Below are 57,671 nucleotides of genomic sequence, written 5' to 3' on the forward strand. Positions count from 1 at the left end.
GCGCGACCCCTTCGCCGCGTACGGTCGCCGCGGGCGCGGCAGGCGCGGCGGCCTCCGCCTGACGTCCCCAGCGCTTGGCGATGACGGCGCAGACCATGAGCTGCATCTGGTGGAAGAGCATCAGCGGGAGCACCGCGAGGCCGGCCTGCGCGCCGAAGAGCACGGTCGCCATGGGCAGTCCGGCGGCGAGGCTCTTCTTCGACCCCGCGAAGACGATGGTGATCCGGTCCGCCCGGCCGAAGCCGAGGCGCCGTGCCCCGTACGAGGTCAGCGCGAGCATCGCGGCCAGCAACAGGGCCTCCGACAGCAGCAGCCCGAGCAGTCGCAGAGGGGTCACCAGATGCCAGATGCCGCCGACCACGCCCTCGCTGAAGGCCGCGTAGACGACCAGCAGGATCGAGCCGCGGTCGACCAGTCCGAGCACCTTCTTGTGCCGCAGGACGAAGCCGCCGATCCAGCGGCGCAGCAGCTGCCCCGCCACGAAGGGCACCAGCAGTTGCACCACGATCCCGAGGACCGAGTCCATCGAGAAGCCCGCTCCCCTGCCGTCCAGCAGCACCGCCGCGAGCAGCGGGGTCAGCACGAGACCGGCGAGGCTGGAGAAGGAGCCGGCGCAGATGGCCGCGGCGACGTTGCCGCGCGCGACGGAGGTGAAGGCGATCGAGGACTGGATGGTGGAGGGCACCAGGCACAGGAAGAGCAGCCCGGTCCACAGCTGCGGCGTCAGCAGGTACGGCACGAGGCTGTGCGCGGCCAGGCCGAGGACGGGGAAGAGGACGAACGTGCAGGCCAGTACGGTCGTGTGGAGCCGCCAGTGGCGCAGCCCGTCCATCGCCTCGCGGGTGGACAGCCGTACCCCGTACAGGAAGAAGAGCAGCGCCACCGCCGCGGTGGACGCGCCTCCCGCCACGTGGGCGCCGACGCCCCTGGCGGGCAGCAGGGCCGCGAGCAGCACGGTGCCGAGCAGCGCCGCGATGTAGGGGTCCAGGGGGAGCCAGGACGGGTAACGCAGGCGGCGCATGGACTTCCTCATCGGTGCACGGACGTGACCTTCCCAGCATGCCCGCCGCGCCGTCGATCGTAAATGGCGCTGACCGCACTGACTGTCATCACGTTTTGCGATGACCATCGCTAGGCTGGGGCCATGTTCGACCCGGTGCAGCTACGGACCTTCGTCACGGTCGCGGGGACCTTGAGCTTCACGCAGGCCGCCCGGCGGCTGGGCCTGCGCCAGTCGACCGTCAGCCAGCACGTACGGAAGCTGGAGGAGGAGGCGGGGCGGCAGTTCTTCGCGCGGGACACGCACACCGTGGAGCTGACCGAGGACGGCGAGGCCATGCTGGGCTTCGCCCGCACGATCCTGGAGGCCAACGAGCGTGCCGCGGGCTGGTTCGCGGGCACCCGCCTGCGCGGGCGGCTGCGTCTGGGCGCCTCGGAGGACTTCGTGCTGACCCGGCTGCCGGAGATCCTGGAGGGCTTCCGGCGCGAGCATCCGGAGGTCGACCTGGAGCTGACGGTCGAGCTGTCGGCCACCTTGCACCGGCGGCTGGCCGCCGGGCGGCTGGACCTGGTGCTGGGCAAGCGCGCGGCCGGCGACACGCACGGCGAACTGGTGTGGCGGGACCGGCTGGTGTGGGTGGCCGGTGAGCGCTTCCGGCTCGACGCGCAGCGGCCGGTCCCACTGATCCTCTACCCCGCCCCGGCGATCACCCGGGCGCGGGCGCTGGACGTCATGGAACGGCATGCCCGGTCGTGGCGGATCGCGTGCACCAGCGGCTCGCTGAGCGGGCTGATCGCCGCGGCGCGTGCGGGGCTCGGGGTGATGGCGCACGCCGAGGGGCTCGTTCCGCCCGGTCTGGTGCGGATGCCGTCCCGCGCGGGCCTGCCGGAACTCGGCGGAGTGGACTTCGTGCTGCTGCACGGCGCCCGGCGGCCCGCGGCGCGGGAGGCGGCGGACGCGCTGGCGGCGGCGATCCTCGACGGATCCCTCAGTGGATCCCTTCGGTCGTGATCTGCTTCACCAGGCGCAGGTAGGGCACGGTCTCCACATGCCGGACGCCCTCCAGCGCGCCGACCCGCTCGCTCAGATAGCGGTACATCTCTGCGGTGTCGCGGCAGATGACGACGGCGACGATATTGGACGAGCCGGTGGTCGCCGCGACGAAAGCGGTCTGCCGGTGGGCGGCCAGCGCCGTGCCGACGGAGTGGAGCTCCGCCGGGGCCGCGGTGATCCAGAACACCGCCCGGGTGTCGTGGCCGATCCACGCCGTGTCCAGCTGCACGTCGGTGTAGAGCACGCCCGAGCCGCGCAGTTGCTCCAGCCGGCGCTTGACGGCGGTCTCCGACAGCCCGGTGGCCCGGTGCAGTTCGGGGTAGGTGGCGCGCCCGTCACGCGCCAAGGCGGCGAACAGGGCCTCGTCGGCGGCGTCGAGGACGACGGTGCCGGGCTCCGGCAGGTCCGGCGGGGGCAGCCGCAGGGCATCGGCCTCCTGGGCGGTGAGCGCCTCCCGTTTGGTGAACCACCCCAGCGCGCCACCGTAGAAGGTGTGCAGGATGCTGTGGGCGCCGATCTCCACGATGCTCGGGGTGCGCGGCAGCCGGCCCAGCAGCAGCGCTTCGTGCTCGTCGTGGCTGCGCGAGCGGGTGACGCACATGACCTCCGTGCCGCCCGCCATCAGCGAGATCCACGCGGTGTCCTCGCGCCGGGCCAGCGCCTTGGCCAGGGACTCGGCCGCCTCCGGCGTGCTGCGCAACCGCAGCGCCCAGCGGGTCCTGCCGAGCAGTTCCTGCTCGGGCAGGGCCAGTACGCGCATCCCGAAGTCGGCGTGCAGACGGCGGTAGCGGCGCGCCACGGTCTGGTCGGAGACGCCCAGCACGTCCGCGAGCCGGCTGAAAGGGGCACGTCCGTCGAGTTGCAGGGCGTGTACCAGGCGCAGGTCGAGCTCGTCGATCATGTGGGAATCCCCCATCAATTCTCTCCTCATGTCGGAATCCGGCGCATCACGGCTCGTGGCTGGAGCAACTGGGCCGTCCTTGGCGATGGTACGGAAGAGAGTCCCCGTCGAGGGACCCCGGGGGACGTCAAGGAAAAGGGAAAGTCCATGCGCAAGTGGGCACCGCTGGTCGCGGTCTGTCTCGGCACCTTCATGCTGCTGATCGATGTGACGATCGTGATCGTCGCGCTCCCGGACATCGCGGGCGCGCTGAACGCCTCGCTGTCCGACCTCCAATGGATGATCGACATCTACGCGCTGGCCCTGGCCGCCCTGCTGCTGGGCGCCGGTTCCGCGGCCGACGTGATCGGACGCCGCCGTATGTACGTGGTGGGCACCGCGCTGTTCGCCGCCGCGTCGCTCGCCTGCGGCCTGGCCCCGGGGGCGGGCTGGCTGGTGGCGATGCGCGCCGTGCAGGGGGTGGGGGCGACCGCGATGTTCGCCACCACGATCTCGCTGCTCGGCGCGGCCTACCAGGGACGCGACCGCTCGGTGGCGCTCGGCGTGTGGGGCGCGGTCAGCGGCGCGGCGGCGGCGCTCGGCCCGGTGCTGGGCGGCCTGCTGACGCAAGGGCTGGACTGGCGGTGGATCTTCTTCGTCAACCTCCCGGTGAGCGTGGTCACCATCGCGCTCACGCTGCGCGTGGTCGCCGAGTCGAAGGGCGGGCACGGCGGCGCGCGGATCGACTGGCCGGGCACGGCGTGCTTCACCGCCTTCGCGGGGCTCACGACCTTCGCGGTGATCCGCGCCGACGAGGCCGGGTGGGCCTCGGCGCGCACGGTGGAGACCTTCGCCTGCGCGGCGGCGGCACTGGCGGTCTTCGTTGTGGTGGAACGCCGTTCCGCCCATCCGATGCTGGACCTGGCGCTGTTCCGGGACCGCTCCTTCACCGGCGTCATGGTCGGCGCGTTCGCGCTCGCGGGCACGGCGTTCGGCGTCCTGGCGTACACCTCGCTGTGGCTGCAGACCCTGCTGGGGCTGAGTCCGGTGCGCGGCGGACTGGTGCTGATCCCGCTGGCACTGGCGGCCTTCGTGGCCTCGGCGGTGGGCGGCCGTCTCCTGCACGGGGCGCCGTACCGGCTGGTGATCGGCGGCGGACTGGTGCTGATCGGTGCCGGGGCGCTGGCGCAGACGGTGCTGGACGCGGGCTCCGGGTGGGCCTCGCTGACGGTGGGCCTGGTGGTCGCCGGCCTCGGCGTGGGCCTGGTCAACCCGGCGATAGCGGGCGCGGCGCTGGCCTCCGTGCCGCCCCGGCGGGCGGGCATGGCCGGCGGTGCGGTCAACACCTTCCGCCAACTCGGCTACGCGCTGGCGGTCGCCGTCTTCGGCACGCTGCTCACCGGCCGGATGGAGGACTCGCTGCGCGACTCCGGTGTCCCGGACCCGCACGCCACCGCGCGGGTGCTCGCGGGCGGCGGCGCACGGGAACTGCTGGCCCGGGTGCCCGAGGCGCAGCGCCCGGCCGCCGACCACGCGCTGCACGCCGCCTTCGCCTCCGGGCTGAACGCGGCCGCCGTGACGGCGGGGGTCGCCGGGCTGATCGCGGGCGGGCTCGTACTCGTCCTCGTACGGTCGAAACCGCAGGCGACAACCCCGGAACGGAGCGTTCCGGAGCCCGTGGCCGCTGTAGAGCGAGGGTGAGCCCCGCGCGGGGATTTGGTGCAGATCCGGGCGGGGCCCCGTCCGCCCGGACCGGCGCTTCCTGCCTCATGTTCCTTGCGGTAACCGGGAATCCGCTCGTCACGGGAGTGCGGGAAGCCCTCCGGGGACCCTCACAATCGGTTTCGGCACCCCTCCCGCGCCGTCCCGCCATCGGGTAGCTTCTGCAACCGCCCAAGCGGCCGAGGAGCGACGTTGCGCGAGTTCACCATTCCCCCACTGGTGACGGCACCCCAAGTCGGCGGTCTGGCGGACTCCGTGTTCGCCGCCGCCGCGGAGGAGCCGGACCGTGTCGTGCTCGCCCGACGGTCCGGTCCGGAGGGCGCCGAGTGGGAGGACGTCACCGCCGGCCGCTTCCGGGACGAGGTCCTCGCCGTGGCCAAGGGCCTGCTGGCGCACGGCATCCGCTTCGGCGACCGGGTCGGCCTGATGTCCCGCACCCGCTACGAGTGGACCGTGCTGGACTACGCGCTGTGGACGATCGGCGCTCAGCCGGTGCCGATCTACCCGACGTCCTCCTCCGAGCAGGTGCGCTGGATGCTGCACGACTCGGGCGCGGTCGCCTGCGTCGTGGAGCACGAGGACCACGCGATGACCATCGGCGCGGTCGTCGACGAACTCCCCCGGCTGGCCCGGCTGTGGCAACTGGACTCCGACGCGCTCACGGAGCTGGCCCGGGACGGCGCCGAGATCGACGACGACGTGGTCCACCGGCACCGCATGGCCGTCACCCCGAACGGTCCGGCCACCGTCATCTACACCTCGGGCACCACCGGCCGGCCCAAGGGCTGTGTGATCACCCACGCGAATTTCATGGCCGAGGCCGACAACGTCATCGCCAAGTACGAGCCGGTCTTCCATTCCAAGCCCGGCGACGAGGCCTCGACCCTGCTCTTCCTCCCGCTCGCCCATGTCTTCGGCCGCATGGTGGAGGTCGCGGCGGTGCGCGCCCGGGTACGGCTGGGCCACCAGCCGAACCTGGCCGCCGCCGAACTGCTGCCGGCGATGGCCTCCTTCAGGCCGACCTTCGTGCTCGCGGTCCCGTACGTCTTCGAGAAGGTCTTCCAGGGCGCACGCCGCAAGGCCGAGGCCGGCGGCAAGATCGGCCCCTTCGAGAAGGCCGTCGAGATCGCCGTGCGGCACGCGGAGGCGATGGAGGCGCGCGCCTTCGGCACCGGCCCCGGCCCCAGCGCCGGACTGCGGATGCAGCACCAGCTGTACGAGAAGCTGGTCTACGGCAAGGTGCGCGCGGCCCTCGGCGGCAAGGTCCGGCACGCGTTCTCCGGCGGCTCGGCGATGGACCGGCGGCTCGGGCTGTTCTTCGACGGCGCGGGCGTGCGGATCTTCGAGGGGTACGGACTGACCGAGACGACGGCCGCCGCCGTGGCCAATCCCCCCGACCAGACACGTTTCGGCACGGTCGGCCTGCCCGTACCCGGCACCTCCGTGCACATCGCCGACGACGGCGAGGTGTGGGTGCACGGCGAGCAGGTCTTCACCGAGTACCTCAACAACCCCAAGGCCACGGCCGAGGTCCTGCACGACGGCTGGCTGGCCACCGGCGACCTCGGCGCGCTCGACGAGGACGGCTATCTGAGCATCACCGGCCGGAAGAAGGAGATCCTGGTCACCAGCGGCGGCAAGTCCGTCTCCCCGGTGGTGCTGGAGGACCGGGTGCGGTCCCACCCGCTGGTGTCGCAGTGCGTCGCGGTCGGCAACGACCGGCCGTTCATCGCCGCGCTCCTCACCCTCGACCCCGAGGGCATCGGGCACTGGCTGACGATGCGGGGCAAACCGCAGCTGCCGATCGCCAGTCTGATCCACGACCCCGACCTGGAGACCGAGATCCGGCGGGCCGTGGTCGCCGCGAACACCCTGGTCTCACAGGCGGAATCGATCCGCACCTTCCGCATCCTGGCCGGCCAGTTCTCCGAGGAGGAGGGGATGCTCACGCCGTCGCTGAAGCTGAAGCGGAAGGCGATAGAGAAGGCCTACACGCGGGAGATCGAGGCACTGTACCGGCACTGAGCCGGGACGGCCGGGCCCGTGCGGTCCGGGACCTCCGGGAATGCGGGCCGGGCCTTGATCGTTGAATCCGGGGTGGTACGTATTCCGATCGACGACCTAAGGATCAGCCGCCTGTGAGCACGGTCCCCGACATCACCCTCAACAACGGCGTCACCATGCCGCAGCTCGGCTTCGGCGTCTGGCAGATTCCGGACGACGAGGCGGCCACCGCGGTCGCCACGGCCCTGGAGGCCGGCTACCGCAGCATCGACACCGCCTCGCTGTACCGCAACGAGCAGGGCACCGGCCGCGCCATCGCCGCCTCCGGCATCGCCCGCGAGGACCTGTTCGTCACCACCAAGCTGTGGAACACCGACCACGGCCACGACACCGCGCTGCGCGCCTTCGACGCCTCCCTGAGCAAGCTCGGCCTCGACTACGTCGACCTCTACCTGATCCACTGGCCGACCCCGGCGCGCGGGCTGTACCTGGAGACCTGGCGCGCCCTGGAGAAGATCCACGCCGACGGCCGGGCCCGTGCCATCGGTGTCTCGAACTTCCCCGTCGCGCAGTTGCAGCACGTGCTCGACGAGGGTGGCGTCGTACCCGCCGTCAACCAGATCGAGCTGCACCCGCACCTCGCGCAGGCCGAACTGCGCGCCTTCGACGCGACCCACGGCATCGCCACCGAGGCCTGGTCACCGCTCGGCCAGGGCCGCGACCTGCTCGACGAGCCTGCGCTCGCCGCGGTGGCCGCCAAGCACGGCAGGACCCCGGCGCAGGTCGTGCTGCGCTGGCACCTCCAGCTCGGCAACGTGGTCATCCCCAAGTCCGTGACCCCCTCACGGATCAAGGAGAACCTCGACGTCTTCGGCTTCGAACTGGACGCCGGGGACCTGGCGGCGATCGACGCCCTCGACAACGGCGGCCGCCTGGGCCCCGACCCGTCCGCCTTCAACTGACGGACCCCTCGCATCGCGCGGCGGGAGGGCGGCGGGCCGGTCACCGGCCCGCCGCCCTCCCCCTTTCTCCGGCGTCGGTCCAGCCTGCGGTGGTGCTGGACTACGAGGGCGAGGCCGCCCGGTACGACGCCAACCGGGGCGGGACACCGCGGGCCCGGGCCGCCGCCGCGGCGGTACTCGGGCTGGTGCCACGGCAGGCGCGCACGCTGCTGGACGCGGGGTGCGGAACGGGCCTGGTGACCCAGCGGTTCGCCCGGCCCGGGCTGCGGGTGCCGGGCGTGGACGGCGCGGCCCCCATGGCACGGATGGCGAGGGCCCGCGTCGGGCCGGTCCTCATGGTGGCCGACGTCCGCCGGCTGCCGTTCGCGACGGGTTCGCTGGACGCCGTGTCCACGGTGTGGGTGCTGCACCTCCTGCCGTTCGCGACGGCGTGGTCGCGGAATGCGCGCGGGTCCTGCCGGCCGGCGCGGTACTGGTCACCACCGTCGACAAGGACCCGGGCACGACGTGGGCAGCGACATCGACACCCTGCTCGTGCCCTTCCGGCGGCGCGATCCGTACGGCGCCGAGGAGCGGATACTTGCGGCATGCCGCGGCGCACGGCCCGCGTCCGGCCGGGGAGACCGGCTTCACCGGTCACGGACAGGGCCGGGCACCGGGCGACCTCGCCGCACGGATCGCCGAGGGCCTGTTCGCCTCCGCGCTCGTGGTGGGCGAGCGGGACGTGCGCTCGCCGGCCGTACGCCTGGCCGCTCTCCCGGACCAGGAAAGGCCACGGCCCGATCCGGTCTACCGGCTGATCGCCCTCGCCAAGGATCCGGATTCCCCTACAGCGGGGGCTCGTTGAGGAGCTCGTTCAGCCATCGCGCCATGCGCTCGACCGCCACCGTGCCGGAAGCGGTGCCGGTGCCCGCGGCCGGGAAGACCCGGCCCCAGGTGTGCGCCCGGCCGACCGCGCCGACCCGGCAGGCCAGGCTCGCCAGCCGGCGCATCGCGGGCAGGTCGTGGCCCTCGCCGCCCCAGGACTCCAGGTAGCGGTCGCGCAGCCGGGCCACCACCTCCGGGCCGTCCGCGCCGTACCGCCGGTGCGCCACACGGGCGGTCACCAGCAGGCTGGTGAAGGGGTGGGCGAGGGCCGCGTCGCCCCAGTCGAAGAAGACATAGGCGTCGCCCCGGTGGAAGACCTGGTCCTCGTGGAGATCGGCGTGGTCGAGCGCGGCACCGATGCCGGACCCGTCCAGTTCCTCGCACCAGTCCACGAAACGCGGGCGGACGGCACGGACCTCGGCGGGCGCGTCCGTGCGGTGGACCAGCTCGTCCAGCAGCTCCGGCAGCCTCGCGGGGCGCAGGTCCGGCACACCCAGCGCGGCCATCTCCTCCGCACGGTGCGCGGTGGCGCGCTGCAACGCGGCGTACGCGCGCAGCGGGGCCTCCCAGTAAAAGGGGCTGCCCCCCGGCCGGTCCGCGGTGCCGGCCAGCAGCGGCCCGCCGTCGGGCAGCAGCGCCCAGGCACGCCCGGTGTCCACGGCCAGCGGCGCCAGCACCCGGCCCGGCACCCACCCGTGCAGTGCCCGGGTCAGCGCGGGCTCGAAGGCCGAGCCCGGGGGGTTCGCCTTGAACCACACCGTCTCCCCCGACGTGGTGGGGATGCGCACGACCACCGACCAGGGGCGCAGCCGGGCCAGCCACTCCTCCCGCGCCCGCGGCCGCAGACCGCGCCCGGCGATGGCCTCCTCCGCCCACGCGAGGGCGTCACGCCGCCACACCCGGTCCGCCCAGGGCGTCGGCCCCTCGTGCTCCCCGATGTCGATCTGCGGTTCCCGCTCCATCCCCGCATCACAGCACGGCCGCCCCCACCGCGCACCTGCGTTACCGGCGGCTCATGACGACGACCACGGCCGGCCCGTGCCTCTGCGCGCTCGGGGTCTGCGGCGCCTGCGGTGCCTTTGGGGTTTCAGGCCTCGAAGTACCGGGCCACCGCGGTCTCGTACCGGTTCTGCGTCATGTCGTTTCCGCTCCCTCGTCGTGGTCGGCCCGGCGGACGGGATGGAGTGCGCCACCCCGTTCGCCGGTACGTCCACCCTGCCGGGGGGCCGCGTGGAGACGTCGATCACCCCGCAGGCAGGGGCAGCTGGTCGCCGAGTACGGGGGCGAGGGCCTCGGCATAGGCGTCGGCCATGTGGCTCTCGTCGCGGTAGACGAAGACGTCGCCCACGACGACCGGGCAGGCCCCGGAGTCCGTGCAGAACCAGCGGGTGGGATCGAGGACGGTCACGCCGGTCGCCCGGGCGGCCGCCCGGATCGCCGCCCCGCGGACGGGGTCGCGGACCGCCCCGGGCAGGTGGTTGGTGCAGCGGTCCAGGTGCAGGGGGTGAGTGGCCGCGCAGTCGACGGCGTCCGCCTTGGGCCACGGGGTGTCGAGCAGGGCGGTGACACGGGTGCCGTCCTGGGCGAGCGCGCGGTACGTGGTCTCGAACCCGGCGGTCCACTGCCGCAGCGGGTCGTCCGCCGGCCGGACCGGCGTGCCGGCGTCGGAGGAGGAGGCGATGACCAGCGCGGGGTGCAGCGCGTGGATCCGGGCGACCGCCTTCGCGCGCCACCGGTCGCAGGCGCTGTACGGCCCGCCACCGTTGAGTATGGTCACCTCGGCCACCTTGCAGGAGGCCTTGGTCATCGAGACCAGCTTCCAGTGGCGGGTCCTGGCGAGCCGGTCCAGCGCGGGAAACCACTGCGCCGCATGGGAGTCGCCGAACAGGACCACGGTGCGGTCCGCGGAAAGGTCCCCGTACACACACCGCGGCACTTCAGTACTGCGGTAGTTGACGTGGCAGCCGTCCTCATAGACGGCTGACCTGCGGGACGTGATGTCCGCCAGCGCCGGGCGCAGGTTGCCGGGCAGGCTCGTCGCGGACGCGTCCAGCAGTCCCGCGAGCCGCTCGCCGTGGTCGGGGGTGGCGGTGAGCGCGGGTCTCAGGGCGGGCGCGGACGCCCCGGAGTCGACGGCGGGCGGGAAGACCGCCGCGACCAGGGCGGCCGCCACGGCGCCCGCCGTCAGGGCGGCGCCGAGCGCGAGCCCGCGGCCGGGACGGCGACGGAACGCAGGATGGAAACGCACCCGGTTCTCGACCAGTTGGAGCGTCACCCACGCCATCAGCAGCGCGACGGCGCTCAGCCCGAGCCCGAGGAGCGGGCTCGCGGACACCCCGAGCGCCATCGGACCGATCACCAGCAGCGGCCAGTGCCACAGGTACCAGCCGTACGAAAGCCCGCCCACCCACGTCATCGGCCGCCGGGCGAGCAGGGCGCGGGCACCCCACGCCGGTGCCGGCGCACAGCCGCCCGCCAGGACGAGCACGGCCCCGAGCACCGGCAGCAGGGCGTGGTAGCCGGGGAAGGGCGTGTTCGCGTCGAACGCCACCGTGGACAGCAGGACACCGCCCAGCCCCACCCACGTCATCGGCGCAGCCCAGCGCGTGGGCAGTCTCCGCAGCCGAACCGCGGCAAGCGCGGTCAGCGCACCGGCGCCGAGCTCCCAGGCACGGGTGTGGAAGCCGAAGTACGCCCAGGAGGGCGAGTCCTGCGTCGTCCACACGCTCAGCCCGAACGACACCAGGCAGAGCGCGACCAGGGGCAGGGCCAGATGGCGCCGGCGCCGGGTGAGGCGCGCGCCGGCCAGCAGCAGCAGCGGCCACAGCAGGTAGAACTGCTCCTCCACCGCGAGCGACCAGAAGTGCTGGAACGGCGAGGGCGGGGAGCTCTGGGCGAGGTAGTCCGTACCGTTGGCGGCCAGCCTGAAGTTCACCGCGTACAGCGAGCTGCCCAGCGCGTCGCCGACGTACTCGTCGAAGCGGATCTTCGACAGGAACAGCCACGCGCCGGCCAGCGTCGCCAGGACGACGACCGTGGACGCGGGCAGCAGGCGCAGCGCCCGCCGGGCGTAGAAGCCGCGCAGGGAGACGGTCCCGGTGGCCAGCACCTCCCGTAGGAGGAGGGAGGTGATGAGGAAGCCGGACATCACGAAGAACACGTCGACGCCGGCGTAACCGCCGGCCAGGTGCGGCACTTCCGCGTGTGCCAGGACCACCATCGTGACCGCGACGGCGCGCAGTCCCTGGATGTCCGGACGCCACTCGTGGCCCTTGCCCGCCGCGCCCCGGCGCGGCGCGGGGACGGCGGTACGAGGTGCGGGCACAGCCGGGCGGCCCGCCCGTTGCGAGGCGTTCCCTGCGAGGGATCTCGATATCACTCCCTGCGCTGTCCGGATCCGTGCACGCGTTCCTGTGGCCTCGGTCATACGAGCGGAGCCCCGCCTTTCCGTGTGGTGTCGCGGGGCTCCGCCGAAGCTATCTCGCTCATGGGGTCAGCCCTTGCGGGCGGTGACCTCCTCGGTCAGCTGCGGCACGACCTGGAACAGGTCACCGACCACCCCGTAGTCCACCAACTCGAAGATCGGCGCCTCCGGGTCCTTGTTGATCGCCACAATCGTCTTCGACGTCTGCATACCGGCCCGGTGCTGAATCGCACCCGAAATACCCGCCGCGACATACAACTGCGGCGACACCGACTTACCCGTCTGACCCACCTGATTCGTGTGCGGATACCAACCCGCATCCACCGCCGCACGCGACGCACCCACCGCCGCACCCAACGAATCAGCCAACGCCTCGATCACCGCGAAATTCTCCGCACCATTGACACCCCGCCCACCGGAAACAACAATCGCCGCCTCCGTCAGATCCGGACGACCCGTCGACTCCCGCGCCGTACGCGCCACCACCCGCGTACCCCGGGCCAGCGCACCGAACTCCACCTCCAACGCCTCCACCACACCCGCCGCCACGGCAGCCTCCACCGGCGCCGAGTTCGGCTTCACCGTGATCACCGGCACCCCACTCGTCACCCGCGACGTCGTCGTGAACGACGCCGCGAACACCGACTGCCTCACCACCGGACCCTCCGCCCCCGCCACCACATCCACCGCGTCAGTGATCAGGCCCGAACCCAGACGCAACGCCAACCGCGCCGCGACCTCCTTACCCTCACCCGACGACGCCACCAAAACCGCCACCGGATTCACCAGCTTGGCAGCCGCCTCCAGCGCATCCACCTTCGGCACCACCAAAAACTCCGCGAACTCCGACGCCTCACACGTCAGCACCCGCACCGCACCATGCCCGGCCAACACACCCGCGGTCGCCCCCGCGCCCGCACCCAACGCCACCGCCACCGGCTCACCCAGCCGACGCGCAATCGTCAGCAACTCCAGCGTCGGCTTACGAACCGCACCATCCACATGGTCCACAAAGACCAGGACTTCACCCATGGAAACTCAAACTCCTCGCAGAACGGACGGACAAGCGCATCAGATGAACTTCTGGCCCACAAGGAACTCCGCGAGCTGCTTGCCGCCCTCACCCTCGTCCTTCACGATCACACCAGCAGTCCGCGCCGGACGCGCCACCGCCTCATCCACCACCGTCCACGCACCCGCCAGACCGACCAGCCCCGCATCGATCCCCAGATCCGACAAACCCAAAGACACCACCGGCTTCTTCTTCGCCGCCATGATCCCCTTGAACGACGGATACCGCGCCTCACCCGACTGATCCGTCACCGACACCAACGCCGGCAACGACGCCTCAAGCCGCTCACTGGCACTGTCACCATCCCGGCGACCCGACACCACACCGCCCTCGACACCCACCTCGGACAGCAACGTCACCTGCGGCACACCCAAACGCTCCGCCACCAACGCCGGCACCACACCCGCCGTACCATCCGTCGACGCCATCCCCGTCACGACCAGATCAAAACCCGCATGCTCGATCGCCTTCGCCAGCACCAACGACGTCCCCATCACGTCACTGCCGTGCAACCCCTCGTCCTCGACATGCACCGCCTTGTCCGCACCCATCGACAACGCCTTGCGCAACGCGTCCTTCGCATCCTCAGGACCCACCGTCACCACCGTCACCTCAGCGCCCTCCGACGCCTCCGCGATCTGCAGCGCCTGCTCCACCGCATACTCGTCCAACTCCGACAACAGACCGTCCACCGCCTCACGATCCGTCGTCAGATCCCCCGCAAAGTGACGATCACCCGTAGCGTCAGGCACGTACTTCACCGCTACAACAATCCTCAAGCTCACTTGATGTCCCTTCACACGATCGGTTTGCTGGTTACGGCAGGTTCCGGGCCATGACGATGCGCTGGACCTGGTTGGTGCCCTCGTAGATCTGGGTGATCTTCGCGTCGCGCATCATGCGCTCCACCGGGTAGTCCCGCGTGTAACCGTATCCCCCCAGCAGCTGCACCGCGTCGGTGGTGATCTCCATCGCCGCGTCCGACGCGTAGCACTTGGCCGCAGCACCGAAGAACGTCAGGTCCCCGTCGCCACGCTCGGACTTGGCCGCCGCCGCGTACGTGAGCTGCCGTGCCGCCTCGAGCTTCATCGCCATGTCCGCCAGCATGAACTGGATGCCCTGGAACTCCGCGATCGCCTTGCCGAACTGCTTGCGCTCCTTGACGTACCCCTTGGCGTAGTCCAGAGCGCCCTGCGCGATGCCGATCGCCTGCGCCGCGATCGTCACCCGCGTGTGGTCCAGGGTCCGCATGGCGGTGGCGAAGCCCGTGCCCTCCGCGCCGATCATCCGGTCCGCGGGGATGCGCACGTTGTCGAAGTACACCTCACGCGTCGGCGAGCCCTTGATGCCGAGCTTCTTCTCCGGGGCGCCGAAGGACACGCCCTCGTCGCCCTTCTCCACCACGAAGGCCGATATCCCCTTGGAGCGCTTCTCCGGGTCGGTCACCGCCATCACCGTGTAGAACTCCGACACCCCGGCGTTGGTGATCCAGCGCTTCACGCCGTTGAGCACCCAGAAGTCCCCGTCGCGCACCGCGCGGGTCCTCATCCCCGCGGCGTCGGAGCCGGCCTCCGGCTCGGACAGGCAGTACGAGAACATCCCCTCGCCGCGCGCCAGCGCGCCCAGGTACTTCGCCTTGAGCTCCTCCGAGCCCGACAGCTGCACCGGCAGCGATCCCAGCTTGTTCACCGCCGGGATCAGCGACGAGGAGGCGCACACCCGCGCCACCTCCTCGATCACGATCACCGTGGACAGCGCGTCCGCGCCCGCACCGCCGAACGCCTCCGGCACGTGCACCGCGTGCAGTTCGTTGGCCTCCAGCGCTTCGCGCGCCTCTTCGGGGAACCGCCCCGCCTCGTCCACCTCCGCCGCGAACGGCGCGATCTTCGCCTCCGCGAGCGAACGCACCGCGTCACGGAGCATGTCGTGCTCCTCCGACGTCCGGAACAGGTCGAATTCCTGGCTCACGATCGGTCACTCCAGTCCGTGTACGGCGCCCATGGCATCGAGTACCCTCAATTATGCACACTCAGTGCCATCCGTAAGCCCCCGATGCTAGATTTTTGGACCATGACCACAAAGCCCCCGATGCGGGACGCCCTCGTCGCAGCGGCCTTCCAGCTCTTCCTGGAACGCGGCTACGAGGCGACGACGATCGACGACATCGTCGCCCTCGCGGGCGTCGGCCGCCGGTCGTTCTTCCGCTACTTCCCCTCCAAGGAAGACGTGGTCTTTCCCGACCATGAGCGCGCCCTGACCGAGATGACCGAGTTCCTGGACGCGAGCGCGGACGCCGACGAGCCGGTGTCCAAGGCCTGCGACGCCGCCCGCCTCGTGCTGAACATGTACGCCGAGAACCCCACCTTCTCCGTGCAGCGCTACCGCCTCACCAAGCAGGTGCCCGGTCTGCGGGCGTACGAGCTGTCCGTGGTCTGGCGCTACGAGCGCGCGCTCGCGGAGTACCTCGGGGCGCGCTTCGCCGGCCGGCCCGACGGCAAGCTGCGGGCCGACGTCACCGCCGCCGCGGTGGTCGCCGCGCACAACAACGGCCTGCGTTCGTGGCTGCGTTCCGGCGGCACGGACGACGCCTTCGCCGCCGTGGACCACGCGCTGGACTACGTGCGCCGCGGCTGGAACGGCGAGGGCGCCGCCACCGCGGCAGGGGACCCGGCGGAAGCCGAGGACGACGTCGTGGTGGTGATCACCCGGCGGCGCACGCCGATGTGGCGGGTGGTGCGGGAGATCGAGTCCTCCCTGGAGGGGGAACGATCCCCCTCATAAGGAACTGAGTACCCCGATCGGGGCACCCAGTTCCCCCCAACGCTCAAGCCCCATCGTGCCGCGTCCGGGCAGGCCCGAACGCTTCCGCGCTCGGCACGGCGCGCGGCTCCGGGCGGCGTGCCTGTCCGGTGTCGCCGGGGGCGGTCCGTCCCGCTTTACGTGTGCTTTAAATTTGTACGATCAAGCCCCCGGGCATAGCGTGATCCCATGGCCGAGACTCCGCAGCAGACCGGTTCCCCCGTCCGTCAGAACGTCACCTTCACCAGCGCAGGAGCCACCGCGCACGGCTACCTGGCGCTGCCGCCCGCCGGACGCGGTCCAGGCGTGATCGTGATCCAGGAATGGTGGGGCCTGAACGACCACATCGCCGACGTCACCGAACGCCTGGCCAAGGAGGGTTTCGTCGCCCTCGCCCCCGACCTGTACGGCGGCAACGTCGCCCACGAATCCGGCGAGGCGCTGCGCATGATGCGCGCGCTGCCGGTGGCGCGCGGCGTGGAGCTGCTGTCCGGCGCCGTGGACCACCTCCTCGGGCGTCCGGAGGTCACTTCCGACAGCGTCGGCTCCGTCGGCTTCTGCATGGGCGGCGGATTCGTGCTCTACCAGGCCGCGAACGACCCCCGGGTGAGCGCCGCGGTCCCCTTCTACGGTGTCATCCAGGGCGAACTGCCCGACTTCACCGGCCTCAAGGCCGAAATCCTCGGGCACTTCGGGGAGACGGACGAAAGCGTCCCGCCGGCCGCCCTGGTCGCCCTGCGCGACGCCATCCGCGAACAGGCCGGTGTCGAAGCCGACTTCCGTACCTACCCGGCCGGCCACGCGTTCTTCAACGACCAGCGCCCCGAGGCGTACCACGCCGAGTCGGCGGACCGTTCCTGGCGCAGCACGCTGGAGTTCCTCCACGCACAGCTGGGCTGACCACACCCCGCGGGGGCGGCACCCGGGACGGGGTGCCGCCCCCGCGGTTCACGGCGCGAGCAGCTGCAACCAGCCGGCCGACCGGACGACACCGTCCGCCGGCAGGGCGCGGGCACCCTGGAAGGTGCGCAGCGCGGCCGCCGTCGCCGTACCGAACACCCCGTCCACCGCGAGCGCCGCCCCGTGGGCGTTGAGCAGCGACTGCGCCGACGACACGGCGGCGCCGCTGTCGCCCTGTGCCAGCGGCACCACGACGAGCGCCTGCCAGGTCGCCGACCCGACGACACCGTCGACGGGCAGGGCGTTGGCCCCCTGGAAGGACCGCACCGCGGCCGCCGTCGCCGTACCGAACACCCCGTCCACCGCGAGCGCCGCCCCGCGCGCGTTGAGCAGCGACTGCGCGGCCCTGACCCGGCTGCCGCTCTGTCCCTGGAGCAGTCGCGGCCAGTCGGCCGCGGGCGCGCCGAGACCGGCGGGCAGCGGGAAGGGCAGCGGGACGAGCAGTTGGGTGTTGCGCGCGTCGACCGTTCCGCGCCGCTTGTCGATGCCCCGGGCGACCGCCTGGATGTCGTTGACGGCCAGTTCGCGGGCGAGGGAGGCGAGCGCGGCCGGGGAGCCGGTGTCGCCGCCGTAGGAGGCCGGGGCGTCGGCGTCGATCATCGTGGTGAAGATCGACAGCGTGCCGTTGCCCTCGGCCACCTCCACGATCCGGCTCTGGATCGGCCAGTCGATGTGCGAGGCGGTGTTGACCTCCCAGAAGCCGCCGCTGAGGGAGGCCGGCCAGGCGGGACGGTGGGCGGTGACGGTGTTGGTGTGGGTGTGGCCGTCGACCATCAGGACCACGTTGGGGAAGCGCAGCAGCAGGGCGCGCAGGTCGTCTCCGCCGTAGGGCGCGTCGTCGTCGGTGTTGTCCATGGAGTCGAGCGTGTGGTGGCAGAACACCACCACCAGCTTGTCGTGGACGCCGGGCTGCTGCACGACGGTCCCGGGCCCCGTGCCGCCCGGGCCGGCGAGTTCGTACCGGGAGGAGACCGCCTTCAGGCGGCCCTCCAGCCATGCCCACTGCTCCTCGTCGATGGCGCCGTCGGCCCCGCCGCCGGGATTGGTGGTGTCCAGGACGAGGTACTGGAAGAGGTCGTCCGGCGCGGAGGGCACGGCGTAGTAGGCGCGGTCGCCGCTGGAGGTGAAGCCGTGGCCCGCGGGGGTCCCGGTGGTGCGGAAGTGCTCGGCGACGAACTCGCTCCGGGACAGCAGCCGGCGGGCGGAGTCGGCCGTGACCTTCGCCGTGGCGAGGGTGAAGTCGCCGGTGAGGATGTCCGTCAACAGCTCGACGTAGTAGCCGAGTCCGTCGTCGAGGACGTCGGGCACGCCCTCGACCTTGGTCAGCTTGGTGGAACCGGTCGCGATGGCCTTCAGCGGGTCGAACGGCAGCGTGTCGGGCGGGACGTTGCCCTGCACGAGCCCGTCGTGGTTGCCGTAGGCGGCGTACCAGGGCATACCGAGACCGGTGGCGGTGAAGGGCCGCCGGGCGGCGGTGAGCAGCCCGGTGACCAGGGGGAAGCCGGCCAGGTCGTTGTTGTCGGGGGGAGACTGCCGTGCCTCGGGGTGCCAGTAGTGCACGTCGGTACCGAAGGTTCCGGCGGCGACGCTCTCGTCCTTGGCGAGGTTGCCGGAGTCCGGCCGCACGCTCTTGCCGTCGAGCAGGTCGATGTACCAGCGGGCCTCGTTGTACTGGCAGTTGTCGACGGCGTCGCCGGTGACGACGGTGAAGGCCAGCGGGGCGCCCGTTCTCGGTCCGCGCCCGGTGCGTCTGATCGCCCGGCACATCGCGTCGGTGGTCTGCGTCGAGAGGAACTCGTGGGCTCGGTACGCGGACTCCGTCGGGTACGAGTTGTAGTGCGGCGGGCCGTAGTCGGCCAGGCGGTCCAGGCACTCGACGCGCAGCGGTGACTGGTCGTCGACGATGTGCAGGTCGGACATCTGGGCGAAGGCGGCCAGCGACCGGGTCACCACGGGTGCGGCGACGTCGGTCAGGTCCCGCCGGATCAGGTGGGGTTCGCCGGGTCCGGCGACGATCCCCCGGTAGCCGCGGCCGAGGTCAGGACCGCGCTGCAGTGTCCGGTCCACGGTGGACAGGACGGAGGCGGCGCCGTCATCGGCCGCCGTCGCGGCGAGGGCGACACCGAGTGGGCCACGCAGATCGACGGCGGCGGCCACCACGCTCGCGGCGGTCACCGTCAGCATCCTTCGACGAGAAAGGGACATTCCGAATCCTGTTCGGTCGTCAGCCACCGTGCCGGGGCAGCACGGCATGGCGAGGGGGCGGGAGGGGGCGCGCCAGTCCTTCGGCGGGCCGCCCCGCGGAGACGCGGGGGGCACGGAACGGGGTGGGGGGAGAACGGACCGTGGAGCGAACGGGCGTGCGGGGGCGGGGCGCGGACCGGGCCCGCTCAGGGTGGCCCACGGGAGCCGCCGACCGCAAGGAGTGGTACAGCCACTCAGTCACTGATCCGTGGCGGGCCTCGACCCAAAGGGGGCCGCTCCGGGGCAATTCCATTGCGGGAGGGCCGAGTTCAGCCCTCCAGGGCCGGCCGTCCCCGGCCGTCCGCGAGCGCGTCCACGACCGCCCGGACCGCTTCCTCGGGGCTCGACGCCCGCAGGAAGATCCCGTCCCCCGGATCCGCCGCGACGTCCCAGCCGGCGAGGACCACCGTGGGTCTGCCGGTGCGCATCGCGAGCGCCACCTCGCTGAGGGTGCCCCAGCTCCCGCCGACGGCGATGACCGCGTCGGCGGCGCCGACGACGAGCCCGTTGCGCAGTTCGCCGAGCCCGGTCGGCAGGCAGACCGTCAGGAACGGGTTCCCCGCCGCACGGTCCCGGCCGGGCAGCAGCCCGACAGTGACGCCGCCGTGCGCGCGAGCGCCCTCGCACACCGCCTCCATCACGCCACCGAGGCCGCCGCAGACCACCACCGCTCCCCGCAGCGCCAGCAGCTCGCCCACCCGGCGGGCGTGCGCACGCTCACGGTCCCCGGCGGCGCCAGGACCCACCACGGCCACATAGCCCGACGTCATCCCGTCCCCCGATCGCCTCAGAGTGTTTGACACGGTAGATATTTATCGATATTTGCTGTAGATGTGACTTCCCGCCCCTTCACCTCACGCGTCTCCCTCGCGCTCCTCGCCACCACCCTGGCCGTCGCCGGGTGCGAGGCCGACAACTCCCCCGACTCCTCCGGCACGGCCCGCGCGATGTCGGCCAGAACCGCCGCCACGAGCACGCCGTCGTGCTCCCAGCGCGTCGAAGCGGCCATGAACGACACCCAACGGGTGGGTCAGCTGTTCATGGGCGCGGCCGTACTCCCCACGACGCCCAAGGCGGACCTGACCGCGATGCGGAACTACGCCGTCGGTTCGGTGATGCTCGCGGGCCGCAGCACCGCGGGAGTGCAGAAGACCCGGGCCTTCGCCGACCAGTTGCAGGGCATGCGGCAGACCGTCGCGGGGCAGCGGGTCGGGCTGCTGATCGCCACGGACCAGGAGGGCGGCCAGGTACAGGTCCTCAAGGGCCCCGGCTTCTCCACCATCCCCAGCGGAGTCACCCAGGGCAAGTACACGACCACCTATCTGCGGCAGCAGGCCACGACCTGGTCGGCCCAGCTGCGCGCCGCGGGGGTGAACGTCAACCTCGCGCCGGTCGCCGACATCGTGCCCGCCTCACTGGGCACCGCCAACGCCCCGATCGGCAAGTACGGCCGCCAGTTCGGATCGACGTCCGCCGTGGTCTCCCCGCACGTCACGGCCTACGTCCAGGGCGCCACCCGCTCCAAGGTGCTCACGACGCCCAAGCACTTCCCGGGACTGGGGAGTGTGCGCGGCAACACCGACGTCACCGCCGGCGTGACCGACACCACGCTGACCAGGACCGGGGCGAACGTCGCCCCGTTCAAGGCCGGTATCGGGGCCGGGGCCGCACTGGTGATGATCTCCACGGCGACGTACAAGCGGATCGACGCGGCGCACCAGGCGGCGTACTCCTCGGTGGTCATCAGCGGGATGCTCCGCAAGGACCTCGGCTTCAAGGGCGTCGTCATCTCCGACGACCTCGGCAAGGCGGCCTCCGCGCAGTCCCTCGCCGTCGGCAAGCGCGGGCTCGCCTTCCTGCGGGCCGGCGGGGACCTCGTGCTGACGGTGCAGCCGACGGGCATCCCGGCCATGGCCGAGGGCATCCGCTACGCCATGCGGCACGAACCGGCGGTGCGCACGCGGGTGCACGACAGCGTCCTGCGCGTGCTGGCCGCCAAGGAGAAGGCGGGCGTGCTGACCTGCACCGCATGAGGACCGCGGGCCCGGGCTCCCGGCCGTTGACCCTGCCCGGGTCACCGGCCGGTCCTGTTGCGGGGCGCCCAGGCACCGGGAACCCGCGAGGGGTCGGGTGACGTCGACGGCGTGGCGCAGTGGCGGCGACGGCGGGCCGGGCCGCGGAAGTGGCAGGGTCGGCGCATGGAACGTCCCGTCTCCCCCATCCGTCGTGCGCCGCGCCTGCTCGCCCGGCTCGCCCTGGCCGCCGGGGTCGCGGCACTGGCGCTGCCGGTGGTCCTCGCCGGACTGAAGAGCCTCCTGCTGGTGGCCGTGGGCCTGGCCGGCACCGGGATCACGGCGGCCGGCGTCTGGTGGGTGCTGACCCGGCGCGGACCGGTCAGGGTGCTGGCGGCGGCCCTGACCGTGGCGGCGCCGGTGGGGGTGCTCCTCTACTACGCCCACGCGGACCTGCTCTGGGTCGTCCTCGCGTCGATCGCGCTGTGGATCCTGGCCCTGACCTGCGGGCGCGCCGCGATGCGCGGGGCCGGACAGCAGGAACGGCACGTCCGCGAACGGCGGGCGTCCCCGCCGCGGCACCCGTTCCTGATCATGAACCCGCGCTCCGGCGGCGGGAAGGTCGCGCGCTTCGGCCTGAAGGAGAAGGCGGAAGCGCTGGGGGCCCGGGTGACCCTGCTCGACCCGGACCATCCGCAGGACGTGGCGGCGCTCGCCCGCGCGGCCGCCGACGAGGGCGCCGACCTGCTCGGCGTGGCGGGCGGCGACGGCACGCAGGCGCTGGTCGCGGCGGTCGCCGCCGAGCGCGGGCTGCCCTTCCTCGTGATCAGTGCGGGCACCCGCAACCACTTCGCCATGGATCTGGGGCTCGACCGGGAGGATCCGGCCGCCTGCCTGGACGCGCTCACCGACGGCGTGGAACTCCGCGTCGACCTGGGCTTCGTGGACGGCCGGCCGTTCGTCAACAACGTGTCCTTCGGCGCCTACGCGGTCGTCGTGCAGAGTCCGGCCTACCGCGACGACAAGGTCGGCACGATCCTGGAGATGCTGCCGGACCTGCTCACCCGGCGGTCCGGCAGCCGCATCACCGCGCGGGCCGGTGCGACCGTGCTCCACGGGCCGCAGGCGGTCCTGGTCAGCAACAACCCGTATCGCACCGGCGACCCGGCGGGGCTCGGCCGCAGGGACCGGATGGACACCGGCCTGCTCGGCGTGCTCGGGGTGACGGTCGACAACGCGGCGCAGGCGGCGGCCCTGCTGATGGGCCCGCAGGCCCCGGGGCTCACCGCCTTGACCGCCGGTCAGGTCATCGTCACCGCGGACACTCCGGGGATCGAGGCCGGTGTCGACGGCGAGGCGCTGGTCCTGCCCGTGCCCGTGCGCTGCGAGATCCGGCCGGGTGTGCTGCGCGTCCGCCTCCCGCGCGGCCGCCCGGGTGTCCCGGTCGCAGGGGCCCGCCTGGACTGGGCCCGGCTGCGCACACTCGCGCTGACCATGGGACGCACCGCGCCATGACAGCCCCCCACCCGGCCGACCGCGGCACCGCCGCGACAGAACCCACCTGCCCATGCCCATGCCCTGCGAGATCCGACCCGACGCACTGCGCGGCCACCGGGGTCTCCCCGTCGCAGGGCCCGCCCGGACTAGGCCCGGCTGTGCACACTCGCGCTGACCATGGGACGCACCGCGCCATGACAACCCCCCGCCCGGCCGACCGCGGCACCGCCGCGACGACCCTGCGGGTCGGGCCCACCGTGGGACGCGCCGCACGGCGGGACCGCACACCGCTGGACCGGTGAAACCCGTCAGCGTCTGACCAGGCTGGAGTCGCGGACGACCAGTTCCGGCTGGAGGACGACCTGCCGGTGCCGGTGGTCGCGGCCCTGCGGGTCGGTCTCCTCCAGGAGCATGCCGGCGGCCATCGCGCCCATGGTGACCGCGGGCTGCCGTACCGAGGTCAGCGGCACGGCTGCCGCCGCCGCGAACTCGATGTCGTCGTAGCCGACGATGGAGATCTCGCCGGGCACGCTCACCCCGGCCGCGTACAGCGCCTGCAGCACGCCGAGGGCGAGCAGGTCGTTGGCGCAGAAGACGGCGGTGGGGCGCTCGGCGAGGCCGAGGAGGCGGTGCCCCGCGTCGCGGCCGGACGCCACGTCGAGCCGCTCGGTGGGCAGTTCCCGCAGGACCTCCGCGGGCGCCCCGGCCTCGGCCAGCGCGGCGAAGGCGCCCGTGCGGCGGTCGCGGACCTGCTGGAGGTGGGCGGGTCCGCTGACGTACGCGATCCGGCGGTGACCGGCCGCCAGCAGATGGGCGAGCGCCATCCGGCCGCCGGCCACGTCGTCCACCGACACCGAGCACCCGGCGGCACCCTCCGACACCCGGTCCACCAGCACGAAGGGGATGCGATGACGCCGGAAGGCCGCCAGGTTCCCGGAGGTCCCGGCGTCGGCGGGCGTCACCAGGACGCCACGTACCCGCTGCTCGGCGAAGAGCGACAGGTACGCGGCCTCCTCCTGAGGGCTCTCGGCGCTGTTGCAGACCATCACGCCGAAGCCCGCGGCCCGGGCGGCCCGTTCGGCGCCGCGCGCGACGTCGACGAAGAACGGGTTCGCCATGTCGAGCACGAGCAGGGCCATGATGCGGCTGCGGCCCGCCCGCAACTGACGGGCCGACTCACTGCGCACGTACCCGAGCCGGGCGATCGCGCGCTGGACCCGGGCACGGGTCCCCTCGGGAACCGAGTCCGGCCGGTTGATCACATTGGAGACCGTGCCCACGGAGACTCCCGCCTCCCGGGCGACGTCCTTGATCCCCACGGCCCGTGCCCTGTCCATCACGCCGGCGCTCTCAGAACTTGAACTGGTCGACGTTGTCCTTGGTGAACACGGTCGGCTTGCCGAGCACCACCACACCGTCCTTGCCGATGGTGTAGCTGCCCAGGTCACCGGCCTTGAAGGTCTGTCCCTCGGCGCCGCTGATCTGGCCGGAGGCCAGTGCCACGGCCGCGTACGAGGCGAGCGAGCCGAGCTTGGCCGGGTCCCACAGCTCGAAGGCCTCGACGGTGCCGTTCTTGACGTACGACCGCATGTCGTTGGGCGTGCCGAGCCCGGTCAGCTTGACCTTGCCCTTGTACTTGGAGCCGGACAGGTACTGGGCGGCGGCCTTGATGCCGACCGTGGTCGGGGAGATGATCCCCTTCAGGTTGGGGTACTGCTGCAGCAGGCCCTGGGTCTGCTGGAAGGACTGCTGGGCGTCGTCGTTGCCGTAGGCGACCTTGACCAGCTTGACGTTCTTGTACTTGGGGTCCTTCAGCTCGTCCTTCATGAAGTCGATCCAGGTGTTCTGGTTCGTGGCGGTCTGGGCCGCCGACAGGATCGCGATCTCGCCCTTGTAGCCGATCTGCTCGGCGAGCAGCTGCACCTCGGTGCGGCCCAGGTCCTCGGAGCTGGCCTGGGAGACGAACAGGTCGCGGCACTCCGGCTTGGTGTCCGAGTCGTAGGTGACGACCTTGATGCCGTTCTTGCGGGCCTGGTTGAGCGCGGTGCACAGGGCGCCCGGGTCCTGGGCGGAGACGGCGATGGCGTTGACCTGCTGCTGGGTCAGGGTGTTGACGTAGGAGACCTGGCCGGCGGTGTCGGTGCCGCTGCTGGTGCCGACCTCCTTGTACGAGGAGCCGAGTGCGTCGAGGGCCTGCTTGCCGCCGTTGTCGGAGATGGTGAAGTACGGGTTGTTGACCTGCTTGGGCAGGAAGGCGACGGTCAGGCCCTTCTTGGTCGCCGCGCCGGGGTCGGCGCTCGCGGCCTGGGTGGCGGCACCGCTGCTGCTGCCGCTGTCCTTCGAGGAGTTCTTGGTGGTCCCCCCGCAGGCGGTCGCACCGAGGGCGACCGCCGTGGTGAGGGCCAGGACGACGGTGGCACGACGGGTGAGGGTTCTGCTGGACATGGTGATCCTTTCGCTGCCGGACGCGGGTACCGGAACACGGGGCTTGCGATGACGTGCGGGGGGAGGACATGCCGAGGAACGCTGAGGCGGCGAAGTGAGGTGCCCCAGAGCGGAGGTGATGTGACGTCAGGACGAGGCGAGCACGGCCGGTGCCCGGTCGGTGGCCCTCCTGCGGGCCCGGGACTGCGCGATCTGGCGGCCGATCCTCGGGGCGAGGACGGAGATCACCAGGAGCACGCCGGTGACGACGATCTGGGACTGGGCGGAGACGTTGAGCAGGCTCATCACGTTCTGGCCCGCGCCGAGCAGGAACACGCCGGCGATCGCGCCGCCGAGGGTGCCCTTGCCGCCGTCGAAGTCGATGCCGCCGAGCAGCACGCCCGCGATGACGGACAGTTCCAGACCGGTGGCGTTGTCGTACCGGGCGCTGGCGTAGTGCAGGGCCCAGAAGACGCCGGTGAGCGAGGAGACCACACCGGTCGTCACGAACATGGCCAGCTTGGCCCGCTTGACCCGTACGCCCGCGAACCGGGCCGCCTCTTCTGAGGCGCCGACCGCGAACAGCGAGCGGCCGAAGGGTGTCGCGTGCAGGACGACGACCGCGATCAGCAGCAGGACGGCGAAGGGGATCGCCGCGTACGGGACGAAGGTCCCGTCGATCCGGCCGGAGCCGAAGTCGAGGTACTGCTGCGGGAAGTCGGTGACGGAGTCGGCACCGAGAACGATCTGCGCGATGCCGCGGTAGGCGGCCAGCGTGCCGATGGTGACGGCCAGCGAGGGCAGTCCGAGCCGGGTCACGAGCAGGCCGTTGACCAGGCCGCACACCGCGCCGAGCAGCAGGCACAGCGGGATGATCGTCTCGATGGCCATGCCGCCGTTCCACATCGCGCCCATGGCCGCGCCGGACAGCCCCGCGGTCGAGCCGACGGACAGGTCGATCTCGCCGGAGACCACGAGCATGGTCATCGGCAGGGCGATGAGCGCGATCGGCAGCGTGTTGCCGATCAGGAACGACACGTTCAGAGCGTTGCCGAAGTTGCCGACGAAGGAGAAGGAGCAGATCAGCAGGACGATCAGCAGGGCACCCACCGCCGTGTCCCAGCGGACCGCGCCGCCGAGGCGGGAGCCGTGGGCCGGGGCGGACGCGGCGGCCGGGACAGGGGCCGGGGCGGCGGCCTTGGTGGTCTCAGGCATGGTGGGCACTCCTCATCTGTGCGGCCCGCTTGCGGAGGACGCCGGCCACCCGCAGCGCCAGGATCCGGTCGACGGCGATGGCGAGCAGCAGCAGGACGCCGTCGATGGCCAGCACCCACACCGAGCTGACGCCGAGGGACGGCAGGACGCTGTTGATCGAGGTCAGCAGCAGGGCGCCGAGCGCGGCCCCGTAGACGGTGCCGGAGCCGCCGGTGAAGGCGACACCCCCGACCACGACCGCGCTGACGACGGTGAGTTCGTAGCCGTTGCCCGTGCCCGAGTCGACGTTGCCGAAGCGGGCGAGGTACAGCGCGCCGGCCAGTCCGGCGAGCGCGCCGCACACCACGTAGGCGATCAGGATGCGCTTGCGGACCGGGACACCCGCGAGCCGGGCGGCCTCCGGGCTGGAGCCGAGCGCGTACATGTCGCGCCCGCCCCGGTAGCTGCGCAGGTAGTAGCCGACCGCGACGAGGACGGCCACCGTCAGCAGCGCCAGGTACGGGACGACCCACACGCCGTCGTGCCCGAAGTCGGTGAAGCCGGCGGGCAGGTCGCCCGCGGTGATCTGGCGGGAGCCGACCCAGATGGAGTCGATGCCCCGGATGATGTAGAGGGTGCCCAGGGTGACCACCAGGGCGGGGACCTGACCGAGGCTCACCAGGAGGCCGTTCAGGGCGCCGAAGAGCACTCCGAGCGCGACCGCGAGGAGCACGGCGACCAGCGGGCTGCCGCCGCCGTGCAGGTAACTGCCCGCGGCGAAGGCGGAGATGCCGAGGACGGAGCCGACCGACAGGTCGACGTTGCGGGTGATCACCACCATGGCCTGGCCGATGGCCACGAGCACCAGGATGGTGGCGTTGAGCAGGAGGTCCTTGACGCCCTGCTGGGACAGGAACTGGGAGTTGTAGAGCTGGGTCGCCGCCAGCATCACGACGAGCACGCCGAGCACGGCGAGAGCGCGGAGCCTCAGCGCCCGGTCCAGGAAGCGCCGGGACGCGGCCGGCGCGTCCTGCGCGACCGGCTGCACGGTGTCTGCGGTCACGGTCACGCCGCCCTCCTCGCGCGGCCCGTGGCCGCCGCCATCACGGTCTCCTCGGTCGCCTCGGACCGGGGGATCTCGGCCGTCAGCCGGCCCTCGTGCATCACCAGGACGCGGTCGGCCATACCGAGGATCTCCGGCAGGTCGGAGGAGATCATCAGGACGGCGACGCCCTCGCCGGCGAGCCGGGACAGCAGCCGGTGCACCTCCGCCTTGGTGCCGACGTCGATGCCGCGGGTGGGCTCGTCCACGATGAGCACCTGGGGAGCGGTGGCGAGCCACTTGGCCAGCACGACCTTCTGCTGGTTCCCGCCGGACAGGGTGCCGACGACGTCGGCCAGGCGTGCGTACTTCACCTGGAGCCGTACCGCCCAGTCCACCGCGCGGCTGCGCTCGGCGCTGCGGCTCATCAGCCCGGCCTTCGACGTGGCACCGAAGCCGGTGAGGCCGATGTTGCGCTCGATGGACATGTCCATCACCAGGCCCTGGGCCCGGCGGTCCTCGGGGACCAGTGCGAGGCCGGCGGCCATGGCCAGGCTCGGCGCCCCGGCGCGCAGGGCGCGGCCGTTGACGACGACCTCGCCCGCGTCCCGGCGGTCCACGCCGAAGACGGCGCGGGCGACCTCGCTGCGGCCGGCGCCGACCAGTCCGGCCAGTCCGACGATCTCGCCGCGCCGGACCTCGAAGGAGACGTCGGTGAAGACGCCCTCGCGGGTCAACCGCCGCACGTCGAGGGCCACATCACCGATCTCGGTGGCCTGCTTGGGGTAGAGCTCGTCGAGGTCGCGGCCGACCATGCGGCGCACGAGGTCGTCCTCGGTCAGCCCGTCGACGGGCTCGCTGGCGATCCAGGCGCCGTCCCGCAGGGTCGTGACCCGCTGGCACAGCGCGAAGATCTCCTCCAGCCGGTGGGAGATGAAGAGCACGGCGGCGCCCTGCTCGCGCAGCGACTTGACGACCCCGAAGAGCCGGGCGACCTCGCTGCCGGTGAGCGCGGCCGTCGGCTCGTCCATGATCAGCACGCGGGCGTCGAAGGAGAGCGCCTTGGCGATCTCCACCAACTGCTGGTCGGCGATGGACAGTCCGCGCGCGGGCTGGTCGGGGTCGAGGTCGACGCCCAGGCGCTCGAAGAGCTCGGCGGCCGAGCGGCGCACCGCCCGGTGGTCGACGCGGCCGAAGGAGCGGAGCGGCTGACGGCCGACGAAGATGTTCTCCGCCACCGACAGGTCGGGGAAGAGCGTCGGTTCCTGGTAGATGACGGCGACCCCGGCGTCGCGGGCGTCCCCCGGGCCGTGGAACTCGACCGGCCGGCCGTCGAGCAGCACCGTGCCCGCGTCCGGCCGGTGCACTCCCGCGAGTGCTTTGATCAGTGTCGACTTCCCGGCGCCGTTCTCGCCCGCGAGGGCGTGGGCCTCGCCGGCGTACAGCCGGAGCGAGACGCCGCGCAGAGCGCGGACGGCACCGAAGGACTTGCTCACCCCCTCCAGTGCGAGCACCGGAGTCGTCTCCGGTTCGGGGTGCGTCATTGCGCCCTCCAGACATGAAATGTTTCAACGGAGTTGCCGGGAAGCTAGCTCCGCCCGTCGCGTGCGTCAAGAGTCGCCGCTGCCCCCAGCTGACCTGCGGGCTCTCCAAACGCCCCGGTGGGGGCAGGAGGCGCGCCGTGCCATCAGCGACAACCCCGTTGATGACACGATTCAATAACGGGTCGGCCGGTACTGCGCACCCCTTGACGTCAACCCGGGGGCATAGATAGCTTCGCAGCGGAATGAATCGATTCACTGATGAGCGATTCCCTGGACCCCAAGAGGTGACCATGCCTGACTTCGCTGCCGTCAAGGCCGCACTCGCTGCCCAGCGGATCGAGACGCCCTCGTGGGGCTACGGCAATTCCGGCACCCGGTTCAAGGTCTTCGCCCAGGCCGGCGTCCCCCGCGACCCGTACGAGAAGCTGGACGACGCCGCCAAGGTCCAGGAGTTCACCGGTGTCGCCCCCGTCGTCGCGCTGCACATCCCGTGGGACAAGGTCGATGACTACGCCGCCCTCGGCCGCCACGCCGGCGACCGCGGACTGGAGCTCGGCGCGATCAACTCCAACGTCTTCCAGGACGACGACTACAAGCTCGGCAGCGTCTGCCACCCGGACGCCGCGGTCCGGCGCAAGGCCGTCGGCCACCTGCTGGAGTGCGTCGACATCATGGACGCCACCGGCTCCCGCGACCTCAAGCTGTGGTTCTCAGACGGCACCAACTACCCCGGCCAGGACGACATCGTCGACCGTCAGGACCGGCTGGCCGAGGCGCTGTCCGAGGTGTACGCGCGGCTGGGCGACGACCAGCGCATGCTGCTGGAGTACAAGCTCTTCGAGCCCGCCTTCTACACCACCGACGTCCCCGACTGGGGCACCGCGTACGCCCACTGCCTCAAGCTCGGGCCCAAGGCACAGGTCGTCGTCGACACCGGGCACCACGCGCCCGGCACCAACATCGAGTTCATCGTCGCCTTCCTGCTGCGCGAGAAGAAGCTCGGCGGCTTCGACTTCAACTCCCGCTTCTACGCCGACGACGACCTGATGGTGGGCGCCGCCGACCCCTTCCAGCTCTTCCGGATCCTGCACGAGGTGGCCAAGAACGGCGGCTTCGCGCCGGAGACCGGCGTCGCCTTCATGCTCGACCAGTGCCACAACATCGAGGCCAAGATCCCCGCGGTCATCCGCTCGGTGATGAACGTCCAGGAGGCCACCGCCAAGGCACTGCTGGTCGACCTCGACGCGCTGCTCGCCGCCCAGCGGTCCGGCGACGTGCTGGCCGCCAACGCCGTGCTCATGGACGCCTACAACACCGACGTGCGCCCGCTGCTGCGCGAGGTGCGCGAGGAGCAGGGCCTGGCCCCCGACCCGGTCGCCGCCTACCACGCCTCCGGGTGGCAGCAGCACATCGTCGCCGACCGCGTCGGCGGCACGCAGGCCGGATGGGGCGCGTAGGCCCTGGTCCCGCCGTACGTCCCCGACCCTCACCTCCCCGAAGGACACCCGCATGGCACCCGCCACCCACCCGGAAGTCGCCGCCCTCCTGGAGCGCGCCCACCGCCTGGGCGCCGACCCCCGCAACACCAACTACGCGGGCGGCAACGCCTCCGCCAAGGCCACCGAGACCGACCCCGTCACCGGCGGCCCCGTCGAGCTGATGTGGGTCAAGGGCTCCGGCGGCGACCTGGGCACGCTGACCGAGGGCGGCCTCGCCGTGCTGCGCCTGGACCGGCTGCGCGCGCTGACCGCCGTGTACGCGGGGCCCGAGCGCGAGGACGAGATGGTCGCCGCGTTCGACTACTGCCTGCACGGCAAGGGCGGCGCCGCACCGTCCATCGACACGGCCATGCACGGCCTCGTCGACGCCGCCCACGTGGACCACCTGCACCCCGACTCCGGCATCGCGCTCGCCTGCGCCGCCGACGGCGAGAAGCTGACCGAGGAGTGCTTCGGGGACAAGGTCGCCTGGGTCCCCTGGCGCCGTCCCGGCTTCCAACTTGGCCTGGACATAGCCGAGATCAAGGAGGCGCACCCGGCGGCGGTCGGCGTCGTCCTCGGCGGCCACGGCATCACGGCCTGGGGCGCCACCGCCGAGGAGTGCGAATCCAACGCCCTGTGGATCATCCGCACCGCGGAGGAGTTCCTGGCCGGCCACGGCAAGGAGGACCCCTTCGGCGCGCCGCTGCCGGGCTGGGAGCCGCTGCCGCAGGACGAGCGCCGCGCCCGCGCCGCCGCCCTCGCCCCGGTGCTGCGTGCCGTCGCCTCCCAGGACCGGCCCCAGGTGGGCCACTTCACCGACTCCGCGCCGGTGCTGGACTTCCTCGCGCACGCCGAGCACCCCCGCCTCGCCGCGCTCGGCACCTCCTGCCCCGACCACTTCCTGCGCACCAAGGTCCGGCCCCTAGTGCTGGACCTGCCCCCGACGGTCCCGCTGGAGGAGGCCGTGGCGCGCCTGGAGGAACTGCACGCCGCGTACCGGGCGGAGTACCAGGCCTACTACGACCGGCACGCCGCACCCGACTCCCCGGCGATCCGCGGCGCCGACCCGGCGGTCGTGCTCGTCCCGGGCGTCGGCATGTTCAGCTACGGCAAGGACAAGCAGACCGCGCGCGTCGCGGGCGAGTTCTACGTCAACGCGATCAACGTGATGCGCGGCGCCGAGGCGGTCTCCACGTACGCGCCGATCCCCGAGTCGGAGAAGTTCCGCATCGAGTACTGGGCACTGGAGGAGGCCAAGCTCCAGCGCATGCCGAAGCCCAAGCCGCTGGCCGGCCGCATCGCGCTGGTCACCGGCGCCGGTTCGGGCATCGGCAAGGCCATCGCCCACCGCCTGTCCGCCGAGGGCGCGTGCGTCGTCGTCGCGGACCTGAACGCGGACGGCGCCCAGGCCGTCGCGGCGGAACTGGGCGGCCCGGACAAGGCGGTTGCCGTCCCCGTGGACGTGACGCGGGAGGAGCAGATCACCGCGGCGTTCGACGAGGCGCTGCTCGCCTTCGGCGGCGTGGACCTGGTGGTCAACAACGCGGGCATCTCCATCTCCAAGCCCCTGCTGGAGACCACCGCCCGGGACTGGGATCTCCAGCACGACATCATGGCCCGCGGCTCCTTCCTCGTCTCACGCGAGGCGGCCCGGGTGATGGTGCGGCAGAAGCTCGGCGGCGACATCGTCTACATCGCCTCCAAGAACGCGGTGTTCGCCGGCCCCAACAACATCGCCTACTCCGCCACCAAGGCCGACCAGGCCCACCAGGTGCGGCTACTGGCGGCCGAGCTCGGCGAGCACGGCATCCGCGTCAACGGCGTCAACCCCGACGGCGTGGTCCGCGGCTCCGGCATCTTCTCCTCGGGCTGGGGCGCGCAGCGCGCGGCGACGTACGGCGTCCCGGAGGAGAAGCTCGGCGAGTTCTACGCCCAGCGCACCATCCTCAAGCGGGAAGTGCTCCCGGAGCACGTCGCCAACGCGGTCTTCGCCCTCACCGGCGGGGACCTCACCCACACCACGGGTCTGCACGTCCCGGTCGACGCCGGAGTGGCGGCGGCCTTCCTGCGCTGACCCGCGCCGAACGGGGAGCCGGGTCCCGCGGACGCACCCGCGGAACCCGGCTCCCGTCCAATCCCCCCACCACCACCGATCATTCGAGGACCTCCACGTGCCATTCGCCGCCATCGATCTCGGCGCCACCAGCGGCCGCGTCATCCTCGGCCGCGTCGCGCGGGACGACCTGTCCCTCACCGAGGTGCACCGGTTCGCCAACACGCCGGTGCGCCTGCCCGGCGGACTGCACTGGGACGCGCTCGCCCTCTTCCAAGGCGCGCTGGACGGACTGCGCCGGGCCGCCGAGCAGTCGGACGGCGTCACCTCGGTCGGCATCGACACCTGGGCCGTCGACTACGGCCTCCTCGACTCGGACGGCGCCCTGCTGGGCAACCCGTTCCACTACCGCGACACCCGCACGGACACCGTCGCCGAACGCGTACGGGAGGAGATCGGCGCGGAGCGGCTGTACGGGCTGACCGGGTTGCAGCACCTGCCCTTCACCACCGTCTACCAGCTCGCCGCCGCGTCGGGCACCGCGCAACTCGCCGCCGCGCGCACCCTGCTGCTCGTCCCCGACCTGCTGACCCACTGGCTGACCGGCACGATCGGCGCCGAGGAGACCAACGCCTCCACCACCGGACTGTTCGACGCCCGCACCGGCTGCTGGTCGGCGGAGCTCGCCGAGCGGATCGGCCTCGCGCCCGGGCTGCTGCCGCCGCTGCGCGCACCGGGCGACCCCGCGGGCACGCTGCTCCCCCACGTCGCCGCCGCCACCGGCCTGCCGGAGGCGACGGCGGTGGTCACCGTCGCCTCGCACGACACCGCGTCGGCGGTGGCGGCGGTCCCGGCCACGGAGCCCGGCTTCGCGTACATCTCGTGCGGCACCTGGTCGCTGGCCGGCCTGGAACTGGAGGCGCCCGTGCTCTCCGAGGCCTCCCGCGCCGCCAACTTCACCAACGAGCGCGGGGTGGACGGCACGATCCGCTATCTGCGCAACATCATGGGCATGTGGCTGCTGGAGGAGTGCCGGCGCACCTGGGCCCGTCGGCCGTCCGGCGCGCCGTCCCTCGCCGCACTGCTCGACCAGGCCGCCGCCGCACGGCCGTTCGCCGCCCTCGTCGACCCCGACGACCCCGCCTTCCTGCCGCCCGGCGACATGCCCGCCCGCATCCGGGACTTCTGCGTCCGTACCGGCCAACGGCCGCCCGAGAGCCCCGGCGCCGTGGTCCGCTGCATCCTGGAGAGCCTGGCCCTCGCCCACCGCCGCACGCTGCGTCAGGCGGCCGAGCTCGCCGGCCGCGAGATCACCCACGTCCACCTGGTCGGCGGCGGATCCCGCAACGAACTGCTGTGCCGGCTCACCGCCGACGCCACGGGCCTGCCGGTCGTCGCGGGCCCCGCCGAGGCCACCGCCCTGGGCAACATCCTCGTCCAGGCCCGCGCTCACGGCCTCGTCGGCGACGGCCTTCCCGCCATGCGCGCCCTCGTCGCCGCCACCCAGCCGCTGCGCCGCCACGAACCGGGCGGGGACACGGCGGCCTGGGACGCGGCCGAGACGAGGGTGGAAGGATTCGCCGCGGCGCGAACGAGCCGGGTGTCCCGCCTCGACGAGGTCTGAACCCCCGTCACGGACCCTCGGCGCCCGCGTCCCGCGCTCGCACGGCCGCGGCCGCCTCCAGCAGGGACCAGCCGTCGACTTCGATCGGCCCCCGCTCGTCCGGCCGCCACCCGCGGGCCAGTGCAACGTCGAGCAACGCCCGGACGGCGCCGGGCTCGTGCAGGTTCAGGCCCGCCCCCCGGCTGAAGCCCACGTCCCCGGAGCCGAGGGGTGCCCCGCCCGGGACGTACCGGCCGGGGCCCTCGGCGAAGACGATGCGCAGCGGGCCGCCGGAACCGGCCGGCTGCGGGGACAGAGTGAGCGTCTCACAGCAGTCCACGGCGCGGCCGTCGTGGTCACTCCGGTGGCGGTGGCGCATCGACCACTGGTACACGCGTCCGTCGGCGACCAAGCGGCGCGACGTCTTCGAACGGCGAGGCACGCACCGAGGATACGCGCCGCGCCCCTCACTGACAGAAGATGTCAGGGACCCTCCGCACCATGGGTGGACGTGACCACCACCCGTACGCAGGCCCTGCTGCTGCCCGCCGTCTTCATCACCTCGCTCGGCAACAACATCCAGCTGATCGCCGCCGCGCTGCTCATCGTGCGGGCCCAGGGCTCGGTGCTGGACGTGGGATGGCTCTTCATCGCCGTCGCCGTGCCGCAGGCGGTACTCTCCCCGCTGTTCGGGCGGCTGGCCGACCGCTTCGACCGGCGCACGCTCTGGGTGGCCTGCGACGCCCTCAGCGCGCTCGCCGCGCTCGCGATGCCGCTGGGGCTGGCGATGGGCGGTCCGCGGAACGCGGTCGTCTACGGCAGCAACTTCGCCCTCGCGGTGATCGCGGCGCTGTTCGTGCCGGTCAGCGCCGCACTCGTCAAGGAGCGGGTCGCCGCGCGGGAGTTGCGCCGGTTCAACGCGCACTACGAGATGGCCCTGCAGAGCGGGATGCTGCTGTCGGCGACGGTCGGCGGCATCGCCCTCCAGTACTTCGGGGCCACCCCGCTGTGCGTGTTCAACGGGATCACCTTCGCGGTCTCCGCGCTGCTCGTGCTGGCGACCGGGCGCGCCGGGCGGCGGGCCGTACTCCCGCGGGCCGCGGCCGGTGGCCCGGCCCCGGCCGTCCCGGCCCAGTCGCCGCTCGGGCCGGTGATCACGCTCTACGCGCAGGGCAGCGTGGTCGTCACCGTGTTCAACGCGCTCATGCCGGTCCTCGTCATCGGCGACCTGCACCGGGGTCCGGCCGTCGTGGGCGTGGTCGACGCGCTCGGCGGCGCCGGCTTCCTGCTCGCGGCCGCCGCCTACCGGATCACCGGCGCGCGCCTCGGCGATCTGCGGCTCGCCCTGGCCGGCTTCCTCTTCTGCAACGTCCTGTTCGCGGTCCAACCGCGGTTCGGCGTGCCGGGGCTGGTGCTGCTCGTACCGCTCGGCGCGTTCCTCTTCGGGCAGGCCCGTATCGCGTCCCGCACGCTGCTCATGGCCTCGGTCGAGGAGCACCGCGCGGGGCGCGCCTTCGGGGTCGCCAACGGCTGGGGGCTCGCCCCCACGGTCGTCGTCATGCTGGGCACCGGCGCCGTCACCGCCCGCGCCGGGACCGCCGCGGGCTTCGCGGCCGTCGCCGCCGTCAGCGCCCTCGCTGCCTTCGCCTCCGCGGCCTGGCTCCGCGCGGCCCGCCGGTCCGCGCACTCCCCCGAGCCCCTCCCGGCCGCCCCCGCGGCGGACCTCGCGGACCGGCACCCGGCCTGAACGGCGGGGCGGCGTCAACGGGTCGCGTACAGGGCCGCCAGGCCGCGCGCCGAGCCGACGAGCAGTTCGCGCAGCGCCAGGGGTCCGAGTACTTCGAGGTCGGGGCCGAGCCGGAGGAATTCGCTGTGGGCGTGCCCGAGGGACTCGATCGGTACGAAAGCGCGGACCCAGCCGTCGCCGTCGGGCTCGCCGCGTTCGGCGACCGCCCGCACGACGGCGTGCGAGAGCAGCGAGGGCAGGCGCTCCGCCCCGCGCGGTGAGAGCCGGATCAGGGCCTCCCCCTGATGGAGCCGGGCATGGAAGTCGGCGAGGTAGGCACGCCAGTACGCCGCCAGGTCGAAGCCCGCCTCGGGCTCGAAGGCCTCGCCGACCACGTCGACGGCCAGCATCTGGTCGACGCGGTACGTGCGCAGGCCGCCGTCGCCGCGGGCGACGACGTACCAGCGGCCGGCCTTGAGGACCAGGCCGTACGGCTCCAGGCGCCGCTCGGTCTCGGCGGGCTCGCGCCAGCGGCGGTAGCGCACCCGCACGGCCTGCCGGTTCCACACGGCGTCCGCGACGGCGGGCAGATGGGGGGTCTCGTCTCCGGGGCTGTACCAACCGGGGGCGTCGGCGGTGCGGACCCTGGCGGACGTGGACCTGCCGCCCGACGAGCTGCTCACCCACCTCGACGACCTCGTCGTCCATCTGAACTCGGGGGACGAGGCCGGCGAGGACCGCGGCCAGGCCACCACCGAGGTCGGCGCGACCTGCCTGTACGCGGTGCACGACCCCATCTCGCGGCGGTGCTCGATGGCCAGCGCCGGGCACCCGTCGCCCGTGCTGCGGCTGCCCGACGGGACCGTGGAGGTCGTCCCGGTGTCCGCGGGCCCTCCGCTGGGCGTCGGCGGGCTGCCCTTCGAGGCGACGGAACGGGAGCTGCCGGAGGGCAGCGTCCTGGCCCTCTACACGGATGGTCTGATCGGCAGCCGGGATTTCGACCTGGACGCGGGCCTGGCGCGGCTGCGCACCGCGCTCGCGGCTCCCGCGCCCTCCATCGACTCGGCCTGCGACACGATCCTGAAGTCCCTCCCGCCGGACCGGCCGGTCGACGACGTGGCGCTGCTGCTGGCCCGCACCCGGGCGCTGAACACCGCACAGGTCGCGGTCTGGGACGTGCCCTCCGACCCGGCGCACGTGGCCGGGGCCCGGCAGGCCACGGCGGAACTGCTGCGCGGCTGGGGCATGGAGGACGCGGTGCACGTCACCGAACTCGTGGTGAGCGAGCTGGTCACCAACGCCATCCGGCACGGATCGCCGCCGGTCCAGCTGCGGGTCATCCGCGACCGCTCCCTCATCTGCGAGGTCTCCGACGGCAGCAACACCGCCCCGCACCTGCGCCGGGCCCGCTCGGACGACGAGGGAGGGCGGGGTCTGCTGCTGGTCGCGCAGCTGACGCAGGCGTGGGGAACGCGGCAGGCCGCCACCGGCAAAACGATCTGGGCCGAGCAGGCGCTCTAGCCGGGGGCCGGCCGCGCCCGCGTCGCGCCCGGCCTGACGAGGTGTCAGACTCGGCCCATGATCGCCCGTTCCCGCATGGCCGTGCTGCGCTGGACGGTCGTCGTGCCGGTGGTCTCGGTCGTGTTGCTGGCTCTCACCTGGGGCCGGTCGCTGCCGGTGGCGGTGGTCGTCGTGGTGGCCCTGTTCCTGGCGGCGGCCGTGCTGGCGGCCGTGCACCACGCTGAGGTGGTGGCGCACCGGGTGGGCGAGCCGTTCGGCTCACTGGTGCTGGCGGTGTCGGTGACGGTCATCGAGGTGGCGCTGATCCTCACACTGACGGCGGACGGCGGCCCCAAGAGCGCGGGACTGGCCCGCGACACCGTCTTCGCGGCCGTGATGATCACCTGCAACGGCATCATGGGGCTGTGCCTGCTCGTGGGGGCGCTGCGCCGCCGGGTGGCGGTCTTCCATCCCGAGGGGACAGGAGCGGCCCTGGGTTCCGTGGCGACCCTGGCGACGCTCAGCCTCGTCCTGCCGACCTTCACCACCAGCGCGCGGGGGCCGCAGTTCTCCACGACCCAGCTCGCCTTCGCCGCGCTCGCCTCACTGGTGCTGTACGGGCTGTTCGTGGCCACCCAGACGGTGCGCCACCGCGACTACTTCCTGCCGGTGACCTCCGCGGGCCGGGTCATCACCGACGACGAGCACTCCGTGCCGCCGACCACCCGGGCCGCGCTGTTCAGCCTCGGACTGCTGGCCGTCGCCCTGATCGCGGTGGTGGGCCTGGCCAAGGTGGAGGCCCCGACAATCGAGCACGGCGTGGCCGTCGCCGGACTGCCCTCCTCCTTCGTGGGCGTGGTCATCGCGCTGTTGGTGCTGCTGCCGGAGACGATCGCCGCGGTGCGCGCCGCCGCGCGGGACCGGGTGCAGACCAGCCTGAACCTCGCGCTCGGCTCGGCGATGGCGAGCATCGGGCTGACCATCCCGGCGGTGGCGGTGGCCTCGTTCTGGATGCCCGGCCCCCTGATCCTGGGGCTCGGTGCCACGCACATGGTGCTGCTGGCGATCACGGTCGCCGTGGGGACGCTGACGGTGGTCCCGGGCCGGGCCACACCCCTGCAGGGCGGACTGCACCTGTCGCTGCTGGCCGCCTATGTGGTGCTGGCCATCAGTCCCTGACGCTCTTTTGACCTCGGCCGGGGGCATGAAGGCGCCGGGCCGAAGCACGCGTGGGTCATGGAGTGTGTGGTGTACCAGGAGCGCTCGGGCAGCGCCGAGCGGGTGGAGTGCGCGCAGTGCGGCGGACCGGACGCGCCGGACGAGGTGTGCGAGGCGGCGCTGAAGCGCCTGTCCGGCCTGGGCGACGGGGAGTTCGGCTGGGTGCACCTGGTCGATCCCGCGGGGCACGTGGTGGCGCGGCTGGCCGAACCCCTGGGGCTGCACGCCCTGGCGGCCGAGGACGCCGTCCAGGCGCACTAGCGGCCCAAGCAGGAGCGGTACGGCGACGTGCTCGCGGTGGCCCTCAAGACACTGTGGTACCTGCCGGACGACGCGGCGGTCCAGACCGGCGAGATGATGCTGTTCGTCGGCCCGCGCCTCGTCCTGACGGTCCGCCATGGTTCCGCCGACCCGGCCGGCGAAGCCGCTCGCCGGCTCCGGGAGGACACCACGACGCTGCGCTTCGGCCCGCCCGCGGTACTGCACGCGCTGCTCGACGTCGTGGTCGACGACTACGGCGACGCCGCGGAGAAGGTCCGCGACAGCCTCGGCGGCCTGGAGCGCAGCGTCTTCTCCGCCGCGCGGGAGGACATCGCCGGGGAGATCAGCCTGCGCCAACCGCTGTACCACAGAACGTAGTTGGGCGGCGGTGACGGCAGTGGCGTCGTCGGCGGGGCCCAGACGCACGGCGTCCAGCAGCGCGACCCAGGAGGTGCGGCCGGTCTCCAGGGCGGCGACGAAAGAGTACGGCCAGCCAGGCACAAACTGATCCGTGCTGCGGTCACCGCGTCCGTAGACGTGACAGAACAGCCGGTTGTTGCTGGTCGGGGCATCAGGACGAAGCCAGTTGCTGACGTCCACGGCCAGCACGATGCGCCCGTCGGCCGCCTTCGGCAGCGGCAGACGGGCCAACGTGCGGCGCAACCGTGTCGGCTCCAGCCAGCCCCGGTCCAAGGCGGCGTACAGGGCGCCGTGCCCGCGCCGGTGCTCGACCGCCAGTGACAGCTCGACCAGCGTCTTCACCGGCCCATCCGCACACAGCACCGCATCCGTGAGCTCGAAAAGCGTGTCCGCACGGGCGTAGAGGCATTCATAGAACTCGACCCGAAAGCGGGACAACACGTCCAACGCCTCGCCTGCGGGCGCATCGAAGGGGAGACTCATGGGCAGCGGCCGTTCTCTCGTGCTTCGTGACTCGACATCTCGAAGCGTGGAGAACGGCCGCCCCCATTGTCCCGGGAAAAACCGCAGATCAGCAGGTCGAGTGACCTGCCAAGTTAAACGTCAAGCTAAGACTTAGCCCTGCACCAACCTTCATGATCACTTTTGGGCCATAGTTCCGCAGTACCCAAAAGGCTATCCCCGCAGTCACAACATCCTCCGCCCAGTTGCAGCACCACAGGTCAGAGCGTCACAGAGCCGGGCATCAAGCGCCCCTGCAGCACACCACACCAGGTCAGACGGCATACCAGAGGCTACATATGTGTAACTCAAATACCCAAGGTCAGCGCATCAAGCATGTCGTAACTAGAGAGAAAGTCGACACTCGTGCAGGACGTCTCCATGGTGGATCACCGCCCCGTACTCCAACGGCATCAACCCTGTCCTTCCCACCCCACGCCGCACCGATCGCCATGTCCGTTCCGTCGCGGGGAACGCCGGCGCGGGCGACCGAGACGCAGACAGCGCAGCAACATCGCAACCGGCCCCACCCTGATTACCGGCCTCGTCGACGCCCAGGGCGCCGGCGGGCTGCTCGGCCAGGTCGGGGGCCGCACTGCCGCCGACTTCCTGGCCTGGCTCTCCACCACCGAGCTGACCTGGCGCAAGAACATCACCCACGTGGCCATCGACATGTCGGCCACCTACCGCGCCGAGATCCGCACCGGCCTTCCCGACGCGATCGTGGTCGTCGACCACTTCCACATCGTCCAGCTCGCCAACACGATGCTCTCCACCGTGCGGCGCCGCACCACCGCCGAGATCCGCGGCCGGCGCGGACGCGCCGCCGACCCCGAATGGAAAGCCCACCGCCGCCTGTTACGCAACCGCGAGAGCCTCACCGGCGAAAAGTTCGCGAGAATGTGGAACGCACTGCTGGACGAGGGACCGATCGGCCAGAGACTGCTGACCGCGTGGATTGCCAAGGAGTCCCTGCGCACTCTGCTCGCCCTGGCACGCACCGGCGCGGACCGCAACCAGGTCGGACACGCCCGATGGAAGTTCCTGACCTGGTGCGCGGACAGCGACGCCCCCACCGGCCGTCCTACCAACCATGGTTGGTAGGACGGCCGGTGCCACCCGGCGGCACGGACAGCGGGATTACCCGGTGCCTCGTCCCGCCACGCGGTCCCCCCGCCCCGAGCGGGTCCGCGCCAGAAGGGCGGTAGACGGAAGGCACCACCATCGTGCCGAACGCCCCTTGGAAGCAGCCCGTGAGAGTCGTCTCCGCCCCCATCGTTGCCGACCTGTCCATCGCCCGTCCGAAGCGTCGACGCCACCTGCCGTCCGCGCCGGGAGGGGAAGGAGGCCCACACGATCGATCTCCAGCTGAGCCGACTGGGGTGCTATCAGTAGAGCTCGGTCGACGCGCTCTAACTGGTACGGGTCATGTCGAGGACGATCTTTCCCCGTCGGGGCGGTTGTGCGGCTGCCTCGTGCGCCTGCGCTGCCTGATGGGCCGGGTAGATTTCGCGGACCGGAACGTGGAACCGGCCCTGGTCGGCGAGTGCCGTGGCTGACGTGAGTCCGTGGACGCCGTCGGGCTCGCCGCCGAGGCGGCCCACGGACAGCCGGACCCCGTAAGCCGATGCCCCAAAGTCAGCCAGGGTGACGACGCTGTCAGAGGTGCCAGCCAGTTCGATCAGTTCGCCCAGCGACCCGGCCCCCGCCACGTCAAGTGCCCGGTCGACCGGAGCGGCGGTCACCGCGCGGACCCGGGCCGGCAGACCGCGCCCGTAGTCCAAGGGTTCCACCCCCAGTTCCCTGAGGAACTGGTGACTGTCGGGGCGTGCTGTGCCGAGCACGCGGGCGCCGCGTGCCACCGCAAGTTGCACGGCGATGCTGCCGACGCCGCCGGCCGCACCGTCCACCAGCAGCGTCGTGTTCTCCCGTACGTCGAGCAGGTCGAGGGCGCGGGTCGCGGTCTCGATGCCGGTGCCCGCCGCGCCGGCTTCGGCCCACGTCAGGCCGTGCGGTTTGTGGGTCCAGAAGTCCAGGACCGCGTACTGCGCGCTCGCCCCGCCCAGCCGTGCCACGTCGACCGCGCCGAAGACCTCGTCGCCGACGGCGTAGCCCGTTACCTCAGCACCGATCTCGTCGATCACCCCGGCGGCATCGACGCCAGGAATGTGCGGCAGGGCGAGGTGCTTGCCCGCCGGGGACGAGCCTTCGCGCAGTGCGAGATCGACGGGTGATACCGCCGCGGTCCTGACGGCAATGCGGACCTGGTGAGGGCCAGGATGAGGCTCGGGCACGGTGCCCAGGGTCAGGACCTCCGGCGGGCCGAACCGCTTGAACTGCACAGCAAACATGATCACCTCTCCCGCCCGGAGCCTCCGCGCGCTCCCATGAGGTAAACATGGTTCCGGAGCACCTGTTCCACTACAGGAGAAGACGATAAGGACGCGGGGAAAAGTGACTCGGAAAGTCAGGGCAGACGCGGCCGACAACCATGAACACATCATCGCGACCGCCCGCGAGGCTTTCGCCGCCGAGGGCGTAGGCCTCCCCATGCGCGAGATCGCGCGGCGCGCCGGGCTGGGAATCGCGACGCTGTACCGGCACTTCCCCACCCGCACGGACTTGATCAGAGGCGCCCTGGCCGGGCATGTGGCGGCCTGCCGGGCTGACATGCAGGCCGCACAGAAAGAGCCGGACGCCTGGACCGCGCTCAGCGGAGCCATCCGCCAGTTCGCTGAGCACCAAATCCGGGCCCCCGGCCTCAATGAGGCACTGCTGGGCTCTCACACCGCAGGCGACGCCTTTCGTGCCGACCGGCAGGCCCACGCGGCAGCACTGGAACAACTCGTCGCCCGCGCACACCAGCAGCACGTCCTGCGGCGAGGAACCACCGTCGCAGACGTCCGCGTCGTCCTGATGGCGATATCCTCGCTGCGCCCCACGCAGGCCACTCGGCGGCCCGATGCGATCCGCACCTTGCTGGACCTGCTTCTGGCGGGGCTCCACTCGCCCGATCACTGACCTGCCGAGCGCCCAGGCCGCGCCGTTTGCCCCTACCGTGTCCCCCTCGGTCGCCTTCCTGTACGGGGCGGGCGCGGGCCCAGGCCACCGTGGTGGACGACGTGTCGCCGCTCCACCCCAAGCTCGTCCACATCCGCCGGTCCGAAGCCTCGTTCACCGCCCAGGAGATCGACCTCCGCGAACGGCCCCAGGCACAGCGAACGCGGAGACCATCTGCCCGAAGTTGGCCGTGCTCGCCGACACGGGCGGGTTGGCCCGTGCGGGAGCGGACTCGACGCTACGGCCTTCGACCTTGATGATGCCAATGCGGCCCTTGCACACGCGGCCACCGACGGGGAACGCTTCAGCTGACGGTCGTTCGGCCGACCACACCAGTCACACGACAGGGGCAGCGAGTTGGACTCCGCCGCTACCGGAACGCAAGACTGCGGCACAGGGCCTCCTGTTGCTCACTTGGATTCGACACCCATGAGCTGTGCAGGAGGCCCTACCCTCATGCCCGGACGTTCGGAAGATCACCCGACCGAGTCGCCACACTCGAACCGATGCTCACCATGCTCGATAGAGAAACGGCTTCTAAACTTGACGTTTAACTTCGCAGGGCACTCGACCTGCTGATCTGCGGTTTTTCCCGGGACAATGGGGGCGGCCGTTCTCCACGCTTCGAGATGTCGAGTCACGAAGCACGAGAGAACGGCCGCTGCCCATGAGTCTCCCCTTCGATGCGCCCGCAGGCGAGGCGTTGGACGTGTTGTCCCGCTTTCGGGTCGAGTTCTATGAATGCCTCTACGCCCGTGCGGACACGCTTTTCGAGCTCACGGATGCGGTGCTGTGTGCGGATGGGCCGGTGAAGACGCTGGTCGAGCTGTCACTGGCGGTCGAGCACCGGCGCGGGCACGGCGCCCTGTACGCCGCCTTGGACCGGGGCTGGCTGGAGCCGACACGGTTGCGCCGCACGTTGGCCCGTCTGCCGCTGCCGAAGGCGGCCGACGGGCGCATCGTGCTGGCCGTGGACGTCAGCAACTGGCTTCGTCCTGATGCCCCGACCAGCAACAACCGGCTGTTCTGTCACGTCTACGGACGCGGTGACCGCAGCACGGATCAGTTTGTGCCTGGCTGGCCGTACTCCTTCGTCGCCGCCCTGGAGACCGGCCGCACCTCCTGGGTCGCGCTGCTGGACGCCGTGCGTCTGGGCCCCGCCGACGACGCCACTGCCGTCACCGCCGCCCAACTACGTTCTGTGGTACAGCGGTTGACGCAGGCCCGGCACTGGCAGCCAGGTGATCCCGAGATCCTGATCGTCATGGACTCCGGCTACGACGTCACCTACCTCTCCCACGCCCTGGCAGACCTGCCCATCGTGCTGATCGGCCGGCTGCGCTCAGATCGCGTGATGCTCCGTGACCCGGGCCCCACCCACTCCGGGCCGAAGGGCGGGCGGCCCAGCCGGCACGGCGGCGTCCTCACCTTTGCCAAGCCCGACACCTGGCACACCCCCGACGTCACCACCGCCACGGACACCACCCGCTACGGCAACGCCGAGGCGATGGCATGGGACCGGATACACCCCCGCCTCACCCACCGCGGCCCCTGGCTGGACCACGCGGCGGAAGAACTCCCCATTCTGCACGGCACGTTGGTGCGGCTACAGGTCGAGCACCTTCCAGGCGACCGCGACCCGAAGCCGGTCTGGCTGTGGTGCTCGGCCACCGCCGCCACACCCGCGGACGTGAACCGCTGGTGGCAATCATTCCTCCGCAGATTCGACCTGGAACACACCTTCCGCCTGTTCAAGCAGACGCTCGGCTGGACCGCCCCGAAGGTCCGCCACGCGGACACCGCCGACCTGTGGACCCGGCTGATCATCGCCGCCCACACCCAGCTCCGTCTCGCCCGCCCCCTCGCCGAGGACCTCCGCCGCCCCTGGGAACGACCCGCCCAACCCCGCCGTCTCACCCCAGCCCGGGTCCGCCGAGGGTTTCGCAACGTCCGAGCGACGACTGCCCGTCCGGCAGCCGCACCAAAACCGTCCCATCCGGGCCCAGGACGACCTACGGGCTCGAAAAACAAGCGACGCGCCAGACGCCACAACGTTGGCAAGACCGTCAAACGCGCCGAAACGATCAAGGAGCACCAAGCGCAACAGGGTTAAACGTCAAGCTTAGTGCCTGTTTCTGAACCCTGAATCAGCAGCTCAGGGGCCATCAGTCCGGAATGACCGCTCTGCGCAAACGTTCGGGGAACGGTCACTGTGACCGTTCCCCGAACGGAGACTGCTGCGGCTGGCGTGACGCGAGGGAAGGGATTGGCGACCGCCATGGCGGTGGTGACCACCACCGCCACCCGGACTGCTCCGAAGAGTTCTGCGGCTTGATCAATCTGGCGCTGACGGTCAGCAGGTTCGCCCTCGGTCGACCTGATATCAGGCTACCGGCCGGCCCCGGGCGGAGGTTCAGAAACAGGCACTCAACAGCAACGGCGCGATGGACTGGCTGCGGCGGTGGGTGGACTCGCCGGCCGGCCAGCGTCTGGGCTTGGAGCCCATCCCTGACACACCGGTGCATCCCCGCAGCCTGCGCCGCACGCTCGCGGTTGAAATGGCGGCCAGGCCCGGCGGGCTGTTGGCCACGAAACTGCACTTCAAGCACCTGTCTGTAGTCACCAGCGAGGGGTACGCTCACCGGCCCGGGGGCGCCCAGGCCGTCTTCCACCAGGAGTGGAAGAAAGCCGAGGCGGACGAGAAGATGCGCCGGACCCTGGAGGCATTCCGCCAGTTCCAGGACGGCCAGTTGCCGGCCGGTCCCGGCCCGGATGCCCTGATGGCCGCCTTTCGCGCGGTCGAGGACGAACTCCAAGGACACGAGGCCGGCCCGGCCAAGGTGGTCACCGACCGGCAGGTCGAACTGCTGCTCAAGATGAAGGCCGCAGTCCTGCACCTGTCCGCCGCGAACTACTGCTGGTTCGAGGACCTGGCCAAAGCCTTGTGTCTCAAGCTGGCCGGCGCCAAGTCAGCGGCGGCTCCGCTGACGGGAATGTGTGACAGCTCCCGCTGTCCGCAGGCCACCCACCATCTCCTCCACCGGCCGTCTGGCAGACCGCGGCGGACAACGGCACGGTCCTCCTGGCCAGCCCGCGCATTCCGATCGGTGAGAAGAACCGGCTGCGGGCCGAACACGAACGCTCCATGCGAGCCCTCGAAGAGATCGACAAGGCCGCCGGAAAGGCGGGATGACATGGCACTCAGTCACGAGCAGCGCGATCAGATCGAACGGCGGATCCGCGCAGCCATCGACCGGCTCCTCGCCGGGCAGATCCCGGTCGGCGGGGCCTGCGACGTCAAGACCCTCGCCCGCGAGGCCGGTATCTCCCGCGCCGCCCTCTATCGCACCTTGGGCCACCTCAAGGACGAGTTCGAGAAACGACGGGCCTCTGCCTGGGCCGCCGGACAGCAGCCCGACCCGCGAGAAGCACGGATCGCGCGGCTGCGGGACCAAAATCAGCGTCTCACTCACAAACTCGCCCGCACGCACACCGAGTTCAACCAGCTCAAGGAACGTCATCAGCTGGCCCTTTCGGTCCTGGCGGCCAAAGACGACGAGCTCCAGCGGCTCCGTCGAGAGCTGAGTACGTTCAGCTGTACCTCCCTGGCCCCAGTTCCCCCACTCCGCCAGTGATCGGTGATGTCTGGCTTTGTGCGGCTGCTGCCGCAGGACTGGAATATCCAGGTGCGTGGGCGCTGTGGGCACGGATAGCATCCGCAGTCGCACTTCCACCGTTCACCGATCAAGGAATCGCCGATGCCGAGCCGTCCGCCCGTTGCGATCGCAGAGTTCTCCGTCTCCGACCGTGAGGCCGGACCCTACGGAATCACTGCCGGACCAGACGGCGCACTGTGGTTCACCATGGTCCACCACGGACGGATCGGCCGCATCACCCCCGACGGCGACGTCACCTCCTACCAGCTCGAACCGGCTTCCGACGGACCGTCGATCATCACAGCAGGGCCCGACGACGCGCTGTGGTTCACCGAGTTCCGCAGCCACCGGATCGGCCGAATCACCACGACCGGAAACATCACATCGTTCCCGCTGCCGACGCTGGACGCCGGGCCGTTCGGCATCACCGCGGGCCCCGATGACGCACTGTGGTTCACCGAGGCCAACGCCGACCGCATCGGCCGCATCACGCCCGACGGGCAGATCACCGAGTTCCCTCTCCCGCTTTCGGGCGCCTTCCCGTCAGCCATCGCCACCGGCCCGGACGGCCGGCTGTGGTTCACGATGAACCAGGCGAACGCGATCGGCGCCATCGGACGCGACGGTGACGTCACCGTTCACCCGTTGCCTACACCGGCCAGCGCCCCGGTCGGCATCACGGCCGGCGCCGACGGCGCCATGTGGTTCGTCGAGATCGGCACCGGTCAGATCGGACGGATCACGCCGGACGGGAAGGTCGACGAATTCGCCCTGCCCGACCGTGCGTCACGCCCGCACGCCATCGCCGCCGACGCCGACGGAAACTGCTGGTTCACCGAATGGGGAGCCAACCGCGTCGGCCGGATCACCCCCGACGGTCGTATCGACGAACACGACCTTCCCAGCCCGGCCTCGGAACCACACGGCATCGCCCAAGGCCCAGACGGCGCGATGTGGACCGCCCTGGAGATCGGAACGATCGCACGCCTCACCACACCCTGAGACGGAATCCCGGCAGGGATGGCAGCTCAGCGCACTCCTTGGCACAGCCCGCTTGCTACCCAATCCAGCATCCCAGGTCGATCCGATGTCACAGCAAGGTGATGAGCAGAGCCGAGACCCACAGGCAGAAGACGTGTTGGGCCTGGTCGACGGAGTATCGGCCCTGCGGGTTCTTGGCGAACTGGCCGCTGCCGGTCAGGACCATCCATGCCCTAACCGGCCATCGGCGGTCCCAGAAGCCGTGGGTGACGGCCGAGAATGCGATCCCCGCCGCGACCCCGGTCCATCCGATGGAAAGGTCGAGCAGGACCGTCGTCACCGCAAGCATCACGGTCATGACCAGGTGATAGACGGCGACGTGAGCAATCAGAGCGCGCCACGACTCAGCAGCAGTCGGGGCACCGGACCCGGGCTCGGGACGGCCTTTCGCTGCTGCCCACTTGTCCGTCTGCCAGCACTGATCCGCCCAGACATGGGAGGCGAACAGCACCGCGAACACCGCGGCGAACACGGCTGCGGGCATCATGCCGTCACCCCCAGGAGTGCACCTCGAGGCGCAACATCGAGGCTCACCAACTGAGACACGCGAACGGAGCCTCGGACTGACGACGGTCGTCGGCTGCCCCTCGAAAGCGAGACACCGAGGAAGGTGGACACGGCCTTCGCCGCGTTAACCCAGAGATCCCCCACACTGTGTGCGACGTACAGGGAGACGAACACGGCGGCGAATACGGCGGCCTGGTCCACAACGGTCCTTTCTGGTCGGTGGTGGATGGTGGTGCGTGCCCCGAGCCCAAGTCGATCGGGCGCCCGCACGGCGGGTTGCCGGGGCGGGTTGTGATGGGCTGATCGGAGGCCGGCGGGCTTAGGTGGCTTCGGAGGTTCGCGGCGGGGGACCGGAGTCACGTGCCGACGGGCGGGCTGTCCTTCAGGAGTCCGGGTAGGGCCGCGGTCTGGCGGCGCAGGAGGTCCCAGAGCCGTTCGCTGGGTCGCGGGCTGGGATCGATGAGCGTGACCTGAGTGGCCCGCGAGACGGCGGCGAGCGCGTCACGATGGCAGCCATGCCAGATGCACCTCAGGTCGCGGCGGCTGAGAGCGCCACCGAACGCTGTGACTGGTGCATCGTCCCGGGTCGTGACGACCCGTGCGCCGCTGCCCGGCCTGTCGCCGAGCTCATGGAGGATGATCGTCACGCTTGCGTGGCTGGCGGCGCCGACCAGTCGCTGGAGGAGGTCCGGGTCCTCAACGAACCCCTCCACTGCGGCGTGCTGTTGCCACCGCGCTCCGTCACGACCGACCGCGTCGACACCAGGTTGCGAACCGATCGTGAGGAATCCGCTCCGGTTCGCCGTTGCCAAGACGTCCAGGAGGCCCGTGGTCTCGGGCGCCGGGCCGCATCGGGGTTGGTAGCCGGGCTGGCTTTCGATCGCACCGGTGAGCCAGTCCGCCATCGCCGACCCTAGTACTCTCCAGCCGGACTTCGTGACCTGGCATCCTGTCACGCGCAGTGCCGCGCAGGCCCACACCCAAGCGACACACCCCGGCGATGTGACAGCCTCGTGAATGCGGATACGCGCGACAAGGAAGGTAGGACGGTATGACCGCTGACGAGACCGGACGGCGCGACCCCGAGCCGCGGCAGGACCTGGTGCAACGCTCGGCACCGTTCCTGCCCGCCGGCAGCGAGATCCGGCAGGTCTTCATCTGCCAGAGCGCGCCAAACTTCTGGTTCTTCATCATTACTTATCTCACCGGCCTGACGATGTTCTGGAACAAGTACCGGTGCTTGGCGGTCACCCAGGACGCCATCTACGTGTTGGACAGCAGCAAGCTGTCCGGCGGCGCCAGCCCACAGCGTCTGGCGGGCACGATGCCACGCCATACCCGACTTGGTCCGGTCTCCGGCCGATGGGGACAGGTGAACCTACTCGGCGAGCGTCATTGGGTCCACAAACGCTTCCACCACCAGATCGCTGCCGCAGACCAGGAGACCGGCTTCGCCCTATAGGTCACGACCTCGGACGGCGACCTGCTGTCACGGTCGGACGCGGCCGACACGGGCTGCCGCGAGCACCGAATTCCACAGCGCCCAGAACGGACCACGACTGGACTGGCTCACCGAATTCGCTGCCCGTCTGGCGGAGTTGCTCACCGAACGCCCGTAGGCCGTGATCTCTGTGGTGGGGGCTGCTGCGGGAATGGCTGCGGCCACCGGTGATCATCGGTATGTGAAGACAGACGATCCCGCGGTTGCCGCGGGGGACAGCGTAGTGCCTGCCCGATGGCGGGAGGCGTTCGAGGCCCTGATGGGCCGGATCGCCGGTCGGTTCGGCCGGGTCGAACCCCGGCGCCGGGCCCGGCAGTTGGTGCTCGGCTTGCTGGCAGACCTGCCACGGAAGAACTGCTGGACGATCGCCGAGCACGCCGGGGACGCCACCCCGCACGGCCTGCAGCACCTGCTCGCCCGCGCGAAGTGGGATGCCGACGCGGTCCGCGACGACCTACGCGCCTACGTGGTCGACCACCTGGCCGACGACCAGGCCGTGCTCGTGGTGGACGAGACCGGAGATCTGAAGAAGGGCACCCGCACCGTGGGCGTGCAGCGCCAGTACACCGGCACCGCCGGCAGGATCGAGAACTCCCAAGTCGCCGTCTACCTCACCTACACCTCCCGCCACGGCCACGCTGCCATCGACCGTGCTCCTTACCTGCCCAAGTCTTGGACCAGCGACCCGGAACGCCTGTGGCAGGCCGGTGTCCCCGACGGGACCGGTTTCGCCACCAAACCCCAGCTGGCCCAGCGGATGATCGAGCACGCCCTGGCCGCCGGTACCCCGGCGGCCTGGGCTGCCGCGGACGAGGTCTACGGCAACAATCCCGCCCTGCGCTCCGCCCTGGAGGCGCGCGGCCTCGGCTACGTCCTGGCCGTCTCGTGCTCTCACCCCATCCCCACCGCCGCCGGCCCTCGCCGTGCCGACCTGCTCGCAAAGAAGATCCCGCGCCGGGCCCGGCAGAAGCTGTCCGCCGGACGCGGTGCCAAGGGGTACCGCTTTCTACGACTGGGCACTGGTCGCCATCACCGCACCCGGCCTGGCAGGCCATCACCACCTGCTAATCCGCCACAACCGAACCACGAGCGAACTGGCCTACCGCTGCTGGTCACCCCGCCCGGTGCCGCTGGCCACCCTGGTACGGGTCGCAGGCAGCCGCTGGACGGTGGAAGAGATGTTCCAGAGTTCGAAGGGGCTGGCGGGACTGGACGAGCACCAAGTGCGGCGCTGGGACTCCTGGCACCGCTGGGTCACCCTGGCCCTGCTGGCTCACGCCTTCCTCGCCGTCACCGCCGCCCGCGAACGCCGAGCCCACGCCTCCGCCGACGACGGCACCAGCCCCAACGGCCTGATCCCTCTCACCTGCAACGAGATCCAGCGCCTGTTCGCCGCGCTCCTCGTACGCCCCGTCCTCGACATCGCCCACCGACTGCGCTGGTCAACCTGGCGCCGACGCCACCAAGCCCGAGCACGCCACAGCCACTACCGCCGCCAGGCAGCCCTTCAACCATGAAGATCACGATCTACATCTCGAGTACTAGAACGAGTGCGCCACGACGCGGCCCGCCAGCACGGCTTCCACGAAGGGCTCGGGAGGCGCGTAGTGGTGGGTCAGGACGTAGTGGGCGACCATGTCCGGCGCGATGAGCCAGGTGTCCGCGTCGCCGGTCTCGACACGGACCTCGCCGTGGCCGACGAGGATCCGCTCGCGCCCGCGGGCGACGGTGACGGGGTGGGCCCGCCGTCCGCCCGTGAGAAAGCGGCGGCGGCACAGCCCGCAGCCGTACCACCCGCGGGTGATGGCGAAGCGGTGGTCACGGCAGAGCGCGAACAGCCGTTCGGCGAAGGCCTCGTCGGGCTCGGCGCGGGTGAAGGGGTGGGCGGGGTCGAGCCATCCGACGGCGCGCGCGGAGACTTCGGACGGAATCGTTTCTGTGAAATAGCCGTACGAACTCAGGTCCTCGTAGTACGTCATGCCGCCCCTCCGCGGGTTCCGCGCCGCGCGCGGTACCGGTCAACCGCGGGAAAGCGTCCAGCACGGAGGCCGCCGGGTCAATCACCCGTTCGCGCGGCGCGTCCCGCGCTCCACGCGTGAACCGGCCGCCCCCGGCGGAGCGCGGGGTCACCCGGGCCGGCGACCGGTCGGGACGAGGACCCGAAAGAGATCACGGCCGGACGGATGTCCCATCCCCCTCGGCCGCCGGCCGGGAGCCCGGCCGAAAGGTCCCGAGCGCGGCGAACCGTGCGGTCAGGTCGTCGACCCACTGCACGGGGGTCCGCCCGTCCGGCAAGGGGACCGCGGCCTCTGCCCGCCACAGCGCGTCGCCGAGGACGGTGCGAAGGTGCCAGGCCATGAGGCGGTCGACGTCCAGCGTGGTGCCGGTCGCCCTCTCGTAGTGGGTCACCGTTGCGGTGAACAGTTCCACGCCGCAGTCCGAGGGGAGGCAGCGCAGATCGAACTCGGGCTCGCCGATGCCCACTGTCTCCAGGTCGATGAGCAGTCGCAGCCGGAGCGTCCCCGCGTCCCACACGTGGTTGTCGCCGTGGAAGTCGCCGTGCACGAGCACGGTGCGGCCCCTGGTCGCGAGCACCCTGTCGGCCCAGTCGCACCAGGCCGGCACGCGGGCCTGCCTGCCGGAGGGGAGCAGCGCCCCGAAACCCGCGCGGAGTGCGTCCGTCGTGGCGGGCGCGGCCGGCTCCGGGAGCGGACCCAGCGCCTCGGCGACCGCCCGCAGCGTCTGCGGACGGTGCAGTTCGGCGAGGACCGCGGCGAGATCCCTCGCGACCCCGTCCCGCCTGGCGGGCCCGATCAGGTGCCGCAGGTCGAAGAACGGCGTCGCCGGCACCCAGCGCAGGATCACCAGCGCCGGGTCGCAGGACTCCACCACCACCTCGGGCAGCGGCAGCCGGGGCGCGGCCTTCCCGAGCGCGGACAGGATCCGGGCCTGATGGCAGACCCGCAACGCGGCCGGCCGGGACCATGCGAACTTCACCACGAACCGGCCGTCCACCACGGCACTCGCCGAACACCACTGCGGGTCGTCGCCGGGTTCGAGACCTCTCGGCACGATCGTGCCCTCGGCCAGATCCGGTGCCACCGTGCGCAGCGCGGCCCGCAGCGCGTCGACGGTCGGTTCGCCGAGCCAGGTCGGTTCCACCCCGGCAGTATCGCCGACCGGACAGCCCGGGGGGCCGATCCCGTTCGCGGGGCGGCGCCGCCCCGGAGCGGGTGGGCCCGGCGGTCAGCCGGTGGTCTTCTGCGCGGCCTGCCCCCGTGCCGGCTCCGGCGCCTGCGCGTAGGCACCGCCCACCGCGGTTCCCGCCGCTTCCGGGGTCTCGGCTCGCGGGGTGGGCAGGGTGCCCTTGCGGCGCAGCCAGCCGCTGAAAAGTTCGTGCACGGCGCGCGCGCCGACCAGCCGCTCGTCGGGGCCCGGCCCCTCCAGCTCGTAGGGGTGCAGCAGGAACGCACGGCCCTGGTCGCCGCCCAGCCCGCCGTGCGAGCCGACCTGCTCCTCGAAGGCGTGCACCGCGTGCGTCACCGGGTCGTACGCGGAGTTGACCATGATGTCCGCCGCGTGCGGGAAGGCGGCGGTGCGCCGCACGGCCGCCACCGCGCGCGGCCCGAAGGGCGCCAGCGGGTCGGGGTCGGTGACGCGGCCGCTGTCCAGTTCGTGCTGCCCTCCCCCGGGACCCAGCACCAGCGGCCCGCGCTCGGCGTCCCGGACCAGCAGGAAGCCGATGCCCGGGTGCTCGGCGAGCGTTCGCAGCAGCGCGGGATGACGGGCCTCGATGCGTGCCCGGTCCGCGCGGCCTGGGAGATCGGGGAAGGAGATCAGCCCGAGGTTGCCGGAGGCCAGCACCACCGGGTCCGAGGACGGCCCCGCGGTCGCGTGCTCCTCCTCGGTGTGCCGGCCCCACTCCGGGCGGTTCAGCGCCGCTCGCGCCGCGGCACGCGCCTCGGCACCGCTCACTGTGCGCCGGGCCCGGCGCCGCACCGGCAGCCCGCACCCGGCACGGACCAGGTCCTTCAGGGTCAGGCCGTAGGCACTCTCGAAGGTCTCGCCATGGCTCTGCCCGTGGTCGGACAGCAGCACCAGCCGGTAGGGGCGGGGGGCGTACCGCGAGGCGTCCGCGATCATCCGGACGACCCGGTCCAGGCGGCGCAGGACCCGCATGGCGTCCCGGCTGCGGGGGCCCGAGTGGTGGGCGACCTCGTCGTAGGCGACCAGGTCCGCGTAGACGGCGGTGCGACCGGCGAGCATGTCGCCGACCACCGCCGCGGCCGCGACATCGCGTTCGACGACCGTGGCGAAGGCCCGCAGGAACGGGTAGAGCCCGCCGCGCCGCACCCGGGGGCGGTCGCCGCGCAGCCGGGCCGCGACGGACTCGCAGATCTCCCGCACCACCTCGGCCAGGAAGGACGCGGCCGTGCGCACCGCGTTGGCGGGGTCGGAGAAGTACGCGAAGTAGCCGTTGCGCGAGCGGGTCTCCCCCACCCGGGCGGCCCGCGGCGCGGCACCCGCCGCGTCCCGTCCGCGGCCCCGGACGCGGGCGGCCGAGGCGGCCAGAGTGCGGGACATCGCCAGCCGGTCCGCCGAGAACCGCCGCCGCCGGGTCGAGACCGACATGACGAGGGCGAGCTGCTCGGCACCTCCGCTGAAGAGGTTGCCGCGGCTGGCGCCGTCCGGGGCGAGCAGACCGGGGCGGCCGGTGCGGGCGACCACGCGCCGCTCCAGCTCGGCGGCGCACGACGGCCGGTTGCAGACCATCACCTGCGCCGTCTCCTTCTCGTACCAGCGGAAGGCCGGCACGTCCGCGTTGGAGCCGTGCAGGATCGCCAGCTGGCTCGCCCCCGTCTGGCTGCTCCAGTCCGTGATCCAGGGCACCAGGCGATGGCTGCTGTCCAGCCATTGCGCCACCGTCTCCATCGCGGGCGGCCGCGGCCGCCCGCCCTTGGAGGGCGTCGGCCGCACGGCCTCGCGCAGCACGTCGTGCCCGACACCGTCCATCTGCACGAAGACGAAGCCCGGTTCCTGCTCCCCCCGGGGCGCTCCCTCGTCGGCGCCCCGCGGTCTGCGGCGGCCGGCCAGCCGGGCGAGCCGGCGTCCGTACGCCGCGTCGTCGCGCATCGCGAGCGCCGTACTGGTGCCGGAGGAGGCCGCCGACATCACGGCGGCGATGACGACGGCCGTCGCGGGAGCGATGTCGCCCTGCCAGTCGGGGGTGAAGCGGAAGGCGATCAGCAGCAGGGAGCCGTTGAGGAAGAACACCAGCAACCCGAGCACCAGGGCCGGCACCAGCAGCACCGCGCGTACCAGCACCGGCCAGACCAGGGCGCTGAGCAGCCCGAACGCACCCGCCGCGACGGCCGCCGTGATCGCGATCCGGGTCGGGCTGTCACCGCTGGGGGACTGGATGCGAAAGTCCGGCAGGACCCCGGCGAGCGCGGCCATGGTCGCCGTCGACACCGCCCAGACCAGCAGCACGCGCGCGATCGTGTACCCGGCGGCCCGCCACCGATGCAGCACGGCCCACCTCACCTCACGTCCGGACGGCTTACGACACCCCCCAGCCTGACACAACCCCTCCGGCGCATCGCAGGCGCGCCGGAGCATAGGCTCGGGGGGAGGCGAGGAGGCGGGCGTGGCGGTCGAGATCACCTGGTGGGGTCATGCGACGGTGACCGTGCGGGACTCCGGGGTGCGGGTGCTCACCGATCCGCTCTTCGTACCCCGCCTCGCGCACCTGCGCAGACGGCGCGGGGCCGTACCGCCGCCCGGCGCGGCGCTGGCGGATGTGGCACTCGTCTCGCACCTGCACGCGGACCATCTGCACACGGGGTCGCTGGCGAGGCTCGCCCGGGGGACCCGGGTCCTGGTGCCGCGCGGCGCGTCCGCGGCCGTGCCCCGGCTGCGGCGGCTCGCGGGGGATCTGCGGCTGGACGTGACCGAGGTCGCCCCCGGCGACAAGATGCGGGTGGGCGAGCTGACCGTGCGCGTGGTGCCGGCGGCGCACGACGGACGGCGGCTGCCCTACGGACCGGAGCGCTCGCCCGCGCTCGGATATGTGCTCGAGGGCGAGGAGCGCACCTACTTCGCGGGGGACACCGGGCTCTTCGACACCATGGCCGAGGAGGTCGGGCCCTGCGACGCCGCCCTGCTGCCGGTCGGCGGCTGGGGACCCTTCCTGGGCGACGGCCACCTGAACCCGGCGCGCGCGGCCCAGGCCCTCGCCCGGCTGGCACCGCGCGCGGCGGTGCCGATCCACTACGGGACGTACTGGCCGATCGGCATGGACGCCGTACGCCCCCACGAATTCCACTCCCCCGGCGACGAGTTCGCCCGCCTGGCGGGGGACCTCGCGCCGCGGGTGACCGTGCACCGGCTGGACCACGGGGAGAGCCTGCGGCTGGAGGCCGCCCGGTGAACGGCCTGAGCGTCCTCGCGAACCTGGCCCAGCAGACCTCCACGGAGTCCACCCGGCAGGCCGTGGGCTACCCGTCGCTCTTCCTGCTCGTCGTCCTGGGCTCCCTGGTGCCGGTCGTGCCGACCGGGGCCCTGGTCAGCGGCGCCGCCGTCGTGGCCTTCCACCAGACGGCGCCGTTCTCGCTGGCGCTGGTCTTCGTCGTCGCCTCCGGTGCCGCCTTCCTCGGCGACATCGCCCTGTACTGGCTCGGCCACCGCGGGGTGCACTCCCGCAACGGCTCCCGCTGGCTGCGGCGGCTCCAGGAGCGCGCCGACCCCGGCCACCTGGCCGACGCCCAGCGCCGGCTCGACGAGCACGGGGTCGCGGTGCTCGTCCTGTCGCGGCTGATTCCGGCAGGGCGCATCCCCGTCATGCTCGCCTGCCTCCTCGCCGAGATGCCCCCGCGCCGCTTCGCCCGCGGCGACGTCCCCGCGTGCCTGGCCTGGGCGGCGGCCTACCAGCTCATCGGCATCCTCGGCGGCTCCCTCTTCCCCGAACCGTGGCAGGGCGTCTTGCTCGCCGTCGCCCTCACCTTCGCCGTGGCCGGCGCCCCCCAGCTCTGGCGCCGCCTGCGCCCCCGCACCGGCACCGGCACAGGAACCGGCGCCGCCGACGCGCACGACGCCTCCTACTGACCGCTCCGGAGCCGAGCGCGGGCAGCAGTTCGCCACGCCCGTGATCCGGCCGCCCACGACGGCCGAGGACCAGCCGGGGCCGGGCGTGGTGGCCCGGGTCCTGATCAACACCGCGCTCGGCGCGGCGAAGCAGGTCGCGCACCAGGCACCGATCGCGCCGGCCCCGGATCCGAGGACGCCCTCACCGTCACGGCACCGCCCGACCCGGCCAAGGCACGCAAGGGGGTACAGGGCGACGTCAACGGCCTGTTCCTGGTCCTCGGACTGGTCCCACTGGTGGTCGGGGCCATCAAAATCGCCAACGTGACCCGCGTCAGTGGGTCGTCGCGGTGAGAGTGGTGAGGACGGACGCGAGGGCGCCGAGACGGGCGGCGACGTGGGGAAGGGCAACCGGTGACGGGCAGTCCAGGGCGATACGGCGCTGGGTGTCGTCGCCGCCGTGGAGCGGGCCGGTGTCGATGCGGACGCGGAGGGCGGCGGGGTCGTCGCCGAAGCGGTGGGCGCCGGGAGCGGGGTAGCCGAGGCGCTCGGTGAGCGCGGCCTCGAGGCCGGCGGCATCGGTGACGCCGGCCGCGCCGAGTCCTGAGCGCACCGGGCTGAAGTCGGCGTACAGCTGGAAGCCCGCCTCCGGGGGACGGGACAGTGCGCCGGCACCGGCCACGACGTCATAGGCGGCCCTCGCCATGGCGGCGTGGAGACGGCCGGCCGCGGCCAGGTGCGCGCGGACGCCGGGGGGCTCCGACAGGGCGTGGGCGGCCGCGTCGGCGACCGGTCCCGGCAACAGGGCGCGCAGGTCGGCACAGCGCCGCAGGACCTCGGTCCGCAGGCTCATGCCCTGTGCGGTGGCGGGGAAGCGGACGACGGCCGCGGGCCAGCCCGGCGGGGCGAGGGCCGCGCCGAGGTCGCTGACGACGACCGTCCGCGCGGGCAGCATCTCGGCCGGGGAGAGCAGCACCGTCTCGTGGGGCCTGTGCACGGTGTCGCCGTACGTCTCGTCGGACACGACCAGCAGGCCGGCCTCCTCCGCCGCCTCGCACACCTCGTGCAGCAGCTCGGGCGGGGTCACCGTGCCGCTCGGGTCGTCGGCCGCCGCCAGGACGACCACCCGCGGCTCCGCACCGCCCTCGCGGGCCCGCCGCACCGCTTCCAGGAGCGCGAAGGGGTCGGGCGCGCCGCCGCCGACGGACGGGGTCGGGGCGGCCACCGGGCGGCGGCCCAGCAGCCGCACCAGCGGCGCGTGCCAGGCGGCGGACGGCCGGGCGACCACGACGTCCCCGCCGATCGCCGCCAGCAGGGCCAGCAGCAGCGGCTCCGCGCCCGGCCCGGCGGCGGTCTGCTC

General features: G+C 72.0%; 47 protein-coding genes and 4 pseudogenes (2 of these 51 only partly in view). 27 read left to right on the forward strand and 24 right to left on the reverse strand.

Going from position 1 to position 57,671, the window contains the following annotated elements:
* A protein-coding gene (locus tag RV983_RS08315; protein ID WP_475985138.1) for a bile acid:sodium symporter family protein crosses the window boundary here: on the reverse strand, positions 1 to 1,021 show its 5' portion. Its footprint begins 53 nt before the window's first position; 1,021 of the gene's 1,074 nt are visible here — the first part of the coding sequence; its start codon is at positions 1,019 to 1,021; its stop codon lies beyond the left edge, outside the window.
* Positions 1,022 to 1,144: 123 nt separating this feature from the next.
* Between RV983_RS08315 and RV983_RS08320 the strand changes: the two genes are divergently transcribed.
* Positions 1,145 to 2,011 carry a LysR substrate-binding domain-containing protein gene (locus tag RV983_RS08320; protein WP_475985139.1) on the forward strand — a complete coding sequence of 289 codons (867 nt, stop codon included), beginning with the start codon at positions 1,145 to 1,147 and terminating at the stop codon, positions 2,009 to 2,011.
* Here the strand turns inward: RV983_RS08320 and RV983_RS08325 are convergent.
* A complete protein-coding gene (locus tag RV983_RS08325) occupies positions 1,989 to 2,969 on the reverse strand; it encodes an Lrp/AsnC family transcriptional regulator (protein WP_475985140.1) in 981 nt (326 codons plus the stop codon). The genes RV983_RS08320 and RV983_RS08325 overlap by 23 nt on opposite strands.
* A 132-nt stretch (positions 2,970 to 3,101) precedes the next feature.
* Between RV983_RS08325 and RV983_RS08330 the strand changes: the two genes are divergently transcribed.
* From RV983_RS08330 to RV983_RS08350, 5 genes and pseudogenes are all read left to right on the forward strand, one after another.
* Positions 3,102 to 4,634 carry an MFS transporter gene (locus tag RV983_RS08330; RefSeq protein ID WP_475985141.1) on the forward strand — a complete coding sequence of 511 codons (1,533 nt, stop codon included), beginning with the start codon at positions 3,102 to 3,104 and terminating at the stop codon, positions 4,632 to 4,634.
* Positions 4,635 to 4,847: 213 nt separating this feature from the next.
* Positions 4,848 to 6,680: an AMP-dependent synthetase/ligase gene (locus RV983_RS08335; RefSeq protein ID WP_475985142.1), complete on the forward strand. Its 1,833-nt coding sequence runs from the start codon at positions 4,848 to 4,850 to the stop codon at positions 6,678 to 6,680.
* Positions 6,681 to 6,793: 113 nt separating this feature from the next.
* Positions 6,794 to 7,621: an aldo/keto reductase gene (locus RV983_RS08340; RefSeq protein WP_475985143.1), complete on the forward strand. Its 828-nt coding sequence runs from the start codon at positions 6,794 to 6,796 to the stop codon at positions 7,619 to 7,621.
* 269 nt (positions 7,622 to 7,890) lie between these two features.
* A pseudogene (locus RV983_RS08345) lies at positions 7,891 to 7,986 on the forward strand (SAM-dependent methyltransferase); the annotation flags it as partial.
* Positions 7,987 to 8,201: 215 nt separating this feature from the next.
* Entirely contained in the window at positions 8,202 to 8,468 is a 267-nt protein-coding gene (locus tag RV983_RS08350) for a hypothetical protein (protein WP_475990580.1), read from the forward strand.
* Here RV983_RS08350 and RV983_RS08355 read toward each other — a convergent pair.
* The 5 genes from RV983_RS08355 to RV983_RS08375 form a co-directional block, all read right to left on the reverse strand.
* A complete protein-coding gene (locus tag RV983_RS08355; protein ID WP_475985144.1) occupies positions 8,449 to 9,450 on the reverse strand; it encodes an aminoglycoside phosphotransferase family protein in 1,002 nt (333 codons plus the stop codon). The genes RV983_RS08350 and RV983_RS08355 overlap by 20 nt on opposite strands.
* A 281-nt stretch (positions 9,451 to 9,731) precedes the next feature.
* Positions 9,732 to 11,813 carry an acyltransferase family protein gene (locus tag RV983_RS08360; protein ID WP_475985145.1) on the reverse strand — a complete coding sequence of 694 codons (2,082 nt, stop codon included), beginning with the start codon at positions 11,811 to 11,813 and terminating at the stop codon, positions 9,732 to 9,734.
* A 168-nt stretch (positions 11,814 to 11,981) separates the two neighbouring features.
* Complete coding sequence (locus RV983_RS08365) at positions 11,982 to 12,944, reverse strand: electron transfer flavoprotein subunit alpha/FixB family protein (RefSeq protein WP_475985146.1); 963 nt, start codon at positions 12,942 to 12,944, stop codon at positions 11,982 to 11,984.
* A gap of 39 nt (positions 12,945 to 12,983) precedes the next feature.
* A complete protein-coding gene (locus RV983_RS08370; RefSeq protein ID WP_475985147.1) occupies positions 12,984 to 13,769 on the reverse strand; it encodes an electron transfer flavoprotein subunit beta/FixA family protein in 786 nt (261 codons plus the stop codon).
* Positions 13,770 to 13,800: 31 nt separating this feature from the next.
* A complete protein-coding gene (locus tag RV983_RS08375) occupies positions 13,801 to 14,952 on the reverse strand; it encodes an acyl-CoA dehydrogenase family protein (RefSeq protein ID WP_475985148.1) in 1,152 nt (383 codons plus the stop codon).
* A 120-nt stretch (positions 14,953 to 15,072) separates the two neighbouring features.
* Between RV983_RS08375 and RV983_RS08380 the strand changes: the two genes are divergently transcribed.
* A complete protein-coding gene (locus tag RV983_RS08380) occupies positions 15,073 to 15,765 on the forward strand; it encodes a TetR family transcriptional regulator (RefSeq protein ID WP_475990253.1) in 693 nt (230 codons plus the stop codon).
* Positions 15,766 to 15,972: 207 nt separating this feature from the next.
* A complete protein-coding gene (locus tag RV983_RS08385) occupies positions 15,973 to 16,683 on the forward strand; it encodes a dienelactone hydrolase family protein (protein ID WP_475985149.1) in 711 nt (236 codons plus the stop codon).
* 48 nt (positions 16,684 to 16,731) lie between these two features.
* Here the strand turns inward: RV983_RS08385 and RV983_RS08390 are convergent, their stop codons facing one another.
* Positions 16,732 to 18,918, reverse strand: a complete 2,187-nt coding sequence (locus RV983_RS08390; protein ID WP_475985150.1) for a TIGR03767 family metallophosphoesterase — start codon at positions 18,916 to 18,918, stop codon at positions 16,732 to 16,734.
* A gap of 338 nt (positions 18,919 to 19,256) precedes the next feature.
* The gene (locus RV983_RS08395) at positions 19,257 to 19,757 is read right to left on the reverse strand and encodes a TIGR00725 family protein (protein WP_475985151.1); all 501 of its coding nucleotides are present in this window, start codon (positions 19,755 to 19,757) and stop codon (positions 19,257 to 19,259) included.
* Between the two features lie 63 nt (positions 19,758 to 19,820).
* Between RV983_RS08395 and RV983_RS08400 the strand changes: the two genes are divergently transcribed.
* Both RV983_RS08400 and RV983_RS08405 read left to right on the forward strand, forming a co-directional pair.
* Positions 19,821 to 21,020: a glycoside hydrolase family 3 N-terminal domain-containing protein gene (locus RV983_RS08400; RefSeq protein WP_475985152.1), complete on the forward strand. Its 1,200-nt coding sequence runs from the start codon at positions 19,821 to 19,823 to the stop codon at positions 21,018 to 21,020.
* A 165-nt stretch (positions 21,021 to 21,185) separates the two neighbouring features.
* Complete coding sequence (locus tag RV983_RS08405; protein WP_475985153.1) at positions 21,186 to 22,514, forward strand: diacylglycerol/lipid kinase family protein; 1,329 nt, start codon at positions 21,186 to 21,188, stop codon at positions 22,512 to 22,514.
* A 290-nt stretch (positions 22,515 to 22,804) separates the two neighbouring features.
* Here RV983_RS08405 and RV983_RS08410 read toward each other — a convergent pair whose 3' ends face one another.
* The 5 genes from RV983_RS08410 to RV983_RS08430 all read right to left on the reverse strand — a co-directional run bounded on the left by RV983_RS08410 (position 22,805) and on the right by RV983_RS08430 (position 28,700).
* Positions 22,805 to 23,833 (reverse strand): LacI family DNA-binding transcriptional regulator, encoded by a 1,029-nt coding sequence (locus RV983_RS08410; protein WP_475985154.1) that lies wholly within the window; start codon positions 23,831 to 23,833, stop codon positions 22,805 to 22,807.
* 13 nt (positions 23,834 to 23,846) lie between these two features.
* Positions 23,847 to 24,941, reverse strand: coding sequence for a rhamnose ABC transporter substrate-binding protein (gene rhaS, locus RV983_RS08415; RefSeq protein WP_475985155.1), 1,095 nt, complete (start codon positions 24,939 to 24,941; stop codon positions 23,847 to 23,849).
* A 126-nt stretch (positions 24,942 to 25,067) separates the two neighbouring features.
* Positions 25,068 to 26,135: an ABC transporter permease gene (locus tag RV983_RS08420; RefSeq protein WP_475985156.1), complete on the reverse strand. Its 1,068-nt coding sequence runs from the start codon at positions 26,133 to 26,135 to the stop codon at positions 25,068 to 25,070.
* On the reverse strand, positions 26,128 to 27,183 hold the full coding sequence (locus RV983_RS08425) for an ABC transporter permease (protein WP_475985157.1): 1,056 nt from the start codon (positions 27,181 to 27,183) through the stop codon (positions 26,128 to 26,130). Before RV983_RS08425 ends, RV983_RS08420 begins: the two co-directional genes overlap by 8 nt.
* Positions 27,180 to 28,700: a sugar ABC transporter ATP-binding protein gene (locus RV983_RS08430; RefSeq protein WP_475985158.1), complete on the reverse strand. Its 1,521-nt coding sequence runs from the start codon at positions 28,698 to 28,700 to the stop codon at positions 27,180 to 27,182. The genes RV983_RS08425 and RV983_RS08430 overlap by 4 nt, the downstream gene beginning before the upstream one ends.
* 290 nt (positions 28,701 to 28,990) lie before the next feature.
* Here RV983_RS08430 and rhaI point away from each other — a divergent pair, with 290 nt between their 5' ends.
* The 3 genes from rhaI to RV983_RS08445 all read left to right on the forward strand — a co-directional run bounded on the left by rhaI (position 28,991) and on the right by RV983_RS08445 (position 33,858).
* On the forward strand, positions 28,991 to 30,157 hold the full coding sequence (gene rhaI / locus RV983_RS08435) for an L-rhamnose isomerase (protein ID WP_475985159.1): 1,167 nt from the start codon (positions 28,991 to 28,993) through the stop codon (positions 30,155 to 30,157).
* A gap of 52 nt (positions 30,158 to 30,209) precedes the next feature.
* Positions 30,210 to 32,255 carry a bifunctional aldolase/short-chain dehydrogenase gene (locus RV983_RS08440; protein ID WP_475985160.1) on the forward strand — a complete coding sequence of 682 codons (2,046 nt, stop codon included), beginning with the start codon at positions 30,210 to 30,212 and terminating at the stop codon, positions 32,253 to 32,255.
* A gap of 97 nt (positions 32,256 to 32,352) precedes the next feature.
* The gene (locus RV983_RS08445) at positions 32,353 to 33,858 is read left to right on the forward strand and encodes a rhamnulokinase (protein WP_475985161.1); all 1,506 of its coding nucleotides are present in this window, start codon (positions 32,353 to 32,355) and stop codon (positions 33,856 to 33,858) included.
* 7 nt (positions 33,859 to 33,865) lie between these two features.
* On the opposite strand, the gene RV983_RS08450 is transcribed toward RV983_RS08445, so the two are convergent.
* Complete coding sequence (locus tag RV983_RS08450) at positions 33,866 to 34,279, reverse strand: hypothetical protein (protein WP_475985162.1); 414 nt, start codon at positions 34,277 to 34,279, stop codon at positions 33,866 to 33,868.
* Positions 34,280 to 34,348: 69 nt separating this feature from the next.
* Here RV983_RS08450 and RV983_RS08455 point away from each other — a divergent pair, with 69 nt between their 5' ends.
* Positions 34,349 to 35,584, forward strand: coding sequence for an MFS transporter (locus RV983_RS08455; protein ID WP_475985163.1), 1,236 nt, complete (start codon positions 34,349 to 34,351; stop codon positions 35,582 to 35,584).
* A gap of 14 nt (positions 35,585 to 35,598) precedes the next feature.
* On the opposite strand, the gene RV983_RS08460 is transcribed toward RV983_RS08455, so the two are convergent.
* Complete coding sequence (locus tag RV983_RS08460; RefSeq protein WP_475985164.1) at positions 35,599 to 36,246, reverse strand: WYL domain-containing protein; 648 nt, start codon at positions 36,244 to 36,246, stop codon at positions 35,599 to 35,601.
* Between RV983_RS08460 and RV983_RS08465 the strand changes: the two are divergent.
* From RV983_RS08465 to RV983_RS08480, 4 genes and pseudogenes are all read left to right on the forward strand, one after another.
* Positions 36,158 to 37,084 (forward strand): annotated as a pseudogene (locus RV983_RS08465) (SpoIIE family protein phosphatase); the annotation flags it as partial. The gene RV983_RS08460 and the pseudogene RV983_RS08465 sit on opposite strands and share 89 nt — an antisense overlap.
* A gap of 57 nt (positions 37,085 to 37,141) precedes the next feature.
* Entirely contained in the window at positions 37,142 to 38,242 is a 1,101-nt protein-coding gene (locus RV983_RS08470) for a calcium:cation antiporter (RefSeq protein WP_475985165.1), read from the forward strand.
* Positions 38,243 to 38,299: 57 nt separating this feature from the next.
* The gene (locus RV983_RS08475) at positions 38,300 to 38,542 is read left to right on the forward strand and encodes a hypothetical protein (RefSeq protein ID WP_475985166.1); all 243 of its coding nucleotides are present in this window, start codon (positions 38,300 to 38,302) and stop codon (positions 38,540 to 38,542) included.
* 36 nt (positions 38,543 to 38,578) lie between these two features.
* The gene (locus tag RV983_RS08480) at positions 38,579 to 38,920 is read left to right on the forward strand and encodes a CorA family divalent cation transporter (protein ID WP_475990254.1); all 342 of its coding nucleotides are present in this window, start codon (positions 38,579 to 38,581) and stop codon (positions 38,918 to 38,920) included.
* Here RV983_RS08480 and RV983_RS08485 read toward each other — a convergent pair.
* A pseudogene (locus tag RV983_RS08485) lies at positions 38,891 to 39,445 on the reverse strand (transposase); the annotation flags it as partial. The gene RV983_RS08480 and the pseudogene RV983_RS08485 sit on opposite strands and share 30 nt — an antisense overlap.
* Positions 39,446 to 39,844: 399 nt before the next feature.
* Here RV983_RS08485 and RV983_RS08490 point away from each other — a divergent pair.
* Positions 39,845 to 40,567, forward strand: a complete 723-nt coding sequence (locus RV983_RS08490) for an ISL3 family transposase (RefSeq protein WP_475985167.1) — start codon at positions 39,845 to 39,847, stop codon at positions 40,565 to 40,567.
* Positions 40,568 to 40,875: 308 nt separating this feature from the next.
* Here RV983_RS08490 and RV983_RS08495 read toward each other — a convergent pair whose 3' ends face one another.
* Positions 40,876 to 41,814, reverse strand: a complete 939-nt coding sequence (locus tag RV983_RS08495) for an NADP-dependent oxidoreductase (protein ID WP_475985168.1) — start codon at positions 41,812 to 41,814, stop codon at positions 40,876 to 40,878.
* Positions 41,815 to 41,917: 103 nt separating this feature from the next.
* Here RV983_RS08495 and RV983_RS08500 point away from each other — a divergent pair, with 103 nt between their 5' ends.
* The 4 genes from RV983_RS08500 to RV983_RS08515 all read left to right on the forward strand — a co-directional run bounded on the left by RV983_RS08500 (position 41,918) and on the right by RV983_RS08515 (position 47,181).
* Complete coding sequence (locus tag RV983_RS08500) at positions 41,918 to 42,484, forward strand: TetR/AcrR family transcriptional regulator (RefSeq protein WP_475985169.1); 567 nt, start codon at positions 41,918 to 41,920, stop codon at positions 42,482 to 42,484.
* 706 nt (positions 42,485 to 43,190) lie between these two features.
* A complete protein-coding gene (locus RV983_RS08505; RefSeq protein WP_475985170.1) occupies positions 43,191 to 44,636 on the forward strand; it encodes an NF041680 family putative transposase in 1,446 nt (481 codons plus the stop codon).
* Positions 44,637 to 44,967: 331 nt separating this feature from the next.
* A complete protein-coding gene (locus tag RV983_RS08510) occupies positions 44,968 to 46,158 on the forward strand; it encodes a hypothetical protein (protein WP_475985171.1) in 1,191 nt (396 codons plus the stop codon).
* 123 nt (positions 46,159 to 46,281) lie between these two features.
* The gene (locus RV983_RS08515; RefSeq protein ID WP_475985172.1) at positions 46,282 to 47,181 is read left to right on the forward strand and encodes a Vgb family protein; all 900 of its coding nucleotides are present in this window, start codon (positions 46,282 to 46,284) and stop codon (positions 47,179 to 47,181) included.
* Between the two features lie 88 nt (positions 47,182 to 47,269).
* Here the strand turns inward: RV983_RS08515 and RV983_RS08520 are convergent, their stop codons facing one another.
* Together RV983_RS08520 and RV983_RS08525 are read right to left on the reverse strand one after the other, a co-directional pair.
* On the reverse strand, positions 47,270 to 47,707 hold the full coding sequence (locus RV983_RS08520; protein WP_475985173.1) for a DUF3307 domain-containing protein: 438 nt from the start codon (positions 47,705 to 47,707) through the stop codon (positions 47,270 to 47,272).
* A gap of 376 nt (positions 47,708 to 48,083) precedes the next feature.
* Positions 48,084 to 48,632 (reverse strand): DUF6919 domain-containing protein, encoded by a 549-nt coding sequence (locus RV983_RS08525; protein ID WP_475985174.1) that lies wholly within the window; start codon positions 48,630 to 48,632, stop codon positions 48,084 to 48,086.
* 146 nt (positions 48,633 to 48,778) lie between these two features.
* Between RV983_RS08525 and RV983_RS08530 the strand changes: the two genes are divergently transcribed.
* Entirely contained in the window at positions 48,779 to 49,189 is a 411-nt protein-coding gene (locus tag RV983_RS08530; protein WP_475985175.1) for a hypothetical protein, read from the forward strand.
* Positions 49,190 to 49,487: 298 nt separating this feature from the next.
* Positions 49,488 to 50,745, forward strand: a pseudogene (locus tag RV983_RS08535) (IS701 family transposase).
* A gap of 24 nt (positions 50,746 to 50,769) precedes the next feature.
* Here the strand turns inward: RV983_RS08535 and RV983_RS08540 are convergent.
* The 3 genes from RV983_RS08540 to RV983_RS08550 form a co-directional block, all read right to left on the reverse strand.
* Complete coding sequence (locus RV983_RS08540) at positions 50,770 to 51,207, reverse strand: DUF7919 family protein (protein WP_475985176.1); 438 nt, start codon at positions 51,205 to 51,207, stop codon at positions 50,770 to 50,772.
* 190 nt (positions 51,208 to 51,397) lie between these two features.
* A complete protein-coding gene (locus RV983_RS08545) occupies positions 51,398 to 52,390 on the reverse strand; it encodes a phosphotransferase family protein (protein WP_475985177.1) in 993 nt (330 codons plus the stop codon).
* Positions 52,391 to 52,474: 84 nt separating this feature from the next.
* A complete protein-coding gene (locus RV983_RS08550; protein WP_475990255.1) occupies positions 52,475 to 54,757 on the reverse strand; it encodes a phage holin family protein in 2,283 nt (760 codons plus the stop codon).
* Between the two features lie 118 nt (positions 54,758 to 54,875).
* On the opposite strand from RV983_RS08550, the gene RV983_RS08555 reads away from it, so the two are divergent.
* Together RV983_RS08555 and RV983_RS08560 are read left to right on the forward strand one after the other, a co-directional pair.
* Entirely contained in the window at positions 54,876 to 55,658 is a 783-nt protein-coding gene (locus RV983_RS08555; protein ID WP_475985178.1) for an MBL fold metallo-hydrolase, read from the forward strand.
* 5 nt (positions 55,659 to 55,663) lie between these two features.
* Complete coding sequence (locus RV983_RS08560; protein ID WP_475990256.1) at positions 55,664 to 56,332, forward strand: DedA family protein; 669 nt, start codon at positions 55,664 to 55,666, stop codon at positions 56,330 to 56,332.
* A gap of 313 nt (positions 56,333 to 56,645) precedes the next feature.
* Here the strand turns inward: RV983_RS08560 and RV983_RS08565 are convergent, their stop codons facing one another.
* Positions 56,646 to 57,671: the 3' portion of a pyridoxal phosphate-dependent aminotransferase gene (locus RV983_RS08565; protein ID WP_475985179.1), read on the reverse strand. 210 nt of this gene lie beyond the right edge of the window; 1,026 of the gene's 1,236 nt are visible here — the last part of the coding sequence; the start codon falls outside the window, past its right edge — the gene reads right to left on this strand; the stop codon is at positions 56,646 to 56,648.

The sequence above is a fragment of the Streptomyces sp. RLA123 genome (assembly GCF_056270165.1).

Bases quoted from the DNA above. Each gene is read 5' to 3' on its own strand.
- RV983_RS08320 (WP_475985139.1), top strand. From the start codon at position 1,145: ATGTTCGACCCGGTGCAGCTACGGACCTTCGTCACGGTCGCGGGGACC.
- RV983_RS08325 (WP_475985140.1), bottom strand. From the start codon at position 2,969: ATGGGGGATTCCCACATGATCGACGAGCTCGACCTGCGCCTGGTACAC.
- RV983_RS08330 (WP_475985141.1), top strand. From the start codon at position 3,102: ATGCGCAAGTGGGCACCGCTGGTCGCGGTCTGTCTCGGCACCTTCATG.
- RV983_RS08355 (WP_475985144.1), bottom strand. From the start codon at position 9,450: ATGGAGCGGGAACCGCAGATCGACATCGGGGAGCACGAGGGGCCGACG.
- RV983_RS08365 (WP_475985146.1), bottom strand. From the start codon at position 12,944: ATGGGTGAAGTCCTGGTCTTTGTGGACCATGTGGATGGTGCGGTTCGT.
- RV983_RS08380 (WP_475990253.1), top strand. From the start codon at position 15,073: ATGCGGGACGCCCTCGTCGCAGCGGCCTTCCAGCTCTTCCTGGAACGC.
- RV983_RS08385 (WP_475985149.1), top strand. From the start codon at position 15,973: ATGGCCGAGACTCCGCAGCAGACCGGTTCCCCCGTCCGTCAGAACGTC.
- RV983_RS08395 (WP_475985151.1), bottom strand. From the start codon at position 19,757: ATGACGTCGGGCTATGTGGCCGTGGTGGGTCCTGGCGCCGCCGGGGAC.
- RV983_RS08405 (WP_475985153.1), top strand. From the start codon at position 21,186: ATGGAACGTCCCGTCTCCCCCATCCGTCGTGCGCCGCGCCTGCTCGCC.
- RV983_RS08410 (WP_475985154.1), bottom strand. From the start codon at position 23,833: ATGGACAGGGCACGGGCCGTGGGGATCAAGGACGTCGCCCGGGAGGCG.
- rhaS (WP_475985155.1), bottom strand. From the start codon at position 24,941: ATGTCCAGCAGAACCCTCACCCGTCGTGCCACCGTCGTCCTGGCCCTC.
- RV983_RS08420 (WP_475985156.1), bottom strand. From the start codon at position 26,135: ATGCCTGAGACCACCAAGGCCGCCGCCCCGGCCCCTGTCCCGGCCGCC.
- RV983_RS08430 (WP_475985158.1), bottom strand. From the start codon at position 28,700: ATGACGCACCCCGAACCGGAGACGACTCCGGTGCTCGCACTGGAGGGG.
- rhaI (WP_475985159.1), top strand. From the start codon at position 28,991: ATGCCTGACTTCGCTGCCGTCAAGGCCGCACTCGCTGCCCAGCGGATC.
- RV983_RS08440 (WP_475985160.1), top strand. From the start codon at position 30,210: ATGGCACCCGCCACCCACCCGGAAGTCGCCGCCCTCCTGGAGCGCGCC.
- RV983_RS08470 (WP_475985165.1), top strand. From the start codon at position 37,142: ATGATCGCCCGTTCCCGCATGGCCGTGCTGCGCTGGACGGTCGTCGTG.
- RV983_RS08475 (WP_475985166.1), top strand. From the start codon at position 38,300: ATGGAGTGTGTGGTGTACCAGGAGCGCTCGGGCAGCGCCGAGCGGGTG.
- RV983_RS08490 (WP_475985167.1), top strand. From the start codon at position 39,845: ATGGTGGATCACCGCCCCGTACTCCAACGGCATCAACCCTGTCCTTCC.
- RV983_RS08495 (WP_475985168.1), bottom strand. From the start codon at position 41,814: ATGTTTGCTGTGCAGTTCAAGCGGTTCGGCCCGCCGGAGGTCCTGACC.
- RV983_RS08505 (WP_475985170.1), top strand. From the start codon at position 43,191: ATGAGTCTCCCCTTCGATGCGCCCGCAGGCGAGGCGTTGGACGTGTTG.
- RV983_RS08510 (WP_475985171.1), top strand. From the start codon at position 44,968: ATGGACTGGCTGCGGCGGTGGGTGGACTCGCCGGCCGGCCAGCGTCTG.
- RV983_RS08515 (WP_475985172.1), top strand. From the start codon at position 46,282: ATGCCGAGCCGTCCGCCCGTTGCGATCGCAGAGTTCTCCGTCTCCGAC.
- RV983_RS08520 (WP_475985173.1), bottom strand. From the start codon at position 47,707: ATGATGCCCGCAGCCGTGTTCGCCGCGGTGTTCGCGGTGCTGTTCGCC.
- RV983_RS08525 (WP_475985174.1), bottom strand. From the start codon at position 48,632: ATGGCGGACTGGCTCACCGGTGCGATCGAAAGCCAGCCCGGCTACCAA.
- RV983_RS08530 (WP_475985175.1), top strand. From the start codon at position 48,779: ATGACCGCTGACGAGACCGGACGGCGCGACCCCGAGCCGCGGCAGGAC.
- RV983_RS08540 (WP_475985176.1), bottom strand. From the start codon at position 51,207: ATGACGTACTACGAGGACCTGAGTTCGTACGGCTATTTCACAGAAACG.